The following is a 57,671-nucleotide window of genomic DNA, read 5'->3' as shown; positions in this document are numbered from 1 at the left end:
AATGCAGTACTTATATACACTTCAGGCTCAACAGGTATGCCAAAGGGGGTGCAGCTAACACATAGTAATATTTTGCATTTTTGTGATTGGTATAGCCGCTACACGCAGCTTGATACACACTCTCGATGCTTACAGTTTACGACGGTTTCTTTTGATGCATCGCTACTGGATATTTTCCCGACGTTATTGGTGGGAGCATCTCTAGTCGTACCAAATAAAGAAGCACGCCATGATTTTTCGCAATTAGATCAGTTAATTCGCTCAGAGCAGGCAAGCCATTGCTTTATCCCGCCTGCCATGCTGAGCGCATTACCAAATTATGAGTGGCCATCTATGCGCTATATCATCACAGGTGGGGATGTCTGTGATGCTAGAACCATTGCATATTGGTCACCGCGGAGCCAGCTAATTAATATTTATGGCCCCACTGAATGTACGGTATTGGCAACGTATAAAGCTTTTTCTCCAAACAGTAATAATAAAGTGCTCGGTAAACCGATACAAAATACACAGATCTATGTGGTCAATGAGCAAGGCAATCCTTGTCATACACTAGAGCAAGGCGAAGTCTATTTGGCCGGACCTGGCGTTGGTCCGGGTTATTTCGGCGAGCCAGAGAAAACTGCAGAGTGCTTTATAGCACCGAGCGGCTGGTCACAAGGTGCACGTCTATATCGCACCGGTGATATTGCGTATTGGGATGAGCTGGGCGAGTTAAACTTTGTTGGTCGCAAAGACAATCAACTCAAAATAAGAGGGTTTAGAGTTGAGTTAGGTGAAGTTGAGAACACCATTTTGCGCACTGGGCTGTATCATCAGTGTGTGGTTTTAGCTGATGAAAAAAAGCGCATTCATGCGTTTGTGAGTGAAGCAGAATACGCGGCGGATACCACGTTGTTGCGACATGACTTAGCACTCAGTTTGCCTGATTATATGATGCCTAGTCAGATAATTGAGATAACCACCTTTCCAGCGACCAGCAATGGTAAGGTCGATCGTCAAAAGCTGTTGGCTATGGTCCCAGAAGCCACAGGTGTTCAGCGAGCAGATGAAGCTTTCAGTGAGGTTGAGAGTGCGTTGAGGGCAATTTGGGCTCAGGTACTTGAAGTTGATGAGTTAGATATTGGTCGAGAAATGTCTTTCTTTGAATTAGGCGGTCACTCACTCCTTGTTTCAAAAATGCTTCTGGCGGTGAAAAATCAGTTTCCAGGTAACTTCACCTTGGCACGTTTTATGGAAAACCCAACCATTAGCGCACTTGCGGTATTGTTAAGTGGATCTGATCTGGATAAAGGCGCACAGATCTCAGATCGGATCTATGCGGATATGGTGTTAGATTTTCAGATCCAACCTCTGGATGGGAGCAACCCGAACGCATTTTCCCCCCAAACTGTGTTGTTAACCGGTGCAAATGGCTTTTTGGGGATCCATATTTTGGAACAGTTAATTACACAAACTGACGCGACAATTTATTGCTTAGTGCGTGCTACCTCCGTGGAATATGGATGGAAAAAAATACATGATGCGTGGCAAATGTTTAACATTGAACAGGCTATTTGCCCAGCGAGAGTTAAAGTTGTATGTGGCGACTTAGCCAAGCCGCTTTTGGGTATGACCCAGTCTCAGTATGACCAGTTGAGTCAATCGGTTGATGTTATCTATCACAATGGTGCACAAGTAAATCATATCTATGATTACGACTACCTTTACAACGCAAATGTACAGTCGACCATAGAGTTACTTGAAATGGCCTGCCAGCACAAAATTAAGCAGATGGTTTATATTTCAACACTCTCGGCTGCGAGCAACTTAGATGCAAACGGGCGCATTGTCGAAGATGGCCCAGCGGAGCAATTGCCTGCGTTTGTCAATAATGGTTACAACCTGACAAAGTGGGTGTCTGAACAGCTTGTATGGCAAGCTTACCAGCGAGGTTTACCAGTGACCTTAGTACGGCCTGGCAACATTTGCGGTCATTCTGAAACTGGTCGCTGTGTTCCTGATCAAAATCGGATTCTATTGCTGCTTAAGGGCGCCGCGCAATTGGGTATGGCACCAGATTGGTCATTGAATTTCGATCTGTGTCCTGTGGATTTCATTGCTAAAGGCATGGTTGCTGCAACCTTATGTGAAGATGGGCACCAGCCTGTTTTACATTTTCATAATCCCAACCTTCTGACGTGGAAGCAATATGTTGGCCGACTGTCCCACTTTGGCGTTCCCATGCGTTTTGTGGGCGACAAAGTGTGGCGAGACACGTTAATGACGCTGGATGAGAGCAATGCACTATTTCAAGTTGTTTCATTTTATCTTGATGAAAATAATGAAGATATTGGTGATATCTCGCATATTGATAGCGCCGCTACTGCCACAAGGTTAGCGCAATTTGGGCTAGCTTATCCTGATAAAGATTTGGCACTGGTCGATGCCAATTTGGGCTTTTTAATTGCTAGTCAATTTATTGAATGTCCCAAAAAAGAAGCACAGCCAATTTAAAAAACAATTTAATAATTAAACAAAGGAAACTGTTATGAGTACCCCTTATAAAGAGCAACGTTCAACGCTTATTCATGTACCTAAAACAAGCACTGTTAGTACGTCTGTCGATGTCAAAGCAACACCCGATCAGGCATGGGAAGTTGTTGGCAACTTTGCCGGCTTTGACAAATTTGTCGACGGTCTTGAGCGCATTGAAATGACAGGTGAAGGGATACGTGCTGTTCGCAAAAAGTTTTTTGCTGATGGTCACTTAGTTTTAGAGCAGCTGAATAGCTACGATGAGCAGAATCACATCATGAGTTGGAGTCTATTATTTACCAATATGGATATCAATAACTTATGGTCTTCTATGCGAGTTGAAGCTTTGCCAGATGGTCAAGCTCGCGTGTTCTGGGATATTGCTGGCGAGCCTGCAAATGAAGACACATTGCAACCGGACTTTGAGGACTTTATTGCAACATTTGCTACGGCGGCATTGAATAATGCTAAAGGGCTTATCGAGCAAGCAGCTTAAATTTTTGGGGGTGTAATGAATCGCAAGTTCGTTACACCCTGATTTTAGATGTAGCAATTGAAAGGAATAATCATGAAAACAACGAATCAAACACAGCGCAAAGCATATGCGACTATTCCCAATACAGGCACTGTATATAACGATATTGAGATTAATGCACCGGCTAGCACGGCTTGGTCTGTGGTAGGGAATTTTTCAGCATTTGACCGATTTACGGATGGATTAGAGCGGATTGAAATGCTCAGTGACGGCGAGGGAGCCGTTCGCCGAAAGTTTTTTGCTTCCGGTGATTTTGTTATTGATCAGCTAACTGAGCGAGATGACGCAAGCATGTCTATGCATTGGAATATCATTTTAACATCATTAGATATTCGCAATTTGTGGGAGCATATTCGAGTCGAGCCTATTTCAGAACAGCAATGCCGTGTGGTTTGGGAAATGGCTGGGGAGCCGAAAGACAGCCAAACTTCGCAGCAGCAATTAGAGACATTTTTGACTGATTTTGCTAAGGCAGCATTGAAAAATGTGGCGTCACTATGCGTGTTAGAAACTGAGTCAGCTTAGGAGAAGGCTATGAGCACACTGTGGTTTTTTGTTGCTTTGCTGGTTCCCTGCATTTGGGGTGTTCAGGCTGTCATGCTTAAATTTGGGATCGGCGAGTTTCCCCCTGTATTTATGGTGGCTTTGCGATTTTTATTGATGTTGGTGTGTCTGGCTCCTTTTTTGACAAGGCTAAAGGGGCACTTTGGAAAAGCATCGGCAGTGGGCTTAACTCAAGGGGTTGCGCACTTTGCATTGCTGTATATCGGCTTTCAATACGCTGATGTGACCTCAGGGATGATTGTTTATCAAACGAATGCCATTTTTACCTTGATTTTAGGGTCAGTCCTATTAGGTGAAAAATTGACGCGCTTTGGCTTTGTTGGCACTGCGGTTTGTTTGGTTGGCGTCTCTTTGATCCTCGGCTTACCGCAGCAAAATACCAGTGTGTTGGGACTGGTTATTATCGCTTGTTCTGCTTTGATGTTTGCAATCGGTAATATTTGTGTACGTAAGCTGGGGCCTTTTGACCCTGTGGGCTTAAACGCAGCCGTCGCTATGTATGCATTCCCTATGCTTTTAGGATTATCGTTCTTAATTGAACAAGGCCAATGGGAGTCAATCACACAAGCCAGTTTACCTGCTTGGGGTGCATTACTTTACACCGCATTTTTGGGCGGCATTTTGGCATTTATTTTGTGGTACAAATTATTGGCAAAATTTAGTGTCGACAAGATCTCACCATTTAGTTTGCTGATGCCATTTTTTGCCATGATAGGTAGTGTACTCCTATTGGATGAACAAGTGACAGTAGCGAATTGTTTGGGGGCGATTGTTACGGTTGCGGGTATTGCGATTATTCAATACGGCGCCAAAGCCTGGTCTTGGCTTCGCCCTGCCAGTGTCACAGCATAAGTGATATGAGGAATAAATGTATGTCTAGGATGAACAAAGCAGCCAGCGTTGAATGCCAAATTTCACGGATCGCGATTGAAACTCAAAGCTGTATTTCGATATATTTGCGCCGTGTCGATGGGCTACCCTTTTTGCAGTTCTCTGCTGGTCAATATGTGGCGTTAGAGCTTGTAATACAGGGGAAATCGCTTCGACGCTGTTATACTATTTCTTCGTCATCGCAAGATAGAAGTACGATCCGATTAACCATTGAGCGGGTCAATCAAGGCCTAGTATCAAATTGGTTGTGCGATCATGCCGCGATAGGGTTGAGGCTTGATGTGGGGGTACCTACAGGGCAATTTGTCTTGCCAAGTGAGTCAAAAAAGAAGTTGTTATGGATGGCGGCAGGCAGTGGTGTAACGCCTTTCATAGCAATGTTACATGAGCTGGCTGATGCCCAATTATCTTGTGATGTGGTGATGTTGATATCTGTCAAACAACGTCAAGATTTAATTGGCTATAACGAACTTGAAGCGCTCATTAAGCTTTTACCCAATGTAAAGTTAGTGACGACTTTCACCTCAGAGACTGACTTGTCGAGAGGGCAGCTTGGTAGGTGGACGGCAGATCGCATTGCTGACGTATGCCCTGATCTTCATGAGCGTTTGGCTTATTTGTGTGGTGGTGCGGCATTTACGACTGATATGCAACAAGCGTTAATATCGCTAGATGTGGCGCCAGAAAATGTGTTGGTTGAATCCTTTTTTGTGGTGAATACCAACAATGCAAGAGAAGCTGAGCCGACATCAATGCACGTTCAGTTGATGCCACATGATGTGCGATGGAAAACAGATGGCACGCAAACACTGTTGGCATTATCTGAGTCACAAGGCGTCGAAATTCCTTCAGTATGTCGTAGTGGTTTGTGTGGCGCATGCAGTGTGACGATTAAAGGCCCCTGTCATTCTGAAGGCAGAGAAGCGCTAGATGACGCCAGCTTTGAGGCCGGCGCACGTTTAGCTTGCATGACGTTCCCGCGAGGGGACTGCGTTGTTGAGCTAAATTAAGCGACTGTTTGTGGCTGCGCTATAAAGTCGACTGGTGCTAATCCAACACGACGCTTAAACATGGCACTAAAAGCGCCTGGGCTATCATATCCGACTGCCAGTGCAGTATCGATCACATTGTGGCCTTGAGCCAACAGCTCCATACTGCGCATAAGGCGCTTTCGTCGAAGCCATTCGCCAAAACTGAGGCCTGTGGCTTGATGAAAGCGCCTTGATACTGTGCGATCTGAGACGCTTAGCATGTAAGCGGCATCAGTTAGAGACCACGGGTGTTCTAAGCGAGCGGTGATTTTTTCACATAGTTTTAAAAGTGTCTCATCTTCTGGTAAGGGGACATTGAAATCATGTAGTGATAAGTCGCGTAGTTCATCTAAAACAAGTTCTAGGATGCGCTCTTCTCTGCCTCCCTTTGGGCAAGGAGTGGGAATATCAACAGCGCTATTGATCAATGCTTTAAGTAATTCAGGAACTTGGAAGATACCACAGTCGCTAGGCAGATCGGCTCTGGCAAAGGGGTCTAAAAACAAGGTTCTTACCTCTACTTTACCATGCGCTTTGATGCTATGGGGTACGTTAGCAGGGATCCATAGTGCTCTATCTGGTGGAATGATCCATCGCCCTTGGGGTGTTGTGACCCTCAAAACGCCAGTCAGCGTATGCAAAAGTTGTACGCTAGTATGCGCATGCTGAGGTTCATTAATGCCGTGTGCATATGAATAAGCAAATGCCATGATGGGAGCGGTTAACTGTTCAGTTTGAAAATACATCGATCCTCCTTGTGAATTATGCCAATGTTGTCTTCAATAAAACTGTTTTTAGAGTAAATGCTTTAACTGTATTATTACTAAAATCAGCTTGAATACTTTATGCATAGATCGCGTGTACCTGAAAAGTAACCTCAATAGTAAAGAATAAATAAATCAAAAAAAAAATAACAATGATTTTTTTATGTTTTTAAAGTCTACTTTTAATTTTCTATTGGATTTTTTATTTTTAATTCGCTGAAGAGTAACTTTTCACACATTAGTGTATTGACGATTAAATAGTCAATCCAAATGGAATGAAAACTTCTCGACATGAAGATAACTCATAATTATGTGTATTAAATGTATCAAATTGTTATTTGTGTTGTTGTACCTTATTTTATGTAGTATGTTTCTTTTCCATGGACATATGTCCATAAAAAATGGGTAATTATTAAAAAAATAATGAAAAGGCTGACTCAGCCTAAACTTTTATAGTCAAAGGAATAATGATGTTAGAAGAACAAATCGAGCCCTGCTTAGCAGAGGATTTTTCATTTTCGAAAGAAGAATTAGAACAGTTTCGTAGACAAGGTTTTGCAGGTCCATTCACCGCATACACGCCAGAAGAAATGACTGAAAAATTCAAAAAGCTTCGCCCGAAGCTGGTGGACAGTCGAAAGTCAATTTACCGTGGCGATGACGGCATCTCAGGTAGTACCAATATATCCAATTATGATCGTCACCTCGATATTGATTTCCTTGCAGAGCACATCTGTAAGCGTGAAATTATTGATCGTGTTGCAAGCATTTTAGGTCGTGATTTACTGTGCTGGAGAACGGAGTTTTTCCCTAAATACCCAGGTGATGAAGGCACTGATTGGCATCAAGCGGGTACATTTGCCAACGTAGCCGCGTCGAAAAAACCACAGATTGAATGGCCTGAAGGTTCTGAGCACTCTGGTACGATTACGGTTTGGACTGCGTTTACAGAGTCTACAATTGAAAATGGTTGCCTGCAGATCATGCCAGGAACGCATAAAACCATGAATTATGACGAAACCAAAGAACTCACTTATGATGAATCTCAGATCAATTCAGTGGAAAAAGATGGTATTAAACGCGGCTTTTTTGGATATGACTATCGCCAACTGCAAAAAGATCCGAACTGGAAACCTGATGAATCTCAAGCGGTTCCATTAGTTATGAAGCCCGGCCAATTTGTTATCTTTTGGTCTACCCTCATGCACGCTTCTTACCCTCATTCGGGTGAAAAAAATATGCGTTTAGGTTATGCCGCGCGTTATGTCCCGACAGATGTAAAAGTATATCCGTATTCGCAAAGCTTGGATGAGTTTGGTGCGAATGCCAGCCTTGATAACCATGGTTCAGTGTTAGTTTCAGGTACAGATTCAATTGGCCATAATGCACTGATTGAAAAAACGTTTAATAACACGCCGTTTAACCGCCGTGAGTGGTAATGCAATTAAGGAAAGATGATGAAAGACATTGAACAAACAGTATTGGCGCTGTGCCAAGAAATATTGAACTTAGAGTCGGTCTCTTTACAAGATGACTTTTTTGACATCGGTGGTGATTCATTGAGTGCGATTAAGTTGTTATCTCGCACCGACGCTCTTTATGGCGAAGACGCGCTGACCGCAGATGCATTATTTGAGGATGGTCGTTTGGGCGCTGTTGCTGAGTTTATTACCCAAAACCAAACAGCAACTGCGTAACTGATGACACTGCAGATAAATACAAAAGCTGAGCATGCTGATGCGTATTGGTTACGTGCCAATACAAAGACAAAAAATGTAAAGCTGCGATTAATCTGCTTTCCCTATGCAGGTGGAGGAGCGCGGATGTTCCTCCCTTGGCAAAAAGAGTTGGGTGAAAGTATCGAGGTGTTGGCCTATAAATTGGCTGGCAGAGAGTCTCGGTTAAGAGCTGCTTTATATGCCGATTGGTCGACATTATTGGATGAGTTAATTGATGCGATTGGTATGCTCGACCAAGACTATGGCGAATGTCCGTATGTTATTTTTGGTCATAGTTTTGGTGCTCGTATTGCATTTGAGTTAACACGCAAGTTAGAAGCGTTACAAAAGCCGTTACCACTGCAACTGTTTTTGTCAGCATGTAGAGCACCGAGTGAGCCATGTATTTTGCCATATATGTATAACCTGGACAGCAGTGCTTTTTATGCTCGAGTCGCGAAAATGGGCGGTACTCCCGCTCATATTCTCGAAGATAAAAGGTTAATGCGTATGCTTGAGCCGATTTTAAGATCAGACATGGCCTTGTCCGAGTTATGGCCCGATAGTGAGCGGACACCCGTCAATGTCAAAATAACGGCTTTGAGTGGGGTGCACGACAAAATAGACCCGCCTATGGTCATGCAAGCTTGGCAAAACTATACCCACAACAACTTTGAGTTAATCTGCTTTGAGGGAGAGCACTTCTTTTTGCACTCACACCAAAATCAACTGCTTCGACAGATTGAAAACGAGTGCAAACAACTGATGGAATAACTGGGATAAGGATAATGACAGTCAATAAACAGGCTGAAGCGTCGGTGTTGTTAGCGCAAGTGAATGATACCTATGTTGAATTTGACCGCCAAATGAGCATTGCCCACGCATTTACCAAACAAGCAAAGCGGACACCACATGCGATTGCACTTGAATGGCGTGATGTGAAAGTGACCTACGGCGAACTTGAAAGGCAAGCTAATCAGCTGGCGAATGTACTTAAAATGCGCGGTCATGAGCAAGATACGAGTATTGCATTTAGTTTGAATAAAAGCCCACGTATGGTGGTTGCGATGTTGGCAATCTTAAAGCTGGGTTCAGCATACTTGCCGTTGGATTCGAACTTACCTATTAAACGCCAGCAGTCCATGATTTATCAAAGTCGCACACGGCTGGTGCTGTGCGAGAACAGTAAAGTGGAAGCTTTACCTCTGCCGGTTCACTTTATCAATTTAGAAGATATTGACGCTGAATGTCAGTTTGCAGATGCAAGTGAGCCTGAAGTTGCACACCGAGAAATGGCGTACATTAACTTTACTTCTGGGTCTACGGGTGAGCCAAAAGGAGTTGCTGTTGCGCATATTGGTGTGCTGCGGTTAGTCAGTGATGTTGATTATGTTGAGCTCAATGAGCAAACGCGGGTGCTGCATTTGGCGACGGTCAGCTTTGATGCGGCGACTTTTGAGATCTGGGGGCCACTGCTAAATGGTGGGTGCTGTGTGATATTCCCAAATGCGCTGCCAACAATTGCTAATCTAGGTAGATGTATTAGTGCGCATCAGGTGAATACATTGTTTATTACGACAGCCTTGTTTAACACTGTAATAGCGGAAAAGCCCGAAATATTTGAACCTTTGCATACCATTCTTACTGGGGGAGAAGCACACAATTTAGCGCATATGCGCAAGGCTTTGGCGGTGCTGCCCAATACAAATATCAGCAATATATACGGACCCACGGAATGCACGACCTTTGCAACGGCTTGTCGGCTTACTTTACCGCTGGATGTGATGCCAATAGGTAAACCAATAGCGAATACCCGGGTGTATGTTTTAGATGATAAGTTGCAATGTGTGGCACCAGAGCAAGAAGGAGAGCTATACATTGCGGGCGATGGTGTCGCACTGGGCTACATAGGTCAATTTGAATTGACTCGGGCACGCTTTGTTGATCAAGTTGAAACCCCTTTAGGGGGGGAGCGTCTTTATCGCACTGGCGATCGTGTAAAAATGCTATCAAGTGGTGATTTAGAATTTGTAGGCCGAACGGATGATCAGGTGAAAGTCAAAGGCTTTAGGATAGAGCTGGCGGAAATAAAAACAGAGCTAGAGAGCTTAGACACTGTGATGAGTGCGCATGTTTTAGCGAGTGCGGTTGATGGTAATGAAAAGCGCTTAATCGCGTTTTTATTACTCAATAAGCCTATCGACAGTGGCGAGTTAAATAAGGCATTAAAGCAGCGGTTACCACATTACATGATACCGTCTCAATATGTGGTTCTAACGGATATGCCATTAAATAAAAACGGCAAAGTGGACAAAGTTGCTTTGCTTTCAAAATATCGTGATACAGCTAAATAATAAGGAAAGACAATGAATTTAAGCAAAAGTGCGCAACGCGTTCAAGATGCCATAGTCGCTGCGGGTTGTGAGTTTTCTGTGGTTGAATTACCGGGAAGTACGCGCACAGCAGAAGACTCGGCAAACACGATTGGGTGTGAACTAGGGCAAATCGTGAAATCGCTTATTTTTAAAGGCAAAGAGAGCTGTAAGCCAATTTTACTACTGGTTAGCGGAAAAAACCGAGTAAAAGAAAAACTAGTGGCAAAGCATTTAGGTGAAAAGTTAAGTAAAGCGGATGCAGATTTTACACGTGAAGTGACAGGGTTTGCGATTGGTGGCATTCCGCCTTTAGGTCATTTGGAGACGCCGATTACTTTTATTGATGAAGACTTGCTTGAATACGAGACCGTATGGGCTGCTGCGGGTACGCCTCATGCAGTTTTTTCACTACCAGCAAGTAAGTTACCTGAGCTGACTAATGGGCAAGTTGTGCAGGTGAAATAGTATGTCTGATGGCATTTATTTTAATCAGTCTCATAAAAATTTCCGCACAGAAGTGCGGAAATTTTTACACCAACATGCAGTGCCCAACATCGAGCGCTGGGAGTCAGAACGCAAGGTCGATAGAGCCTTTTGGCAAGCACTTGGGCAAACTGGGTGGCTCGGTATTGCGATGGACTCGAAAAGTGAGTCTCAAGAAGCTAGTTGGGATATCTTTCATGGGATGATATTTCTCGAGGAACTTGGCCGATTGGGCAGTGCAGGCCTTAGAACTGCAATTGCTGTGCACAGTCATATGACGTTACCCTATTTGACGAAACTGGCAGATGTTCATACCCGAGAAATGTATCTTCACAGCGCTATTCGAGGGGATAAAGTGGCGGCTTTAGCGCTGACTGAGCCTGATGCAGGCACAGATCTCAATGCGTTAAAATTAAGCGCCCAAGCGCAAGCAGATGGCTTTGTGTTGAGCGGGCATAAGCAATTTGTTGCCAATGGCACTGAATGTGATTTTTTTGTGGTGTTAGCGAGAACGTCTGAAGCAACTCAAAGTCGCTTTGGTGCAACGGGTCTTTCTTTGTTTGTTGTTGATGCACATGCACCTGGTGTGCATCGAACCCCTTTAAACTGTTTGGGCTGGCACAGTGCGGATGTAGCCGAGTTGAAGCTAGAGCAGGTATTTGTGCCCAAGTCGCACGTGATTGGCAAAGTTGGACAGGGGTTTCAATTGATAGTCAAAGGCATGCAGCTTGAAAGACTCAGTGCTGGTGTGATGGCTTTAGCGGCAAACCGCTGCTGCCTTGAGCAAACTTGGCACCATTTAAAGTCCCGACAACTTGGCGGAGCTTCGGTGAGCAAGTATCAAGTGGTCAGGCATGCTATGGCACAATTGAGCACTCAGCAGGCATCAATTGAGCAATTGGCATATCACTGTGCATGGTCTTTTGAGCAGGGCAAAATGCCGATGAAAGAAATTGCAATGTTGAAAGTGGCCGCGACGGAGTTGCATCAAGAAATTGTGACGCAATGTGCACAATTTCATGGTGCGCAAGGGTATGTAGACTCACATATTTTTGCGCGCTTTGTACGCGATAGTCATGTTGTGAAAATCGCCGCAGGTGCCAATGAGGCTATGAACGACCTAATAGCGCAAGCACTGGAAAACAATCCAGATATGAACCTATAGCCCTTATTCAGGGCTATACCATTTTTCATTATCATGTCGATAGTCTGGAAACAGGTTATTTGATTCTATCGTTTTTACTTAAAGTAAGTTTAAATTAAATCAACTTCCAATTTCTGAGTGGCTTGGTGCCTAGTTTAACTGGCACAGGTTGTAATTTCAGCCGCTATACTAATAAACATAACTAAATCATTATTGAAATCAAACCTTTTACTCATAGCCGTTCAGAATAGACTGAATTGTTCCTTGATTGGGTTCTTTAGGTATAAATTATTTATATTTTCTCGGTGAGCTTGAATTGTATTGATAAAGGTTTGAAAAGTGCCGCAATATGCGTCTATTTGGCGGCAAACTAACCTTATTTGACGAGTTAAGGTGATGGCGGATTCCCCTTGGATCATTTGTCTGCCAACGAACAGATCCTATTTTTGCCATCACCTTTTTATTAAATAAGGTACACTTAATGAATAAGAATTTGCCAGCAGTTTTCGTGATTCTTGCGACGTTCTTTACGATCTCTTTTATCACTAATATTCTTGGTCCCATCTTTCCGGAATTGATTAAAAGCTTTGATATCGGCATAGCGCTGGCAGGGTTTTTTCCATTTGCTTTTTTTGCTGCGTATGGTGTGATGTCAATTCCTGCTGGGTTATTAGCGCAGCGTCTCAGTGAAAAGTTTGTAATGACACTGGCTTTTGCGCTTGCAGCCATTGGCTCCTTGCTATTTGCACTCTTACCTAGTTTCGTGTTTGCGATGGTCGCCTTGTTCTTAATTGGCAGTGCCATGGCGTTTTTGCAAGTGGCCATTAATCCACTGCTAAGAAAAGCAGGCGGGAGTGAGCATTTCGCAGTGTTATCTATTGTTGCCCAGCTACTGTTTGGTGCTGGTGCGACCTTATCCCCTATTGTCTACGTTAACTTAGCAGATATGTCGCAGCAGTCTGGAAATGTTTTAAATACACTGGTGCCAGCGCAAATGAGTTGGTTAAGTATGTACTGGTTGTTTGCTGCTGTGTGTATTGTCATGATGATTTGGGGGGCTGTGACGCGCTTTGTAGGTGGCAATGATGAACAAAAAAAGTCGCAAGCTTACACACTAAAAGAGAGTTTGGCACTGTTCAAAAATAAAGTGGTGATTAAGTTTTTCTTTGCGATTGCCGCTTATGTTGCTCTTGAGCAAGGGATCGCAAATACTACATCGCTCTTTTTAGAACAGGTCCATGGGCTGGATGCAAAGCAAATCGGTGCCGGTATTGTCAGTGAATTTTGGCTGATGTTGACTGTGGGCTGCGCGGCGGGTTTGATTTTAATGAAGCTGTTTGATGTACGCAAAGTACTTGCGTGGTTTTGCATCGGAGCGGGTATCAGTTTGGTGGCTGCTATATTTGGCTCTGTAGAGATTGCATTATTGGCATTCCCTGCTGCAGGCTTCTTTTTATCGATAATGTGGTCAGCGATTTTTTCGCTCGCGCTTAATTCATTTACTCACGGGCATGGTGCCATTGCGGGTATTTTGTGCACAGGTATTGTGGGGGGGGCAATAATCTCGCCCTTGATTGGTGCTCTGGCACAAGTATCTGGATCGTTGCAGTTGTCTCTTTTGCTGTTATTTGTTCCACTGGGCTATATGCTGCATGTGGCCTACACGTCAAAGCCTATTGTCAATAATCACACAATTAAATTATTCGCGAAAAGATCACCAGAGCAGGAAGCATAAAGATGTCAGGGATGGTTGTATGTATTGATTTAGGGGGCACTAAAGCTTTGTGCGGCCTTGCTAAGCAAGGTCGAATTGCTCATGTGAAACGTTACCCCGTGCCTGCATCTGGCACAAAACAAGCAGTAACAGATTATGTCATTGAATTAGTCAAAAAAACGATAACGGATGAATGTGTTGGTATTGCTATTGGGATTCCAGGGGTCGTGAACAGTGACACCGGTGAAGTGTTTGAAGTCACAAATATTCCAGCGTGGCGTGATGTGCAATTGTCAGAAATATTAAGTCGGCGTTTCAATGTGCCTGTGTTGGTTCACAATGACGTGAATTGCTTTACGTATGGTGAATACCGCTACGGTGAGCACGGTAGAGTAAATTCCCCCTGTAAAAACATATTAGGTGTTTGCTTGGGGACAGGGCTCGGTGCAGGTGTGGTGATAGATGAGCAGCTTTATACCGGTCGATATGGCTTGGCTGGTGAGTTTGGCAGCGCACCTTATCTGGATAAAACCATAGAAGATTATTGTAGTGGCCAATTTTTTAAACAGCGCGGTACCGATGGGGAGTTAGAGTATTTATCAGCAAAAGCCGGTAATACGGCTTCACTTAAGCTATTTGAGCAGTTGGGCACACACTTGGGGATAGCCTTTGCCCATATGCAGCTTGCTTATGATCCGGATGTTATCGTTATGGGAGGCTCTGTGACACAGTCTTATGATTTATTTGGTGAATCCATGCTGTCTACATTTACTCAATATGAGCAGTGCAAGCAGCTGAATATTCGTATTAGCCAATTGCCTTATGCGCCCTTGCTTGGCGCTTTTGCACTGTTTGAGCAAAAGTATCGTGTATCAACGTCGCTGTTTGAACACGCTTGAATATCAACTAAAAAGGTATGGCATGTCGAATAGACAGCCATACCTAGGTCAAAGGAAGGGAAGTTAATCGACGGCAGTTATCACGGTGTCTATTAAGTGCACAACACCGTTGGCTGTATAAATGTCTTTTTGTATCACATTGCTGCCTTCGATTTGCAGACCTGACGTGGGTAGCATGACGTGTGACCAATTGTCTATGCTACTGCCCATCATATCTCCTGCAGCAGTATCCGCGGCGTATAAATATAAAGGACGCCCTAAATACGCAACCTGCATCATATTGTCTTGACGAGCGATTAAAGACAGTCCTGGAATATTTTCAATTTGCGCTTGCGTTGCAATCACCGGCGGCCAAGCTGTTGCACATGCATCGTTACACTGGCTTTGTGCAAAAGTGAGATCATTGTCAAATGTGTAGAGTGTAAAGCCTGCTTTTTCACTGCCATTACCAGCGACCAGTATTTGCTTGCTCGAATCGTATGCGACTGCGTCGTTTTCGCCGTTGTTGGTTCCTGCAAAATCAACAACGCGAATATCTAGCATATTTGCTGCAAGTGTTTCCACTTTTTTGCCGTTGAGCTTGAGCGCTGTCATAGCTGGCGCTTCTAAGTTCAACACATGTTGTGTCAGCACTTGTGTTAACCCAGCGGTGTCGGCTAACAATGCATTGAGTGTGTCAGCTGGGATCTTTTGAAATGCACGATTAGTCGGCGCAAACACTGTAAATGTCGCTTCTTTGTTTGATAACGTGTCCACAAGGTTTGCTGTAGTTAAAGCTTGCACCAGCGTAGAGAGATCGTTAGTTTCACCTGCGACTTCTGCAATGGTTTTTTCGGAAGCAACTTTATCAGCAGGCGGCATGATCACTTTATCAAGCACGTGGATAACCCCGTTGTCGGCTTGCACATTTGCAGTTCTAATGACCGCATCATCAATAAATAATTTGCTATCTACGGTACTTAATGCAGCCATATCACTGTTAGCCATTGTGACCATATTAGACTCTGACGAAGCGATGGCGGATGCTGCATCTGACATAAAGCTTTGCCCAGATACAACATGGTACAACAGAATGTCTTTTAACATCTCTGTGTTAGCTCCAAGCGCATCTAAAGTTTCCTGTCCGAGCGCCGCGAACGCAGCATCGGTCGGTGCAAATACAGTGAACTTAACGGTTGGATCTGACAACACTTGGTCAAGTTCCGTTGCGCCAAGTAAGCTGACTAACGTATTAAAAGAACCCGCCGCAGTGGCAACTTCGGGGATCAAACCCAGTGACTCAGGCACCGCCACGCTGCCGACCACGACAGCATCGATTACGTGGATAATACCGTTAGAAGCCGGAATATCCGTTTGAGTGACCGTAATGCCTGCAAATTTCAACATGTCTGATGCTGCGTCAATAGACACGCTTTGTTGGTTATTCAGCAAGGTCGATGCGTTTTTGCCATTAAGTGACATCGCAGTGATGGAGTCGACACTGCCTGCAACAATGTGCTGCTTGAGGATGTCGCCTAATACCTCGGGATTAGCCAGCAAGGTATTAATTGTTTTTGTGCCAAGTGCTGCAAATGCGGCATCTGTTGGGGCAAAAACAGTTAGCGGATCAGAGCCTGTGAGGGCGCTTGTCAAACCTGCTGTTTCTACTGCCTTCAATAACGTTGTGAAGTTTCCCGCAGCGGTTGCAACTTCGGCTAAGTTTTGCGTTGATGTGGTGCCAGTCGGCGGCATTAATACCGCATCAATGACATGAATAATACCGTTGTCTGTTTGGATATCTGTTTGAGTGACAGTCGCGGTGTTAATCAATAGGTTTTCACCTGACAGGGATAAGGCTAATTTGGCGCCATTGACGGTTGCTGTTGTTTGCCCTGCTAACCCCAGCGCAGTTTCGGCGTTTACTTCTGAGGCGAGTACATGATATGTCAAAATACTACTGAGCTTGTCGGTGTCGGCAAGCAAGCCGTTTATCGTTTCTGTGCCGAGTAGCTCAAACGCTGCGTCAGTCGGTGCAAACACTGTAAATTTGTTGTTTGTGTCATCAAGTGTTGCATTTAGACCCGTTGCGTCGAGTGCTGCGACCAAGGTGGTAAATGAGCCAGCTGCTTTTGCTGCATCATACACTGAGTTTTCAGGTTGGTGAGGTTGAGTAATTACGACCGGGTCGTCATCATCTGAACAGGCGGACAGTACGCCCACCATGGCAACAAGTGCCAGTTTTGCAAGTACTTTCACGATCATCTCCATTGGAGTGGTTAATTTTCCGGCAATACGCGCTTGGCACGTCAGAAGATCAAGAAAAAGTTGTGTGGGAATTGCCTTTTCTATTCTGTGAAGTACTGATTTTACGTTCATCAACTTGTTGTAGTTTAGCTAAGTTAATGCTTTAAAAGGCTAAATTTTTACCATTAAGTGAGTTTTGGATAGCAGAAATAACATGCAAAAAAAATACATATTTTTTTAAAAAAAAGTCAACTTAGACAAGTGAAGACATCGTTTTAGTGAAAAATGATCTAGGTGTGAAAAGAGAAGATAGTTAATTGTACCTAAATTGAACTTATCGAGCATGAACTGGTCAATAATAATTTTAATTACCTGAAAAGCAAGGAAGTAAGATGCGCGTTCATCTAATAGTTGCTCACCCTGAAGAGAAGTCATTTAACTGTGCGCTGCATCAGGTTGCTAAGCAAACACTTAATGAATTTGGCGCTATTGTTACTGAGTCTAATCTATATGCTGAGCAATTTGATGCTGTGGCGGGAAGCAAAGATGTCATGGGGTTCTCAGAGCCTTCGGGATTTAACTTGGCCAAAGCTCAGCGATATGCTTTAGACAATGGGGCGTTTTGCGAACAAATTAAGCAGGAGCAGAAAAATCTAATTGCGTGTGATTTATTGATCCTTCAGTTTCCACTATGGTGGTGGTCGTTTCCTGCCATTCTCAAAGGATGGATTGACCGTGTATTAACTTCAGGTTTTGCCTACGGTCAAGGAGCCATATTAGTGCCAAAAAAGGTAATGTACTCAATCACAACTGGGGGAGCAGCCAATCAAGATGAAATGGCGTATTATAAAGGCAAAATTGATGGATTATACCAAGACGTATTTGGCTTTATGGGATGGAAAATAGTGCCGCCGTTTATTGCCCATGGTGTACAGCAAAAAAGCCACAAAGCACGTCAGTTGATATTGCAAGATTACCAATCACATTTGAACACCATTTTGAAGCATTAATAAGCTAATCTGTCTAATGACCACACATCACGCTAACTAAACAAGCGTGATGGTGAAATAAAATAATAATAAGGAAATAACATGAATAAATACGCGCTTGCCTTTATATCCATCGCTTTACCGAGTTTTGTCTCGGCACAGACGGAGTTAACCCCAAATGATATGGTTGAGAGGGCGCATGCTTTTGTGGCTGCCAAAAATGCTCGCCAACAACCCGCAACAACGGTACAAGACATAGATAACTTTATCGCGTTATTGGCAGATGAATTTGTGGATGAGCACGTGAAGTACAACTTTACCTACACGGATAAAGCAAAATTGCGAAAAGACATGGTTGCCAAGCTTAAAGATAAAGTGGTGCACAGTAAAATAGATATTCTTGATATCATGACAGGTGCTAACGTTGTTTTTATCAAAATGACGGAGTCAGGTAAGGTGAAGCCTGCACATTTAGACAATGAAGTCGAATATACAAAGACCAATGTTGTCTCGCTAGAATTTAATAGTGATGGATTGATAAAACACATACGACGACATCATGGGTGAGTCAGTACAAGTTGTGGATTGATGCTGACAGTGTTAAAAAAGGGAGCTAGCTCCCTTGGTGTTACAAGCATAATTAGGAAGTTTCGAATTACGCATTTACCATATTAGTGGTAACGTTTTTCTCTAACTCGGTAGTCAATTATTTTAGTTCGATATTGGCAGCTGCTTGCGGCGCGGTACACGAAAATAGAGACGCCAGGCGCTTGATAAGCACGTACAAATCTCCATTCGCAATTGTCTACTACACCACTGGGTATTATTGTCCAAGCGCTGGCTGCACCTGCGAACATAAAGATCATGGTAAAAAATACTAATTTTAATTTAGACATTGTTTCCTCACTTTTATTTTTACTTTCCAGATGATTGAGACTGTTACTTTAGATGGTTTGAAGTGGTGTACAATTAATAACCAGTTATTCGATAGATTTTTACCTCAATGTAATTGAATGATATTAATTTGAGATGAAGACACTCTAAATGGAGGCTTGATTTGCCACCCTTAAGTGAGCAAATTTGAGATAATAGGCTTGTTTAAAAACATACTGAGTTAAAACAGCTTTTATAAACTGCGCTAAACAGAACCCTGTTTTTATCTGAAATGAAAACGAATAGGAATATGAAGATCAAATAAACATGCCAATATACGCAATGCATCGTAATAGACTTTTCCCGTTTGGTTGATTCCCACTCTTAAAGCAAACCCCATTTTGTTGTATCCATATCGGTGCAAGTTCACTACTAATTTAGATTAAATTACTCTGTGGACATCAAGTGTCCACAATCGTGTCACAGTGACACATCTGGACAACAGATGTGTCCATTCGGACACTCGATAAAAACATAAAGAATAAAAGTTATTTAAAATCAATTGTTTATTTTTATTTCATTGTTGGCACTGTCCTCGCTTATATCTAAGTATCGAAATCAGCAGGTGGTATAAAATGATTAAAGGAACTCAGTCCCAGGATGAAGTCATCGCGCCAAGCACGCGTTCAAGTAAACTTAAATTCGTTGTTTCAGCAGTATTGATGACGCTGATCACCGTAGTGTCTATCCCAGCGATTAGCCAGTGGTACTCAGGCATAAAAACGGTATCTTACGCGCAGTTGATTACAGCCAAAGTGATTAAAAAAGATTTAGTGAGAGATGTGTCTGTCTCTGGACGTTTAGTGGCAGCCAATGCGCCGCAAGTATACAGCCCGGAGCCGGGTCAAGCGACCTTGTTAGTTAAACCCGGTGATAGGGTGGAGCAAGATGCGTTGCTTGCAACAATCCATAGCCCAGAACTCGATGCCCAAATTGATCAGCAAAGTTCGTTGCTGACTCAGTTACAGTTGGAGTCCAATAGAGGGTTATTAGCAGACGATGAAGCACAACTTGAATTGGAGCGCAGTTTAGATGAGGCGACTGTGCGTTTAAATGCAGCTCAGCGTGAGCAGCGTCGCTCCAAAGAATCTTATGACAAGCAAGTGATCAGTGAGTTGGACTTTGCCCGCAGTAAAGATACGCTCCTTGAGGCACAACTGATGCACAAGCATGCGCAACAGCGTGTTTCTATGGCTAAAAAGCGCTTAGATTTTGAGGCGCAAACAAGAGAACTATCGGTACAGCGTCAAACGCAAATCTTAGACGAATTGAAGCGCAGACAACGTGCACTGGAAGTTCGAGCGCCTGTGACTGGGGTCGTCGGAAGCTGGTTAGTACAGCAAAAAGAGCAAGTTGCAGATGCCCAAGCACTTATGACCATTGTGGATTTATCTGAATATGAAGCTGAGCTACAAGTACCAGAGTTTTATGCTGACGATTTAGGTATCGGGCTAAATGTTGAGATATCTCTTGGCGGGCAGTTTTATCAGGGGGCGGTGAGCTCAGTATCTCCAGAGATCCAACAAAACCAAGTTGCCGTGCGAGTGAAGATTGATGCCGATAGTGATTTAAAGCTACGTCAGAATCAGCGCGTAAATGGACGTATTGAATTTGAGAAAAAAGCGCAGGTACTGCAAGTCAAGCGCGGCCCGTTTTTATCAAGCTTTGGAGGCAAGCAAGCCTTCGTGATTCAAGATCAAATGGCTCAGGTACGCGACATTAAAATAGGGGTATCTAGTGTCGACTATGTCGAATTGATCAGCGGCGTTCAAGAAGGTGAAGAAATCATTATTTCTGACTACGACGCATTTAGCCAAAGCCAAACTTTTAAGATTTCAAAATAAACAACAAAAATTAAGGACCTAATTATGCTTTCAATGAACAATATCAGCAGAGTGTATCGCAGTGAAACGATTCAAACGCATGCGCTACGTGACTTTAACTTACAAGTGGATGCCGGAGAGTTTGTGGCAGTGACAGGCCCATCAGGCTCAGGTAAGTCGACATTTTTGAATGTGGCGGGGTTACTTGATGAGTTTAACGAGGGGGAGTATGTCTTGGATGGCACTTCTGTCAAAGGGCTATCAGATGATGACTTATCGCGTTTGAGAAACGAGAAAATTGGGTTTATTTTTCAAAACTATAACTTGATCCCAGACTACAGTATTTACGATAACGTGGATATGCCACTGCGTTATCGTGGCTTAAGTGCTAAGCAAAGACGTAATCGCATTGAGCATGCGCTTGAGCTGGTCGGATTATCAAGTCGCCATAGTTATTTACCCAGTCAGCTGTCAGGGGGTCAACAACAGCGAGTTGCCATTGCAAGAGCACTGGCAGGTGAGCCTAAGATTTTATTGGCTGATGAACCGACGGGTAACCTTGATTCACTAATGGCAAGGCAAATCATGGACTTGCTAAAAACCATTAATAAAGAAGGCAGTACCATCATCATGGTCACGCACGACCCAGATCAAGCCAGAGAAGTGAACCGCAATATACAAATCATTGATGGTCAAATCACGGACTACAGCATTTATGCGCCAGTTGAACAGGCACCAATCATAAATCAGAACCAGCCAGTGGCTTAGGAGGTAAACATGGATATGTTTTCTTATTATGTGCAGCTATGCGTGCGCAACTTTAAACGCACACCGCTGTTTTTTTCCCTGATTATTTTAACCCTGTCGATTGGGATCGGCACCTTGTTAGCTAATTTATCTATGCTGTCTTTGATGTCACAAGATCCTATACCCGGTAAAAGTGATCAAATATTCATTGTGAATATGAATACTTACGCAGGTTCAACGAATAACTTTGGCAGTATGCATACGATCAGATACAGCGATGCAAAAGCAATACTGGATGCTGGTGTCGCAGAAAATGCAACCATGCACTATGCAACTCATGTCTATAGTCGCCGTGCAGACTCTGATGATTTGACACGTTACTCAAGTAGTACGCGAGCGACCACCGCCTCATTTTTTGACATGATGGGCGCTGAGTTTGCCCATGGTAAAGCGTGGGAAAATGAGCATGGTACAGAGGTTGTGATTGGCCATAAGCTCAACATGACCTTATTTGGTGGCGAGAATAGTGTCGGCAAGCAAGTTGAGCTACAAGGTAAAATTTATAACATTGTCGGTGTATTGAAACCTTGGCATATGAGGCCGCTTTTTTATCATGCCTCTGAAGGAAACGCCTTTGATGAAACAGATGATTTGTTTGTACCCATTGAAGTGGCCATAGACAATAATTGGGCCATCTATGCGCGAGCGGTATCGACAGATAGCTACTCAGTACTGAGTGAAACGAGACAGATTAATGCGTATTACATTCAGACATTTGTTGAGCTGGTAGATGAGCAGCAGCGATTGGCTTTTCAAACCTTTATCGATAGCTATGCGCAGCAGCAAAAAGAGAAAGGTAATCACCGCCATGAAGTGGATAACCGACTTTATGATGTAAACGCTTGGTTGGATGAGAACGAAGTCGTCAATAAAGATCTTTTAGCGTTTACTTTTGCCACGGGTATCTTTCTGCTGGTGTGTATTTTTAATGCCAATAGCTTGATGTTATCTCGCTATCAGGCTGGGCAGTTTGAAGCAAACTTGCGTCGAGCGGTTGGCGCCAGTCGCAAGCAAGTGTTTTATCAAGGCGTGATAGAGAGTGTGATTTTAGGGATCACCTGTGCCTTGGTATCTTTGGTGTTGGCCATGAGTTTATTGGCCTTGTACCGTCAGTTATTCGAAGACTTGGCACCTGTAGCAGAATTGCCGCTACACATGATAGTGATTGGTGTGGGTGTGGCACTGACTTCCAGCCTGTTAAGTACCATATATCCGCTTGTGCAGGGCGCACGTACGCCGCTAGCTAGCATCTTGAAGTAAGGAGTAGCACGATGAATCTAAAAGCATTATTAAAATCTATGTTGCTGCGTAAATTTGCAACAGGTTTGCTTATTTTCCAACTTGTATTAACCATAGGACTGGCTTGTAACAGCTTATTGTTAAGTATTGAAGCCAATGAAAAGTTAGCCCGAGATGTGGGTTTTGATATGGAAAATGTATTGGTATTTCAGGTCCGTCCAACCTCAGAAGCCTTTTTAGATGCCAATTTCTTCTTGTCTGTAATAGATGAAGATATGGCGGCTTTGAATAAACTAGATGTAGTTGAAACGGTGAGTTTTACCAACCAATTGCCGCTGATGAAAGGCGGTAACTTCCACTCTATTGAAGATGTAAATCAACCCGAAGATGCGCCAGTAGAAAGGCAGTTTACAGGTGTGCCAATGTACTATGTAGACGAACAGTTTTTTGACTTACTCGGCGCACAAATGCACCTTGGGCGTGATTTTACGCTTGATGACAATGCAACACATGGCTATTTAGAGAATCATGAATTTGAAGCCAATATCATTTTAACTCGTAGCTTAGCTGAGGCACTGTACCCGGGAGAAAGCGCGGTTGGCAAGCATACCTCTGAAGGGCGAGTGATCGGCGTGGTGTCGGATATTGCAATTAGGCCTTCGAGTAAATACCCACATCATGGCATATTCATGTATAGAAATATGGCTCGCTCTCAAATGCGTTTAATGTATATGGTGAAAGTCACCTCAGGTGATATACAAAAGACTAAAACGGCGATCACTGAGGCCATTAATCAAGTACACCCTGAACGAGAGATCCGAGAGATCCTGACCATGGAAGAACATCACAGTGATTATTTTAAAGAGTCGAGCAGTTTGGCAACCTTATTTAGCTTGCTGACCGGGATGATGTTATTGGTGACCATGATCAGTTGCTTTGCTCATGCACACTTTCATGTGTCTAAGCAAAAGCGTTTAATTGGTATTAGGCGTGCATTGGGCGCACGGAAAAAGGATGTATTAGTCTATGTGTTGAGCGAAAACTGGCTGGTCAGTGGTATTGCCGCACTACTTGGGGTCGCGAGTGTGATTGCAGTGAATATGTTATTGGCAGAAGTCATTGTGATACCAAAACCGGATGTTATCAGTTATTTGTCTTGTGTTATCATCGTGTTTATATCTGGTACTGCGGCAACCTGGTTGCCTGCATGGAAAACAACAAAAATAGCGCCAGTGGTTGCAACCCGCACGTTATAAAAATGAAGGAAAGACATGTAGTGACCAGTTAAAACGGTCACTACATGACATTTAAATGGTTATGAACACAATTCTTGTTGTCGATGACAACCCTGATATTTTAGATGCGTTAGATTTATTGCTGAGTATTCACAGTTACACTGTATTGACAGTCACTAACGTTAAAGATGCCATTTTGACCGTCTCTCGACAAAAAGTGGATTTGGTCATTCAAGATATGAACTTCAGCGAAGGGACCACATCAGGAGATGAGGGAAAGCAGTTATTTGGTACATTAAAAGAGCTAAACCCCACTTTACCCATCATTATCATCACCGCTTGGAGCCAATTAGAAACGGCGATAACGTTAGTCAAATCAGGTGCCGCAGACTATCTCCCTAAGCCTTGGGATGATAAGAAGTTATTACAAGCTATCGAAGAAAATATCTCAGTACAAGCTGCGCCTATCCCTGAGTGCAAATTGATTTATCAAAGTCGTGAAATGAGTGAGCTTATCTTTACCTCGACTAAGGTGGCCGCTGCGGATATCAACGTGTTGATCACCGGCCCGAATGGCTCAGGTAAGGAAAAGTTAGCTGACTTTGTTCACCAAAAATCGCAGCGTGCGAATGCGCCTTTTATTAAAGTGAATATGGGCGCTATCCCACAGGAGCTTATGGAAGCCGAATTATTTGGTGCAGAAAAAGGCGCGTTTACCGGTGCAAATCAAGCAAGGGCAGGGCGTTTCGAAGCAGCTGATGGCGGCACATTATTTTTAGATGAGATTGGCAACTTACCACTTGCAGGCCAAATGAAACTATTGCGCGTGTTGCAGACCGGTGAATTTGAGCGATTGGGCTCTAATGTGACGCAAAAGGTAGATGTACGAGTGATAAGTGCGACTAACGCCAACTTATTGCTCGATATTAAAAGTGGCGCGTTTAGAGAAGATTTATTCTATCGCCTCAACGGAATGGAACTGCAAATTTTACCGCTCAATAAACGCAAAGCAGACATTATTCCATTGGCTCAACACTTCATTGGTGTGGCGCATACGCTTACCAAAGAAGCAGAGCACTTTTTAATGCAGCAAACATGGCCTGGTAACGTTCGAGAGCTGGAAAATAGCTGTCGACGAGCATTAATTTTTGCGGATAAAAATCAAGTTGATGTCAGTGCTTTTCAAGGACATGAGCAAACAACAACATTGAGCGAAAAAGAGCACATGCAGCAGGTACTTGAGAAGCATAACTGGACGATTGCGCATGCGGCGCAAGAGTTAGGTCTCAGCCGTCAAACTTTGTATCGTCGTATTGAAAAGTTCAAATTGGAAAAGCATGATGAGTAAAGTGATTGCTTTGCTTTTTATTGGCCAACTGGCATTTACCATAGCCGCTGCACTCTATGGGCCGTCATATCCTTGGATATTTCTGATTTTAGGTATAGTACTGTTTACTGTTATCGGATATTTGTACCGTGCTTACAACCAAACTCAGGCCAATATTCAGCGCAGTATTGAACAGGGGTTTTTGAGCCTGATCGATGGTGATTTTTCGGTTAGTATCGCGCCCAAAAATGATCCTACTTATGACCGTGTGTTTAATTTATTCAATCAATGTACTGAAAAACTAAGAAAGGAACGTCAGCATCTTTATCAACGTGAGATGTTGCTTGATAAAGTGCTCAACACCTCTCCTGTGATCACGTTTCTGGTTAGTCCTGAGCATAAAATTATTTTTGCCAATCGCGCTGCAGAACTCATGTTTAAAGAAGGGGATTCTTTGTTAGGTCACAGTTGGCATGATATCAGTGAAACGCTAGATGATGACTTTGCGCACGCCTTGCAAAATAGCGGAGAGAGTATTTTTACCCTTAACGATCAAAACGGTGATGAGCAAGCTTGGCACTTGGCTAAATCTAGTGTGCGTATTCATCAAGCAAGCCATACGCTTTACCTGCTAAAAAGCATCACTCATGAGCTTGGGCGTCAAGAAGTACAAACGTGGAAAAAAGTGATCCGAGTGCTCAGCCATGAATTGAACAACTCCATTGCTCCCATTAGCTCTATGTGCCACTCAGGGCAATTATTGGCACAAAACTTATCTGAACCAAGATTAGATAGAGTGTTTAGCGCGATTTCTCGACGCATTGGGCACCTTAATGAATTTATTAAAGGCTATGGCGAGTTATCAAAACTAAAAATGCCGAATAAGAAGCCTGTTAACTGGGAATCTTTAGTTGAACAATTAAACGCATTATATCCGTTTGAACTCACAACGGCGCTTCCCTCCAAGCAGGTAGTTGCAGATGAGCATCAGTTAGAGCAGGTGCTTATCAATATTTTAAAAAATGCCCATGAAGCGCAAAGTGAGCAAAGTGATGCGCCACCGGTCCAGTTGAGTTTTACAGAACAAGGACAGCACAATGTGAGCATTGCAGTGCGAGATTTTGGCTCAGGAATGGCAGCAGAAGTACTGGAAAATGCATTACTGCCATTTTACTCTACCAAGCACGCTGGAACAGGGTTAGGTCTGGCATTATGTCGGGAAATTATTGATGCGCACCAAGGAAAATTAGCGTTTCGTAATTGCGCAGACCGAGGGGTTGTAGTCAGTGTTTCTCTGCCTTACGCAGAGCTAGTGTCAGAAAAATAGAGCCTGCTTTATAAATATATAATGCAGGCACTTTTTAGTTTATCGGCAGCGACAGAGTAAACTCGGTATGCGCGTTTGGAGTAGAGACAAGAGATAACTCACCACCTAAACGCTTACTTAAATTGTAACTCACAGACAAACCAAGCCCACTGCCTTGTCCAACCGCTTTTGTGGTAAAGAACGGGTCGAACACTTTATCTTGAATATCCAGCGGTATGCCGGGCCCATTGTCTTTGACTGTAATGACTAGCCTGTTATCAGCGTCTTTTGTGCAGACTGCCACATAGGGGGATTCAGGTTGGCTCTGTTCTACTGCCTGAAACGCATTTTTTAATAAGTTAGTTAAAATCTGTTGCACAAATCCAGAGTTAGAAACGGGTTGGCAGGTGTGCGCTAAGTGGGTCTCGACTACAATATCGTGCTTGTTATGACCCTCTAGTAATGACAAGCTTTGAGTCAAAATAGCTGGGATGTCGAGCTGACAATGATGCTGATTTTGTACAACGGTGAATGACTGCAAATCTTTAATGATGTCACTGACTCGGCTTAAGCCCATTTGCGATTGAGCAACGATCTCGCGAATATCATCATAAATAAAGTCGATGTCTGATTGGCCCCGATAATTTGTGATTTGGCTTTTAATTTTTGCGCCGGTATGCTGATTTCCGCCCTCCACGGCATTTAAAAACTGATCATGTAAATTTTGTAGATTGAGGATGCTATCTAGGTAATTGTCCATCGAGCCAAAGTTACTTAATACCGACGACAAGGGGTTATTTATCTCGTGGGCAATGCCCGCAGCAAATTGGCCAACCGTCGCCATTTTCTCGCTGTGTGCAAGTTGGTTTTGGGTTTCTTTTAGCTCAAGAAGCGCTTCTTTTAAGCGGGTACACTGTTTTTTCAGACGTCTTTCCGACTCTTTTCTTTCCAGTAAAATAGTGAGCTGCTCTGCGGCTTTGCTTACCACATCAATCTGCCGCATGGAGACAGATTCCATGGCCTGTTCATCAATAAAAAAAATCATCATTTCAAGGACTTTATCGTATACAACAATGGGAAATATTAAGTAACTGCTGAGCTTTGTTCCAAGTAATTGATTGAGCGGTTGAAATGCATCGTCGTTTGGCAATAAATCTATTTGGGGCTTTTTCTCAGTTAAAGAGCGCGCTAAATAAGCGGGTAAGGCTGGTAGAGCGAAAACTCCGGACAACCCCTGTTCAAGTGTTGGTTGTTCAGGCCAAACATGGCTTAATGCGCCTTCGTTTTGGTTGTTTATTTTTATTCTGCAGTGCGTTGTGGCACAGGCTATATTGGCCAATGAGCGCATAAAGGTCAGCATAACCTCATTGATATCGTTATTATTACGATGTAAGTGCGCCACACTCATCAATAGATCGCTCTCAGCTTTGTGTTGGGCATTGATCTGCACTAGACGTTGCCAAGCTTTGAGGTTGCGCTCAATCACGCTTAAGTTAAATTCAGTTTTATCTGGAGATAAGCTAATAAAGCTCGAAATATCGTAGTTTTCAATCCAGCTCAATGCGTCTGGCATGCGTGCTGGAGGATGTGCAACGATGAAAATTAAGTCTTTGTCTTGGCAGCCAATTCGTACATATTCCAATACTTGCTCGGTCAGCGCCTCAGAGTCCTTGTCTTCAACATTAAAAATAATTAATCCGGGCTTTTTTTTGCGGATGAGCTTTTTACATGCTCTGAGATTATCGGTGACTTCGAGTTGATAATTACGTTGAGTTAATAGCGCATCAAGGGCGTCAGAATTCGGCCCAACGTGTAAAACGCTCTGCTGTTGTCTTTCCATAATCGTTGCGGTTCTTGCCTTGTAATTTTGATAACTATAGCCAATGATTACACTTTCTGTGTAATGGCATGTTCAATGAAGAAGACTAGGAGTGTATGGATATGAAGCTAGTGAGATTGGTCTATTACAGTCAGGCATCTCGTAGTATGAGTTTGTCGGATCTACGCAATATTTTGCAAACCGCGCGCTCGAATAACGACGAATTAGAGGTGTGTGGCATGCTGTGCTTTGAAAACCAGTTTTTTTTACAAGCACTCGAGGGAGACAGAGAAACGGTAAATGAGCTCTACTTAGATATTGCAGACGATCCGAGACATGAAGAAGCCACCATTATTAGCTATGACGAAGTGTCTGAACACACATTTGCAAAGTGGCAAATGGGCTATGCGGGGGGATCTGAGTCTTTTTATGAGTTACTGCGAAAAAACGGCCAAACAGAGTTCGATCCGGAGCAAATGACGCAAGCTCAAGCCATTTCTTTTTTGGTGGATATGGCAGCTTTTCAAACCGAAATATAATGGCGGCACCCTGTGCCGCACGGGTTTAAATATCGCGAATACTGACGCGGCTATTATCTTCGACATCAGAAATGCTGGGTTCTTCAGACTCAGAAGGACTTTGCGGTGATTCAAAGTCATACTCTACCGGTCCATCTAGTATGGTTGCGGCCTTACCTTTTAACGTCAGTAGTTTTGACGCGATAATATCGATATTACCGCTGGTATCTAGGGTGATAGAAGCGCCTTGGCTATACAGACCGAGCGTACCCATACCAAGGCCGCGTATGGTGATACCATCATCACCGTGGATCACCTGACTACCATTAGGCGCACAGAGCACAATGCCACCGACACTTTCAAGGTTACAGTCTTGTCCAATGACGCAGTTTATATGTTTCCCTGATTTGATGCTGCTATGGGTATTGGCGCTGGCTTCTATTTTACTGCCGGTGAGGTTTTGAATGCTATTGCTGTGCGTTTCAATGGTACTTCTATCTGTGCGCATAGCGACGGCTTTTTTTGATTTGATCTGCGCACTTGCGCGTGCTTGCATTTGGATGCGGTTATCACTTTGAACGGTGAAGTCATCAGCACTGATCAGCGTCATTGCACCTTGTTGAGCGGCTACTTGAATAAATGGGGCGCTACGGTCGCTGTTTAGCTCGATATGCTGCTCGCCGTTGAGGGTTTTGAGCAGTATCTTAGGTGTGCGCTCATTGTCATCAAAAAGCAGTTGGTTATCGGTGCGCGTTTGCATGATATTGTGTTCAGCATTTTGACTGGTGACTAAACTTGTTTGCTGCTGGTCCGAGGCAAACCCCATGATAAAGGTATTGTCCGGGTCGTTATTGATGCAACCTATCAGTACTTGGCTGCTCGGCAAGAGTGGAAAATGCCAGCCTGTGGCTTGAGCTTGGCCGCTGCAGGCATAGCGTGTGAGTGCCTTAATTGCGTGCGGCACAACCGAGATATCTTCTGCATATTGGGGTTTATAGTTATAGTGCCCGTTGCTATCTAGGGCCACTTGAGTCGGGTCATTGCCTGCTTGCTCGGTGACCACATGCGCGCGAAATACCATAGGTTTTGGTAAGTTTGGTTGTATGGGGAGCTTAAACGGGTTGCTACGAGGAATACAGGTAATCTTGCAATGATGGCGGGCACTATCTGGCTCTTCGCTGCTACCTGCACTGAATATGTGCTTTGCTTCAATGCATAAATAATCGCCACTGACTTGGCCAATGGCATTGCATACGAGTGAGAATGAATACCCAGGTAGAGCGTCTGGCACATTACCTGTGAGGCGCAGCACATCATTTTTAGCGCGTGCTGAGAGTTCAAAATCTGTGCTTAACTGGACTGTGCTTTGTGCATTTAAGTTGGGCTCAAAGTAATTTTTTGTGACACTCGTTCCTGTGCTTGGTGGGCTGGTGGATTGGTGAACTTGACTGCCCTCTAAATGCCATGCCACTTCTCGATTAAACTCAAAAAAGCCGACATGCTGACTGGTGTTATTGCGCTCTATACCATCGCTGCTGCGCAGCCTTAACTGAGTTCGACTGACATAAGGCGAGTTGAGGTTACTGTCACTGAACACCACTTTTTCGTTTAAGCCAGTGCACTCAAACCAGTAAAACAGCCCATATTGCTGCAAGGTTCGAAGTAAAAACTGGTGGTCTTGCTCAAGGGGTTGCACTCTGATTTTTTCAAAAGGGAGAGGGTGTGACAGCCGCCAATCAATCTGATCGGCTTGATAGCCCGCTTGAGTCAGTAGCTGCTGGATGACAGAGCGTACATCGGAGTTTACAAAAATGCGGCTGTGTTGAGAGTCGACCAACCTTGAGAGCTTAGGTTTGAGCGTAAGCTGATATTGGTAAAGCTGTGAGTGCACATGCTGAGCTGAAAAATCGCTCAAGGTTGCAGTAAAAAATGTACTCTTACCATCCTTATGTATTGTTTCAAAAGTAACAGTATTTCCTAATACTAAATCATTATCGATTTTGAGTTTAGACTCTATTTTGACGTTTAATAAAAAAAACTCACTAATACATGAAGTTAATTCAAAGTATGTAACAAAAGCTTGATGACTCAGTCCATATATTTGCATCCTTGTTTGTGCCATTTTTCTATCCTTAATCGTTGAAGTTTTTCATTTTTGTTTCACTTGAATGTAACTTTTATGTAATCGAATTTCGGGTTTAAACTGTATTTTTAACGCTTTAATATGAGTTAAACTCATGCTTTAAGTTTGTTTTTGATCATAAAGTACGTGTTTTTGTTAATCAAATATTTTATTTTTGATTAAATGGTTTGATCTGGAGATTTATTTTATGTATTGTCTGTGTCGATTTTTGGCAAGGGTACAAATGTGGGTAATTATTGAATCAATAAATTAACAATAAATGATTCTTTATTACTGCTTTTTGATTTTAATCAAGCATTGATGTTGAAGTTTAAGCTAGGTGTTTAGTTGCGGTTTATAAGCAAGACGATTTGCAATCCGCTAATTTAAGGCCATTTATGCCGCAGGGCTTCAATGGACATCATTCGCAGTTGTGAACACCTGTACCAAAACAATAAAACTTATGTAATTCACTACAAGGAATAAAATCATGGCGAGGTTGATTGTCTGTTTTGTGGCGCTGCTAAGTTTGTCTGCATGTATGACGACTCAGGTAAAATTAGATGTTCAGGCGACCGATAACATAAACTTAAATAAGTTTGATGAGCCATTGCCTGTGGTGTTGAAGGTGTATCAGCTTACTGATGTACAAGCCTTTAGAAACGCGACGTTTGAACAACTGTGGAAAGAAGATAGGTCTATTTTGGCCAGCTCTCTGATCACAGTTGAAGAGCGCACCATTAACCCTTCTGAACGCCTAAAAATCAACTTTGAGCGAGCTGACTCTGCCAAGTATGTTGGCTTTGTTGCGCTATTTCGTGAGCGCACCGATGGTAAATGGCGCACCTATTACGACCTAAACGACTGGCCGGTTCCATTATCAACGTCGCTTGATATCGAAGTCCAAAGCAATGCATTGTATGTACCGGGTGCGGAAGACTAGCTCATGATATTCGATAACCTGTCTTTTAAGCCAGTGTGGGCTGAGGGTGTGATGTTGAGTCAGCAGCACTTTCAGCACTTGGATAAGCATTTGCAAAGTGAAATGGCTGCGCGTAGTCGTTTATCGCAAAAAGTGCCTTATGGATTCTATCGTCTGCAGTTTGATGAAAGCGCCATTGCAAAAGGCGTGGTTAAACTGTTGGCTGTCAGCGTTATTTTCAAAAGTGGCCGGTTAATCGAAATGTCGTTTACTGACTCAGATGCGCTCACGTATGAGCTCGATGACGGTCAGCAATCTGTGACGCTGAGTTTAGCGCTGGCAACCAATCACGCAGTGAGTGACATAAAAGGTTATCCGCAAAATGGTCAACTCAGTGCCTACCAATGTGAATTTGTAGAACTACAAGATGAGCATGACCCTGCGCGAGGCAAAGAGGTCATGGTGGCCAAGCCCAAACTAATGTTAATTGAAAGCTCATCCAGCCAAAGCTTTATTGAACAGTTGCAGTGTGCAAAGGTGATAACCAATGAGCAAGGGGAGTTTGCATTTGATACACATTTTGTGCCCTCACTACTTAACGTGCGTGTCCATGCACCGACATTTTCTCGGCTCAATAGTGCAGGTAATATTTTAAACGCCAAGTATCAAGCGCTGCAATCAAGTCGCGCACAGATGGGCGTTGTTGAAGATTTTGGTCCCAGTGATTTAAAGCAATTTATGCTATTACAAGCCATGTCTGCAAATATGCCTTATCTGAACCACTTATTGTTGTCCCAGTATACCCATCCAGAAGACATGTACATTGCCATGAGTACATTACTGACTCAATTGGCCCATTTTGAAGCAGAGCAACAGATAGATATACCGCCTTATCAGCATGACAATTTGGGACAAATCTTTGGCTATTTTGAATCTCAAATACAACAGCTTATCGGCAGTATTAGTACCAAGCGCTCCGCTAATTTACCACTTGAAAAGCTCTCTGACTCGATGTTTGAAGTCACTGGCTTTGAAGCCGATCAGTTTAGAAATAATGAGTTCTATTTAGCGGCATTCTTTGAGCACGAATCAACACAGTGGATAGAACTATTTGCCGACCAAGTGAAAGTGGCGGCATCGTCACAAATTGAAATGTTGATCGCATCAGCTCTGGGCGGCGCTGAGCTGACCCACTGCCAAAGACCTCCCAGCAAGGTGTCACTCAAAGGCGGCTATGAATACTTCAAGATCAATGCCTCTAGTGCGGCATGGGCGCAAATAAAACAAGAGCTTTCATTGCGTATCTTTGTGCCGTACAGCTTGCAAAGCGTACAAATTGAATTGGTGAGCGTGACCAAATAGGAGTGAATGACGGTTATGACAAGGACATCAACACACACTGAATTATTGGCCTGTATTTCGCCCGTGCTAGACATAGTGCATTCGGTCAGGCAAGGGGGTTGCCAGTCAACAGACATCGAAGCATTGCGTGAGCAAGCGCTGAATGCCTTTGATGAATTTGAGCGCGATTGTTACGCCAATGGGATCACCGCAAGTGACATGCAAGAAGCCAAATTTGCACTCACAGCCTATCTTGATGAGCAAATAATGGCCTCTGAAATGGAATCCAGAATGGCTTGGATGGCTCGTCCTCTGCAACTTGAGCTGTTTGGTAATTCAAGAGCTGGGGAAGCATTTTTTGAAAAGCTGACTCACATTCGTCAAGCCGGTGCCAGCAAGCGGGCGGTTATCGAAGTGTATTTCGTCTGTATGCAGCTGGGTTTTGAAGGGGTTTATAAAATTAAGGGTGTAGAGCAGCTTAAAGCCCTGATGTTAGATGTGCGCGCCCAGTTGGAAGAGCTGTCAGGCAAAGTACCGCTGAATTTATCAGACACCTGTATGCCTGCTGAGCATGTTGTGACGCAATTGGGCAGAAGGCTTCCTTACTGGGTGATTTTCAGTATCACCGTGGCGGTGTTGCTGTTGATGTATTTGGGCTTTCACCAATATTTGCAAGGCAAAGCAGACGAGCAGTTTATTGAGCTAGAGCAACAGGTTGCAGTATTAACGCAGTTAGAAAAAACAGGGAATATTAGGTAGTGCTATGGCGGGTTCAGTTAATAAAAGTGGTTTAATTCACCTCTTACTTAATTTCTTTTCTTCACGGGCAACAGCCAAATGGATAGGACTTTTTGCTCTACTAAGCTTGGCTTGGTTTGGCGGCCGTTTCATTGGCTTAGGTGGCGTTGATCAGCGACTATGGTTGATGGGCGGCATTTTTGTCGTCTTCATGCTGGTGCTGTTTGTGCGTTGGCTGTGGGCAAAGCGCTCTGGTGATAAGCTGGCGTCAGAACTGGCTAATCACAATGCCAGCTCTGAAGCGGAAGTGGCAGAAATTAAAGAAAAGATGCAAGACGCTCTGGCTGCATTAAAGGCGTCTCACCTCGGTGCTGGATATCGTGGTAATACGGCGTTATATGCGCTGCCTTGGTATATGATCATCGGTCCGTCTGCGACCGGTAAAAGCACTTTGTTTGCTAATTCTGGACTGCATTTCCCCTATTCTAAATCGAATCAAATGCATATTCAGGGCTTTGGCGGTACGCGCAATTGTGATTGGTGGTTTTCAGATCAAGCGATTTTAATTGATACGGCAGGCCGCTATACCACTGAAGAGAGCGACAAAGAGCAGTGGTTGTCGTTTTTAAAATTGCTTAAGAAAAACCGTCCAAAGCTACCCATCAATGGTGTAATGGTCGCCATCAGTATCGCGGATATTTTAACTTCAGATACTGAACAAGTACGAGACCATGTTAAGCAAATTCGCACTCGTATTGACGAACTTATCAACCAACTTGGGATTATTTTCCCGATTTATATCGTGTTTACCAAAACCGATTTGATTAGCGGGTTTGAGCCGTTTTTTAACGAGCTATCAGAGCAAGAGCGCTTGCAGCCGTGGGGCGCTTATTTACTGGATAAAAATCAAACGCCAACCAGCGATGAGGCTTGTGACACCTTTAATGCAGAAATGGAAAGCATGTATCAGCGCCTGTGTCAGCAGCGATTAGTCAAGATGACGCGCGAGCGAGATACCCAGCGTAAACAGCTTATTTACGACTTTCCAAATCAGTTTAAAGCGGCATCTGATAAGGTCAGCGAGTTTGTTGAGATCTTATTCAAAGAAAATCCATTCCAAGAGGTCCCTTGGTTTGCGGGGGTCTATTTTACCTCAGGCACGCAAGAAGGGGTGCCTATTGAGCGCAGCTCTAAAACCAAACTGGCGACCTTCCGCTCAGTGTTATTTGAATACCGTCAGCAAAGTTTAACCAGCGCATTTTTTGTCAACAAAGTCTTCAATGAAGTGATGTTTAAATTGCAAGACCTCACTAAAGGCAACCGCAAAAAGCGCAAGATACAAAAATGGGTCAAAGGCTTGGCAATCTGCACCAGCATCACAGCGATTGGCTTGATGTCTGGGTTGTTGTTTAACTCTTATACCCATAACACGCAATTGCTTAATACCGGTGAGCTATTGAGTAAGCACGTAATTGCCACCAGTGTGGAACATCAATCTGAGGTTGAGCAGTTTAATGCTGTGTTGGCGTTGTTTGAGCACTATCAAACACTCGAGGCGTATGAGCAGAAGTTACCTTGGTACTTTCTATTGGGCGTGTATTCAGCGGACACCACCAAGGCACCGATAAAACATATCTTGCAGCAGCGCGTGCAATCATTAATTGGCGGACCAGCAGCACAGCAAATTGCAACGGCTTTGGCCAGTTCACACACTCAGTGGCAAGACTTGCAAATCGCTGAAGAACAAGTGATCAAACGTGTCGAACCGCAACTGCGAGACAGCTATTACAACTTGATGAAGTTTCAGCTGATGATGAGTGATGAGTTTGCGCGTTTAGATCATGCGTTTGTGAGCAATGCTATTTTGAGCATGGTGGCACAGCGCTTAGAGTTGGATATCGAGGCGGATGAAACGGCGCAAACCACAGAGAAGATGCGTGCCTTGGTTAATTTTTACATCGCACAATTACGCCAAGACACTGAAGCGCCAGGGCTGGATGTGTGGACGTCACAGGAGCACCTCATTGCACAGGCCAGAGCCAACTTAACCACAGATCCGCAGCCTGATGTGATCTACGGGCAGATCAAGGACAAAGTCTCTGTTTCCAACCCTGAACTGACGCTCGATCAAATGATGAGCCAAAATAATAAAACCTTTTTGAAAAGTGAGTTGACTGTACCGTATGTCTTTACTCAAAAGGCATGGCAATCAGAGGTATACAGCGAGATAAAGCGTCGCGCAAACATTGCTTTTTCTGGTGATTGGGTGATGGGGACTGAGCAAGCAGGTGCTGAAGGCGCCATTGATGAAGCCAAAGCCAATGAACTGGCCAGCGCTATTCGGGCTTTATATTTTAAAGAGTACGCCACGGCGTGGTTTGATTTTATTAATGCTGTTGAAGTAAGACCATTTAATACCAGCAACGCAGCCAGCCTAACATTAGGGCAATTGTCTTCTACGCAAGGGCCTTTGGTGGATTTAATGAAGGCCATAGACGCCAACATTAACTTGAGTAATGCACCGCTTCAAGAGCCTGAAAAGCTCAGTGGTGTGAGTGAGAAAATCATTGATAAAGTGAAGTCAGATACCTTGCTTGGCAACAGTAAAGGGCTTGAAAGCTTAAGCAGCAAAAAAGTACCTGAATTGGCACAGCGTTTCGCGGATTTAAGACGCTATACCTCAGTCTCTGAAGAGGCACAGATCTCAGATTATCTGCAGCAATATTTAGGTGCATTAAGTGCCTTCCACTCGGATATCAAAGACATTGCAGCCAGTAATGATGATGACTTCATGGCGATGGAGTTTTCACGCTCGCTATTAACGGGTGAAGACAAAGAGAACGCATTGCAAAGTGCATGGGTGGTGGTAGAAAGCCAAGTGAGAGCGCTTGACCCAGACAGTAAGCAAGTGCTGGAGCGACTATTAAAAGCGCCGCTATTAGCCAGTGTGCAAACCGTGATGAACGAAGCAAGAAGTCAGCTAAACGATCGTTGGTACAACAATGTGTATATCAGCTACAAGGACAACCTCAAAGGTAAATACCCGTTTAACTTAACTGGGCCAGATGCCGCCGTTGAGGACATCTCTGAGCTACTTAATCGCGACTCCGGTATTTTTTGGGAATTTATGGATGCAAACTTGGCACCGTTTTTAAAGCTTAAACGCGGTGTGTGGGTAGAAAAAACTTGGAATGGCATCGGCCTTGGTTTTGACAAGCCCGTACTGGATAAATTGACCAAGGCGCGCAAAGTAACGCGTTCATTGTTCCCAAGAGAGGGCTCTGAAGTGGGGATCAGTTTCCAAATGATGCCTGTTGCGCAGCGCGGTGTGCGTGAAACCTACATAGGCTACAGCGACCAAAGCTATCGCTATCGCAACGAACCTGAAGAGTGGCGCAGGTTTACTTGGCCCGCAAGAACAGGGGCAGAAAAGGCCACCATCTATGGCATGGATCGCAAAGGCAATCGGATAGAGATCCAAAAAGACGGCCCATGGGCGTTATTGAAAATACTCAACGAAGCGCGTGTTAAATGGGTTAAAGGCACAGAGTATATGGCGACGTGGGAGTTGCTATTGCCTGAAGAAGAAAGTAGCGAAGCTCATGAACATATTCAGGTACAGGTAGCGCTTAAATCTAGTCGCAATAGCGGTATCTTCAGCAAGTACTTTATGTCGTCTTTTGCCTTGCCAGAAGCCTTGTTCACAGGCCGTGTGCAACTGGCCAGTCAAGCAGCAAAGCAGGTGCAGTAAGGGATGAGTATGTTCAGCTTTTTTTCCAATAAAAAACCCAACAAGGTACCCGTGAGCTTGCCTTTTGGCTTTATGGGCAAAAGCCCGATACAAGCCGATTTTGTGAAGTATCACGTAGACTCGCGTGAAGTCATCAACATGGATCATTGGCTGCAAGAGGGCTACGCACATGTGTGCCGCAGTGCGTTGCAAGGCGACAGCCATTTTGACGACCAATTGACAACGCTGTTTTTTATTGCTGGTGGTGAGGCTGACAACAGCATGATGGGAGTATTGCAGCCAAGCCAAGACAAAAGCGGTAGGCAGTATCCATTTAGCTCATTTATTTTGTGCAGTAATGCGGACTTTAAAACGCATCCGGCGTTTTTATTGTATGAACGCTTTAACATTATTCGCTCTTTAATTTTAAATCATGAGCTGATCAAAAGTGCGAGCTCTTTAGAGATGATGCAAAAAACAGCACATGAGTTACAGCCTTTAGGTGAGATGTGCGATCAGGAATTGGACTTTAATACCTCGATGGAAGCGCTAAGAAAGCAACCCATTGAGCGCATCTGGTTTGCGCTGGGCTTATCGACTGTTGAGCAGCGCGGCGCACTTATTGAGCAGTTGATGCATGCGCTTAAAGGCTTATCGGCGCAGGGCTGCAAACGCAGCCAATTTGGGATCAAGTTACCGATGCCACAATTAGGTGATGATAGCAAGCTGGTCGCCGCATTTTGGCTGCATTTGATCACCAATACAGTGGCAGATAACCATTGGCAGCCTTGGTGCTTTTATAACTTTGGACAGCTCAGCTCCTCCGCCTCTTTGGTGGTGTATTGCCGACCGGTGCCTGCCTCTTTTTTTGCATCGGTTTGGCTTGATTTAGCAACAGGCTCAACGGTGATGGATTTTACCAAGCTCAATGATAATCAGCCGGTATCAAGCAAAGCCTTAGAGCTGGCAAAAGCCACCAATATGAGTGTGTTTGATACCTTGCGTAGTTGGAGCAAAGTGTAATGACACAACCACATGGTTATCCGTCTTGGCAAGCATGGAGCAGCGCACTTCTGAGCGAATTTGAGCCAGATAAGTGCGGTGAAGATGTGCGCTATGACGATGACTTTAAATGTGTGAAAGCCTCGTCATCAGGCGCGTCAGAAGTTGATTTTAAAGAGATATTTATCATCTCTAGTAAATTACTGGCTGAAAAAACCAAAGATTTACGAGTGGCATCTTATTTGTGTTTAGCAGCCACACAAGAGTTTGGGATCAATGGTTTATTGCCCAGCTTGAGGCTGTTTAATGACTTGGTAAAGCAGTTTGATAATGCCCTGTACCCTGAAAAGCCGCGAGCGCGGGCATCAGTGCATACGTGGTTCTTACAGCAACAGCAGCGTTTGCTCAGTGTGGCGGATAATATTGGCGGCACGACCCCTGAGCATTGGCAAACACTCGATGAAATATTGCAAATTTATGCCAAAGAGATTGTGCCATTTTTAGATGACCAAGCTGGTCCTTTGGCAGATTTAGGGGCGTGGTGTGAAAAAGGCAGGATCAGTCAGCCGATGCCAAAGCCAGAGCCTAAACCTGAACCAAAACCAGTTACGCAAGAGCAGCCGCAACCAGCGCCTGTCGCTGACCCCGAGCCTGCGGCGGTAGCTGCCAAGGCCGCAGAGCCTATTGTGGTACCGCCTAAGGTGACAACGCAAGCAATAGATTCTGACAGCGATTATATGGCGCAGGTTCGCACCTTGTTAAAGCATGACAGAGCGCAGCAAAACTGGCCAAGAGCCATGCACTTAGCACGCGCAGTGCGTTGGGGCGCATTGGCCTTACCGCCTCATGACGATAATTTAAAAACACGCTTGCCCGCACCGCGAGAAACCGCGTTTGCACCAATAAAAAACGCGTTGGCAAACGAAGAATATACCGAAGCGCTGGCAAAAGCGGAGGCGCTGTTTATGGAAGGGGCCATGCATTTTAATTTGGACTTACAAAAGTTCACCTTGGATGCGTTGGCAGGGCTATCAAAGTCCACTTTAAAAGGCTGGTTGGAGCTGCAATTAGCGGCAATTGCACAGCAATTTCCTAAGTTGTTGCAGCTGAAATATGAAGACGGCAGTGACTTTTGCAGCGCGGCAAATCGTGAGCGCATTCAAGAGCACGCGCTGTTTCAAGGCGGACAAAGCCAAGACGCTGGCCAGCAGCAGTGGCAGGCGGCGATGAGTGAAGCACAAAAGCTGGTGGATGATAACGAACTAAAAAAAGCATTGCAGCTGATAGACACTCAGCCGATGAGCACGGCCTTTGATAAAGCTTGTGCGCGCCTTCATCAAGGGCGACTGCTACTGAGAGCCGAACGAGCCAGCTTGGCAGTGCCGATTTTTCAGCAATTGCTGTCAGATATTCAAACCCATCGCCTTGATTTGTGGCAAGAGGATTTTGCAATGGACGTTTGGCGCTACGCCAAGCAATGCTTTGAGGAGATGTCTCAAACGCAAGGAGATGAATTTGATTTACAGGTGGCTGCCATTGAGTCGCAGCTGTTGGTAACCAAAGTGAGCTCAGCGATCGACTGGGTGTAAATCGATACACGATGACCTTTCTTTATGGAAAGCGTAAAGAGTAACAATAGGGAAGAGCATGACAGATACATTTCAAAAAGAAATACCCAGAGCGCGGATCAATATCGCGCTAGAGCTGGACACGGATGGCGCCACACAAAAAAGTGAGCTGCCAATGAAAGTGCTGGTCGTTGGTGACTATTCAAATGGTCAAAACGACGCAGACTTAGCTGAACGTGAACGTATTTCGATCGACAAAAATAACCTCGAGCAAGTACTCAAAGATATCTCGCCTAAGGCGCAATTTCAGGTGCGCAACCGTATTGCGGGCGATGGCGATATCAGCGTGAACTTAAAGTTTGACGAGTTTAAATCTTTTGACCCAGAGCAGGTTGCCGCACAGGTACCTGAGCTCAACAAAATGATGTCGATGCGTAACTTGTTACGGGATTTGAAATCAAACCTATTGGATAACTCATCACTGAGAAAAGAGTTAGAGCGCATCTTACAAAGCAAACCTGAGCTCGATGAACTCAAGGCGAAACTGGATGAGCTGGCACCGCTTGCCTCTGAACAAGACAAGCAGCCTAAGCAACCGCAGGAGTAAGGACACCCTATGAATATGCAAGAAAACCTAAATGTGGCTGCACGCGCAGAAGAAATCGAAGCGGTTTCTACGTATGAAGCCATTTGTGACTTAGTGGATATTGATCCGGTCGGCAGTGAGATCAGCATAGATACTTTCAGAGATGCGAACAACTTGGCTGAAACCAATACCAATGAGCGTTTAACTGCAGCGATCAACGTCTTTTTAGACATGGCAAGCTCAGATGGCCAGCAAGTATCCCGTATTGATAAGCTACTATTGGATGATTACATTGCCAAAGTTGACCGCATTATCTCAGAGCAGTTAGATGAGATTTTACACCATGAGAACTTTCAAAAAGTTGAATCGGCATGGCGCTCTTTACGCTATTTAATCAATCGCTGCCCAAACAATGCCAACGTTAAAGTTGAGCTGTTAGATGTAGACAAAGAAACCTTGCGTGATGACTTTGAAGAGTCACCAGATACCACACAGTCTGTGTTATACAAACAGGTCTACACGGCTGAATATGACACGCCGGGGGGCGAGCCAATTTCAACCATGGTGTCTAACTTTGAATTTGACTGCTCAGCACCGGATGTCTCCCTTTTACAAGAGATCTCGCGCGTGTCTGCGGCCGCACATTGCCCATTTTTAGCCAGTGTTGGTTCGAAGTTTTTCTTGAAAGATTCACTGGAAGAAGTGTCTAAGATCCAAGATTTACGCTCTTACATGGAACGTGCTGAGTTCCAGCGCTGGAAAAACTTCAGAGAGTCTGAAGACTCACGTTATATCGGTCTTGCGTTCCCGAGGTTTTTACTGCGCTTACCGTATGGGGATTTAAACCCAATTCGTAACTTTAATTACCAAGAAGAAGTGACCAGTGAAGATCATGAGCGTTATTTGTGGGGTAATGCGACATTTGCCTTTGCAGCCAATGTGATCCGCAGCTTCCACGAAAATGGCTGGTCAGTGAATATTCGCGGGCCGCAATCAGGTGGACGCGTAGAGAATTTACCACTGCATTCATTTGAAGCAGGTCGCGGTCAAGAAACCAAAATCCCAACAGAAGTCCTGATCTCCGAAACCAAGGAGCTGGAGTTTGCGAATCAGGGCTTCATCCCACTGAGCTACTATAAAAACTCAGACTTTGCGTGTTTCTTCTCGGCAAACAGTGCGCAAAAGCCACAGATTTATGAAACGCCAGAAGCCTCTGCAAACGCTCGCATTAACTCACGTTTGCCATACATCTACTTGGTGTCGCGCATTGCCCATTACATGAAAGTATTGCAGCGCGAAAACATCGGCTCGAGCAAGCCAAGACATGAGCTTGAGCAGCAGCTCAATGATTGGTTGGGCGCCTTAGTCACTAAGATGAACAACCCTGATGAGTCGTTGGTTGCGACACATCCATTGAAAGATGCTGAGGTCAATGTCGCGGAGATCCCTGGCAATCCGGGCTATTACCGAGTCAGTACTTATGTGGTGCCGCACTTTCAAGTTGAAGGCATTGATGTACGCCTTGCTCTGGTGGGGCAAATGCCTGGTGAGAAATGAGGGTCACCTGAAGAACCAATGAAGCGTATTTAGGGCGGGGAAACCTGCCCATATTTAAAATCAATTTTAAGGATAAAAATATGAGATGCCCAAATATAAATGGATTAGAGTTTTCTAAGAAAAATCTTGAAAATCTGCAAGCTGTTAGAGATATAACAAAAAACACGGATATGTTAGCAAAGGCTTTCAGTGTCGGAACTTTTGCAACAATATTTGTTGGTAATGGACCTCTGGTTTCTCAATTAAATATCGCAAATACAGATTTTGCAAAAATGGCAGAAGCCTTAGGTGCCGTACCAAAGATGAAAAGGCATGCAATAGCTAGAATTTCATATAGTGCTTATAGGAATGCCACTTCTCATAAAGAAAGAGAATTTTGGAAGGCGTTAGTTAAGGGGTGTAAGAATGAATAAACTGTATTACTTATTAGTGTTGTTTTTTTCGCTGAGTTTGTCAGCAGCAACCGTAACACCCGAGATGCTTTTTGCAAAAAATAAATTACAGGAAACAACTATCTCCTATACCAAGGCAATGGAAACGTGTTTTGAACATACTCCACGAGTTAGGCCAAAACAGTTAGAGATAGATGGGTTTGAAACAGAATTAGTTGTAAATGCAGTAAATTATTTGCATTACGTGGCACTTAATCATTGCATGAAAGACGAATATATTCGTTTTTTAAGCGCGGTTGAGTTTTATAACTCCCTTGTCAGTAGTGATGAAAAACTTACCGTTGGAAGTTTTGTCACTGACTCCTTAAAAGAGGAGGTACAAGGGGAGTTAGAATTTAAACAGCTGCCAGAAGAGGTCCAGCAGCACTTTTTACAGCTGGATGTACTAAAAGTGCCATTTGACGTGGCCACGCTAGTGATGGAATTACGTGGTGATTTGTAAAAGAGGTGGATATTACTCTGAGATGCTTGAAATCAGTTCAGAGTATGCTTTTCAGTTTGTATAGAAGGGGCATCTATGAAAGTGATTGCGTATACAAATTCAGAGTTGAGTTAAGCCTTATTAGTTTGGACACACTGCATATAAAAAGAAGAAATAGCTAGCTGCGCTAATTGGTGTACTGATGAATGTAAAAGCAGATCATTTTATTTGGAAAATTATATGTGTGGTGCAAGTGGCTGTGACCTTGTTTTCAATATACGAAAATCAAAGTTCAGCTATTTATGAAACGAGTGCTTCTTTTTTAAAAGGTGTTCTTTTTATTACAGATTTTTTAGTTTTAGCAGCAAACATATGTCTGATTTTACAAGTGCGTGTTCTAAGTCAAAATGCGTGGTTTTTGACGGTTTTACTATGGTGGCTTGTTAATTTTTTGTGTTTGTTAAACGAGTTTTACTTGGGCGGTTATACCTCATCTGAAATGTTATTTATGGGGAATATAATTTGGATTTTAATTTTATTTTCTTTGCCTGTACTCAAGTATGGCACTTTTGTAAGTGATACAGCGAAGACATGAATAAAGTTGATTGCATAAGCCATTACAGCTTGGTGTGCGTTAGGCCGCTAATGAAATAAACGGATTTATAAAGTATTGAAAGATTGCCCTGGGTTGGCGGCAACCAACCCAGGACATGTTCCCAAATTGGCATGAAGCGTGGCGCTTTTTTTGGGATCTAACACAGCCGAGGCGGTGTTAGAGCGATGCCATTAATTATCAGGAAACAACTTATATTAAAAGGAGAATATAGAAATGGCAATTCCAGCGTATTTGTGGTTAAAGGATGACCAAGGGAATGAAGTAAAAGGTTCAGTAACTGTGGCTGAGCGTGAAGGGTCAATTGAAATTTTACACTTTGACCATGAACTCCGTATCCCAACGGACAATGACACAGGAGAGCTAACAGGGACTCGTAAGCACGAACCTTTCATCATCACAAAAGCTGTGGATGCATCTACACCGTATTTGTACAAAGCGTGTTCAAATGGTCAAACACTAAAGCAATTAGAGCTTAAGTGGTACCGTATTGATGACACTGGTACTGAGCGCGAGTATTTCCGCCACACGCTTGAAGATGTAAAGATCACATCTATTACGCCAACCATGCACAACGTAAAAGATCTGGACAAAGAGCGTTATCCGCATCTTGAAACAGTGAACATGCGTTATAAGCGTATCACCTGGACTTACCTAGACGGAAACATTGAGTTTTCTGATTCTTGGACTGAGGGTCGTTAAGACCACTCATCAGAGGCAAAGCAGTGCTTTGCCTCTTTTTAAACAACTCCATGGTGACGCAATATGGCTTTATTTGATCTGTTGGCGCAGTCTCAACAACAAGCATATAACCCCAATAAAACAGCGACGCGCTCATTGAGTGTGTGTGAGCATCTAACGCAGTTGCTCAATGCACGGCGCGGCGTGCTGGGGCATTTAGAAGATTATGGTTTACCCGATGTAGAAGATATTTACGAGGGACTGCCTTACTCACAACATACGTTGGCCAATGAAGTAAAAAAAACCATAGAAAAATACGAGCCACGTATTGCCAATATTGTTGTGCGCCCAGTGGAGATTAAAGAACATAATTGCGTGATCCGCTTTGATATTCGCGCAGAGCTAAAAAGCGGTGAGATCATTCGACTGAATACCCGTTTTGCATCAGGCGGCAAAGCCGATGTAGATACTCAGATCAAGGACGAATAAACATGGATATGCAACAGTATTTTGATGCGCAAATGCGTCTCTTAACACAAGCTGGCAAGGAGTTCGCTCAGCAATATCCAGAGCATGCGGGGCAGCTTAACATTGATGCGCTCAAAGACCGCGATCCGCATGTTGAGCGCTTATTAGAAGGCGTTGCCTATATGACGGCATATACGCAAAAGCGCCTTGATGAGTCATTGCCAGAAGTCTCTGAGCAAGTATTGCGACAAGTGTGTCCGCTGATGCTGAGTAATTATCCGTCCACGACCATTATGCAATTCACCCCTAAGATGACGATGCAAGGGGCCACAACGGTCGAATCGGGTACGCAAATTAGCTCCCATGGGGATAAAACCACCCCAGTGGTATGCCACTTTACCACATCGACCGATACACCAATTGCCCCGTTTGAAGTGTATGCTGTGGATTATCAGGAGTTTCACAGTGGCGCCAAGTTAAGTTTAAAGCTCAAGCGCTTGGGCCAAGGTGTGGTCAGTGACTATGAGTTAAAATCTTTGCGGTTTTATTTGTGTGGTGACACGCCACTGTGTGCCAGCTTATATCATTTAATGACCAACGCCAGCGAACACATTGAAGTCAGTTATGGTAGTCACTTTGACAAACTCACCCAGCTCCTCCCTAAGTCATCGGTGAGCAGTGCCTTTGGTCATGGCGAGTTTGGTATCTTACCCAACAGTGATCAGTGCCATCCGGGCTACGCACTACTGCTTGATTACTTTAATAGTCGTGAGCGCTTTTATTTTGTAGAGCTCAACAACTTCCATCTTTTGAAGTTTGACGCCAATCTCAACACCCTCGATATTGAGATCACCAGCCAAGTGAAGCTGCCACCTGGGCATAAAGTCAGCCATGAAAATATCATGCTCAACTGTGTGCCCGCAGTCAATTTGTTTGCGTGTGATGCAGAGCCAATGCGCTGCTTAGATAATCAAACCGAATACCCGATTACGCCAATACAAGAAAAGTCCGCAGAGGCATTTTGCTTTGAGGTCACTGAGCTCAAGGGGAAAAACCGCAGCTCAGGAGAGAGCGTTGATTTTCAGTCTCGTTATACCAGTGTATTTGAAGACGAAAAGCACCTTTACAGCTTGGTATCCAAAGACACAGGCGGCGCTGCCCCCAAGGTGTATGTGCAGATCTCCATGGATGATATTGATGCTGTGCAAACGCTGTCAGCGAGCACCCTGGCACACAATGCCGTGTGGCCAAGGCAACTGTTAAATGAGGGCGACATTCATGTTCCCAAAGCCAATGCCCCTTTTGCGCTGACGATGAAAAATGTGATCCGCCCAAGCAAGATGCTGCACTGCCCCAAACAGCAAAAACACTGGCTGTTGATTGGCCTATTAAATATGCGCTTTTCTCAACTTGCCGATCCGATCCAATTAAAAAAACTCTTAGCGCTGTTTGACTGGTCAGGGCGCTCAGAAAACCAAAGCCGGATCGCCAGTATTGTTGATGCCCATTCAAAGCCAATTTCAATGCTGCAAAAAGGGGTGTTTGTGAAAGGGCTAGAAATTCATTTGACCATCAATGAGAAGCAGTTTGTGTGCTTGTCAGATGCTTATCATTTTTGTGATGTATTGCATCAGTTTTTTAAGCTTTATGCACCCATTAACGAGTGTTTGCAAACCAAGGTGACATGCGTACCTAGCTACCACACTTGGTGTTGGCAGATAAGTTCCGGCGAGAGTTATCAGATATAGCCATGACAGAGCAAAAAAAACACCCAATTTGGGCCAAACTGCCCGCCCCGATAGCCGCATTGCTGGACGCGCCATGGCAATTTAGTTTGTTTAAAGCCATGTCGTTAATCGAAAAGCATTGGGCGATGGAGGGAGAGTTAGAGCAAGGGGCAAGCCAACGTGTACTGGTGAGCACCTTTAAAGAGTTAGGCTTTCCAGCATCGGATATTCGCGCTTGCGAATTGCTGCTCAGCCAGCGCGGTAAGCTGAAGCTAGAAACCGCATTTTTAGGCTTGTATGGCGTGGATGCGCCCATGCCCCATTACTTGCTTGAGCAGGCCGCTAACGATGAAGAAATGGGCGCACGTACTCGGGCATTTTTAGATATTTTTAATCATATTTTGTACTGCCAATTGTACCAAGCATGGAAAAAATCACAGATCAATTTAGCGGGCGTCGGCGCGCGTCAGTTTGACCAAATGGTGGCGGCGATTTATGAAAATAGCCAAGGTGAAAGCAGCAAGCTCAACCTAGCCAGCGCCAACCAAACCAGTGCCGCTGGCTTGCAACAAGTGCTGCGCCAAGGGCTAAAACAACCGAATTTGCAAATTGCTGACAACATGGTGGAGTGGCAAGAAGTCACAGAAAAACCACCAATCAGCGCTGAGAATAGCGTCACATTAGGCCAAGACAGCTTGCTGGGCGGGCAGGTATTGATCACAGGTAATCGTGTGCAAATTGACATTGGCCCCTTGAGTGAAGCACAGGCTCGCGCGTTGTTTCCAAATGGCGACGAAGGGAAGAAAATGCATAAGTTACTGACTTGGCATACCGGCAGCAAAATGGCATGGCAGGTCAAAATTTTAATTGAGGTGAAAGAGCAGCATCCAGTGCCCTTGGGGGAATGTGAGCTTGGCACCAGCAGTTGTATGGGCATTGTAGAAGCGCACATTGCGCAAAGAAACTTTTTAGACAGTGATTATCAGTCATAAATAGGCGTCTTCAGAGCGTGCTCTGAAGTAGGAAAGAGTCAGAATAATTTTAAATCGCAAGGAAATAAAATGGACGCGACAGGCATTAAGCAACTTATTGATAAATTAAACGCACATACCGCAAGCGCGCTTGAAGCAGCGGCAGGCTTTGCCGCTAGCCGCCAGCACTATGAAGTCTTGCCTGAACATTTACTGCTTAAGCTGATGGAAGATCACCACGAAGGTGATGTGGCGAAAATTCTGCCTTTTTTTGAAATTGACCAAGATACTCTGTGGCACGAAGCGCTGAACTTTATTAATCAACAAGACGCAGCCAATCAGGGCAAACCTGTGTTTTCTCGCCGTTTATATGAATTATTAGAGCGTGCTTGGCTCACTGCTAATGTGAAGCACCGCAGTGAGTGGATCACTGGGGCTGCCTTGCTTGATGCGTTTAAAGATCTCGTCCCGTTTAGCCCTGCATTTGGGTTGGCGCTAGAGCTTGATAAGCTTGATATTCACTTTTTAAAAGACAATCTCGATAAAATTTGTAAAGGCTCGACTGAGCGGATGGCGTTTCAACCTGTGGATACGGGCAGAGCGAGTACTTTGCAGCAAAATGGCCAAGATGCAGAGCAAACGGCATTGGACTCATTTTGTGAAGACCTTACCGCAAAAGCGGCCAGTGGCGGTATTGATCCGGTACTAGGACGCAGCGAAGAGATCCGTTTGGCAATCGATGTGTTGTGTAGAAGGCGCAAGAATAACCCGATTTTTGTCGGCGACCCAGGGGTTGGCAAAACGGCGGTGGTGGAAGGCCTTGCACAGCGCATCGTTGCCAAAACGGTGCCAGATGAATTGGTGGGTGTGCGGATCATGGTGTTAGATATGGGCTTGCTGCAAGCGGGCGCTGGGGTAAAAGGCGAGTTTGAACGCCGTTTAAAGCAAGTGATTGACGATGTGAAGTCATCCAGTACGCCCATTATTCTCTTTATTGATGAAGCGCATACCTTGATCGGTGCTGGTGGCGATGCCGGCATGGGCGATGCGGCGAACCTACTGAAACCCGCACTGGCACGAGGCGAGCTGCGTACACTGGCGGCCACTACTTGGAGCGAGTACAAACAGTATTTTGAGCGCGATGCCGCCCTTGAAAGACGCTTTCAGCTGATTAAAGTCGACGAGCCCAGCGAGCACAATGCCAAGCTGATGTTGAGTGGCATTAAAGAAAAGTACGAGCAACACCATCAAATTCATATAACCGACAGCGCTATTGAAGCGGCGGTGAGTTTATCGGCGCGATATATCACGGGCAGACAGTTGCCAGACAAAGCCATTGATGTACTCGACACTGCGGCAGCAGCAGTGAGAATGGGCGCCGCCACCTCTCCTGTGATCATTGAAAACGCCCAAGAGCGTGTCACCTATTTAACCGAGCGTTTGGCGCGATTAGAGCAAGAGGCAGAGCTGGGCATTGAGAGCGATGTGGTCAGTGCAGAGTTAGCCGCTGAACTTGACCAAGCGCAATCAGAGCTTGCTGCAATGCAAGCGCGCCGCGCTGAGCAACTAGACACCCATGCCTCGATTGCCAGTGCACAGCAAAGCCAATTGCCAGAATATCGCCGCCAATTGAAATCGTTAAACGAAGAGGGCAATGCGGTCTTTTGCGAAGTTGATCAAGATACCGTGGCACAAGTGATTGCTAACTGGACAGGGATCCCAGTGGGTAATATGGTCAAAGATGAGCTGCAAAACCTCCTTGCGCTTGAGCAAAGCTTAGGTGCGCAGGTGGTAGGTCAAGAGCAAGGACTAAGTGCGCTGGCGCAGTCATTGCGTGTGGCCAAAGCTGGGGTGTCGGCATCTTCAGGCCCGCTTGGGGTGTTTTTATTCAGTGGCCCATCTGGGGTGGGTAAAACAGAAACCGCTCGACATTTGGCCAATGTGCTATTTGGCGGTGATAAGTTTTTAACCACCATCAATATGAGCGAATACCAAGAGTCACATACGGTGTCGCAGCTTAAGGGTTCACCACCGGGTTATGTGGGCTATGGTGAGGGCGGTGTGTTGACCGAAGCGGTGCGCCAGCGTCCTTATTCTGTGGTGCTGCTTGATGAAGTTGAAAAAGCCCACCCAGATGTATTAAACATGTTTTATCAGGTGTTTGAGCTGGGCATGATGCGCGACGGCGAAGGTCGCGAAATCGATTTTAAAAATACCGTGATCATCATGACCTCTAATATCGCCGCTGAGCAAATCGCTAAGGCGTGCCGTGCGCCAAATCAAGACGACGAAGACGTATTAGCCAAAGCCATCAATGAGGCGCAAGGTTTGTTAAACCAGCAAGCAGATGAGACGCCAACCGCTGACGAGGGCTGCGACGAAGAGGCGCAAACGCCTTGGACCATGCCAAGCCTATCTGAGCTAAATAACTTGATTAAGCCTGAGCTACTGAATCATTTTGCGCCTGCATTATTGGCGCGTATGCAGGTGATCCCATTTAAGCCGCTAGACAGCGATGCGCTAGAGAATATTGTCGCCTTAAAGCTTGAGAAAGTGGCTGCGCGCTTAAGTGAGAACCATCAAATTACACTGCGGGTTGATCAAAGTGTATTGAGCCATTTATCAAAGCAATGTGCGCTGTCTGACAGCGGCGCTCGCTTGGTTAATGCCACCATAGAACAGCAAATATTGCCGGGTGTTGCCCGCTCAATTTTAGGCTTTTTGAGCGAAGAAGATATGCCAGATCTGCTGACTTTAACCTTAAATGATGACGGGCAAATTGAAGCTGTATTTGCCGATCTGGCCTAACTGAGGGAGCAGCACCATGTTTGGACTAGATGCGGGAAAACTGACCGGCGCCGATGAAAGCCACTTTGGGGTGACGATTGCAGGGCTGAGTGATGCGCTGTTTCAGGTGCAATCCTTTCAAGCGGATCTTGATGCCTTGTGTGATGATTGCATATTTGACATTCAAGTACTCAGCGAAGAGCTGGTGGAGCCGGATGTATTGATCGGCAAAGACATCAGTTTGATCATTGCGTGGAGCACTGAAGATCTCACCGTGACCGGGTTTTTAACCAACTATATTTGCCATGGTCAGTCTCATCAGGGGTATGTGTATACCTTAACTTTGCAATCAGGCCTTGCAAAGCTTAAGCAACACCGTTCAAACCGGATATTTACTGATATGAATCCTGGGCAGATCATCCAAAGCGTGCTGCAAAAGTGTGATTTCCCATCGGCTCAGCTCGACTTGCAAGTCAGCGGCCCAACGCTTGATATGGTGGTGCAATATGATGAAAGTGATTACGACTTTATCACTCGTTTGATGCGTCGATACGGCTATGTATATGGCTGGCGAGAAACTGACTATGGCATTGCCAAGCTGGCCATTTGCGAGTCGAGCGACAAATTTGCTAGACCGCTTAAAGAGATCACCTTGCCTTTTGTTTCCCCGAGCGGGCAGGTGCGCACATGCGAGAGCGTGTTCGCGTTTTCTAAAAAAGCCACCATGCTCAGCGAGCAAGTGCGCTATTACGACAGCCATTACGAGCGTGGCGCCCAGATACAGGGCAGTAGCCGCAATAACACTGACATCAGCGGCTTTGGCGAAAGCGCGCATTTTGGTGATAACTTGGCCAGCGACGGCGATGGCAATGACTTAGCTGAAGTGCATCAACGCAGCCTAGATTGCCAGCGAGAAACCCTGATCGCAGATACGGACTGCCGTGCATTGCGCCCAGGGGTGTGCTTAACAGTCACAGATCATCCCAGCTATTCCGGTGAATACCTAGTGACTCATGTGTCCCATCAAGGATGTCAGGCTGGCAGCGTGGCATATGGCAGCAAAGTCACTGGGCTGACTTATAAAAATCAGGCCGTGTTACTGCCAATTGCGCAAGATTATTGTGCGCAGCCCAGACCAAAAAGACGGGTCTTTGCCACCTTTAACGCCACCATTGAGCAAGAGGTGGATGAGACAGGTCAATATCAAGTCAAACTGCCTTTTAACCAAGATGGCGAAGGCCAGCAAAGCAGACCAACCCGATTAACACAAACCTATGGTGGTCAAGGCCATGGCATGCACTTTCCGCTCACCCAAGGCACAGAGGTCTTAGTGTGTGGAGAAAATGGCGACTTGGATCGTCCGGTGATCTTAGGCGCGCTTTATAACGCCCAAGCCCCAAGCCCGGTGAGCAGCAATAATCCCTATGAAAACAAAATTGTTACCCGTGCTGGCAATACGCTGGTGATGAGTGACAAAGAGGGGGAGCGCAAAATTAAATTGGCCACGGCCAGTGATGACAATAGCCTGCTGTTAGATGCAACCGATGGACAAGAAAAGGTGATGTTGCAATCTAGCCGCGGAGAAATGCGCTTGCAGGCGCAAGAAGATCTCACCATGCAAGCGGGTGGCAACCTCAATGTCACCGCCTCTGACGAGCTAACAGTCAAAGCCGCAGATCGCATTGCGATTCAAAGTACAGATGCAGAACTTGAACTGCACGGTGCGCGGGGGATCCGTTTAACCGCGGACTTAAACTTTAAAATTCAAGCAACGGATGGCGATATTGACCTCGAAGCAACACAAGCATTGAGTATGGAAGCAGCCCAAGAGATCAATGTTCACAGCCAGGAAGGCAACATCGAAATGAGCGCAAACGCCGGTGAAATTACCTTAAGTAGTGGTAATAACCTGACGTTATCAACGCAAGGTCAAGGGTCTATTCAATTGGTACAAGGGCGTGGCAGCATCGAAATTGATGGGGCTGGCAACATTACCATTAACGGCACCAACTTGACCTTAAGCGCGCGCAACATTTCTATTTCTGGCAATGCATTAGCGAACAATTAAGAGGAGATGGGAAATGCACAGTCATAATTTGGCGTATTTACCTGCGGCCAGTCAGTTGGTGGCCAGCGTATTACTGGTGGATGAGGTGGGCAAAATAGTCAGTGTGATGTTAGCCAACAGTGGCCGAGAGGTCGATGTGGTGGGTCAGCTGGAAAGTGTGTCGCGTGCTCAAAAAGGCGATCAAGTGGTGCTACTTAGCATTAAAGAGCCAGTGGTGATTGGCAAACTGGCAACCAGCGGCAGTTTTCCATGTGCCAAGTTTGATGATAATCGAGGCAAAGTGAGCATCAAAGCCGACCAAAGCATTTGCATTAAAACGCCCAAAGGCTCGATTGAGATTTATGGCGATGGCTCGATTTTACTGGAAGGCGATAGCTTATCCGCTGAAACCAAAAAAGATCTGAGCCTGCAAGGCTGGCCAATTAGATTGAACTAGCAGGGCAGGTATGTTTTCAGCAGTCACCAAGGTGCCACTTCACAAGCAACAGATAAAAAAGTTGTGGCGACAGCTTTGCGAGCTTGAAAAGTCAGGGGTTGTGCGTCAACACAGGTTTGATGATTTGCACTACTTTCTGGTCAACCATGTTTACACTCTGGCACAAGCACAGCCCAGCGAGTTTGAATGGTTAGATGAGCAAGCGCTCAATGTCATGATTAAAGCCGATTGGCAGGCGCTATTGCCTTGGTATGAGAAAAACGCGCAGCAAGCCCCTTGGCTAGATACTTTTTTAGCAATGTGGCTGGCAGAGGCCAAGGTGCCCAGTACAGAACTGCCCATTTGGCGTCAAAGCGGCGCAAGTGCGCTGTTTGCAATGAGTGCACAAGCGTGGCTGAGCGATTTTAGCGACGCTGAGCGCCAGACCATGCTGACCAATATTGAAATGCCAGAGCCTTGGTTGGTGAGATTGGCGTTTGCAGGCCAACCGTTAAATGCTTTACAGCTTCAGCAAGCCCTGCAAAGCACGCATTTTGAGTTTGTTCATGCGGCGTTAGTCAATATGTGGCTGTTTGCACATGACGAATTTGCGGCGCAGTTATTAAAAACCTTCAGTGCTACCGATGAGGCGGAGCATAAGGCGCAACTGCTTTGCCTTGCAGGTATTGCACAGTTGCCAGATTGGCAAGATGCCTGTGTGGCATTTTGTGAGCATTACCCCTTGCACAGTGCCCATGTACTTAGCCACTTTGCTCATAAAAAAACGCTCAAACTGTTAGTCAATTGGCTCGATACGCAGCCTATGAGTGAGCCTGCTTATCAGGCATGGCAAACACTCACTGATAAAGAACTTAAGTTGGTGGCGGCCATCAGTTTGGCAAAAGGGGAGGGGCAAGTCGAAGACGGGTTGCAGATCCCCTGTGTGAAACATGCAGAGACATGCCGTCAGACAATATTGCTGGAGCAAGGCGACTATGTGCTGCAAGGAAAAAGCTTTGTGGCTTTGGATGCTCAGTTGATAAAGCAATTTAAGGGCATATTAGTACAAAAGCTGGTGGCAGCGCAGTATGAGCAAAAAATCGCTGCGATGTTGTATTTTTTACCCTGCACGCCAAGGCATTGGGAATTTATAGATAGGAGAACAACGGATGTTAGTAAATGACTCAGCATGGTTTGCTGAAATTGCCCCAAGCTGGGATAAAGACTCTCAGCCTTGTTATGTGGTGGTGGTAAAGCAAAACTTTGAATACGACAAGCAAGGCAAGGTCACCCAAGAGCTAAATGGTCCTGAGATCACCATGGGCGATGGCTTTCAAGGCGAAGGCGCGCAGTGTGAATTGATCGCCGCCAATGACATGGTGCCGTTTAAGCAAGGGTTTGAATGGTATGGACGTTTTACTTGTTTTCCGCCCAGTGATCGGGCTGCCCATGTGATGGAGGTGGGCGTTGACCTACTGAGTGACAATGCCGTACTGATGAATAAAACCTTGCGAGTGACCGGAGAGCGACGCTGGCGCTGGTCTTTATTTGGTGCGGTGGCAAAGGATTTACAGCCACTGAGGCCATTGTTGCTCAATTACGCGGTGGCGTATGGTGGTCAAGCACCGAATAACCCACAAAGTATGGACAGAGAAAACCCCATAGGTCGAGGCTTTAAGCTCAGAAACCGAGACGGGATCGGACAGCTATTACCGCAAGTGGAGTATGCTGATCAGGTGTTAAGAAAACCGCGAGATACCACACCGGTTGCCAGCTTTGCACCCATTCCGCATTTTTGGTCACCGCGTTTAGAGTTGCAGCCTGAGTTGGATATTCAGGCCGTGGTTGCAGGTGACTACCCATATGTTGAAGCTTTATGTGCCAATTATTATAACTATGCGCCAGCGGATCAGTGCTTGCCTTGCACCTTAAAGCCGCATACCACAATCGCACTGAGTGGCTTAACCAAGGGCCAGCCTTATGGCCAAAAAGTCACTTTTGAATTGCCTTATATCAAACCTGAGTTGGTGATGATGCGCGGCGCCATGCAAACGCCGTTAAATATGGTGTGTGATAGCTTAATTCTTGACACCCATACGCAGCAATTTTCTTTGCTATGGCGCACCACGATGAAACAAGACGGGATCCACCCAATGGATACCTTGATAGTCATGCCAGAGCAAGCACCACTGCCGGATACAGAGTCAAGCGTATGAGCAGCGAACGCTACATTAGCTATTTAGGCCATATAAATACGTCGGGCACAACCTTAAGCGCATTTTATAGCGCCATTGAAAATGGCATGACTTATACCGCCACCAGTAACCTAGAGGAAGAAGAAGGCATGGCGAAAGCCATTGTCGCCAAGCTTGGACCTTTGGCCAATTTACCGCGTGCTGCCCGTATTGAGTTGATGCTGGGCGACTTGATGACAAGACTGGCCATCCCTGCGTTGCTGAGAGGAGAAAAAACGGGTGCCATTGCATGGTCTAACCGCATTCATTTTGTGCTCCCACAGCAAGGCACAGATCCGTTAATCAGTGATGAAGCCCTCAGCGCACTTTGCGAGCAATGTGAGTTACAAGATGTGTTGATAAGTCAAAGTGACGATATTGATTTAACCCTGCCCGATGGCACTGTGGTGGTGGCGGCAGATGCCTGCACAGGCCATGAAATTTTGTATGACAGTGATTGGCAAGACAAGCTACAGCGCCAAGATGGCACTGAAGGCATGATCATGAGCGAAGGTGCCTGTGCGTTACTGCTTGGTAAAAACAAGCAAGCCATGTGCTTAAAAAGCAGTAATAACCCGTTAAAAAGCCAGTTAAAACAAGTAAAAGCAGACCTAAAAGACATTTATATTTCCAATATGGCGAGTACTAAGGCATGGCACAACATGTGGTTTGATGCCAGTTGTCATCTATATCAAGCAGCAACGCAGTCGGATAGCAACGGATCCGCCTCTTTGATTAAATTAAAAGAGCCGGGCAGGTTATGTGGCCATGCAGGGGTCGCGCAAACCTTAATGGCCTTGGTACTTGGCTTTGCCTATTTAGATTTACCCATTCAGTACACATCCCCCAAAGTGTGGTTGATAGTTGAGCACACGCAGCCACAACTTTGGCAACTGACAAGGAGTGATGATGAGTTACATTAATGCCGGCCAAGGAAAGCAAGCCGGAACGGTACAATATGACATTGATGCCACCAGTGCAGAGCTGCGCAGTGGCGGCAGCCAAACTTGGCGTCATAACAACCCTGTTTTACTGGGCTTAACCGCTGCGGCAAAGCGCAATGGCGCACTAGGCCAAGCCAGTGGCGTGGCGATATTTGCTGATAAAAGCAGTGGCGAAAGCGCATTTCGTGACGAAATAGATAGGCCCAAATATAGCGACCATACTTTGGGCGACCTAATCACAGAGTTTATTCCTGACTACATTATTCCGCCCCCAGAATGGGATGAAGAAGCCAATCAGCCCATCTTGCCACACATCGAGCCTGTAACGGGCATGGACGTCAATAAGCCAGTGAACGATGCCGACGCCTTATTGCGCCTTGCCAGTGAAGAACTTGGTTGGGAGGCCGGTGAGCAAAGTGAGATAACTAAAGACACAGAGGCAAACGAGCAACAAGTGCGCATGGCCAGTGGGAAAAATGTACTGATCAATGGCCGCTCCGCAGTCCATGTTGAAAGTAAGGGCAAGCTGATGAGTTTGGATATTTGCTTAACCACCATAGGCATTCCCGTGGTGCCCATTCCCTATTGCAATGTGGCAAAAACCGATGACATCACCAACACCGCCAGCTCAGTGAAAATTAACGGTAACCCAGCAGGGACACGAGATAGCGAATTTACCGAGAGCACAGGGGATCAACCCGGTGACAAAAAAGGCATTATGAGCGGCGTGACCGAAGGCAAAGCGGAATTTATGTTGGGCTCATTCAATGTGTTTATTGAAAACCAGCCAGCGGTGCGCCAAGGGGATATCATGATATCAAACAACAAAAATACCCCGCCTTCGCCATTAATGCAGTCAGGCAGTATGCCAGTGCAGCGACTCAGCGTTGAAAACCGCCCCACCCCAGCACCGCAAGAGGGCGATAAAAATATCACCTTGGTGGTATCGGGGATCAGTAATTCACAGGAAAGGATCAGGATCGGATGACAAGTACAGCTCCCACTAGCGTCAATGAACAAGGCGCTTATCGCGAATTGGTGTTTGAAGGCTATGCCAGTGACTCAGAGCAAGTCTCATTGATGATCAAAGATTACAGCGAAGATCAGGCCAAAACCGGTTTTTATAAAATTCCGCTGGGCTTTGCCAACACCACACAAAACAATAATAACGCCGATGTTGAGCTGGTGTATATTTACCCCTTGTGTGAGTGCACCCCAGATGGCGCCGCTGAGCGCAAACTAACGAACTTAAGACCCGGATATTTATATATTTATGTAGATGGTCACTTATGGCGCGAGTTGGAAGTCATAGAGCACGAAGAAGAAGACATTTCTTATTTTAAAGATGTGAACCTTGCGTACCAAAAAGGCCCGCAGGCGTGGCGCATTGATGAGCACGGTCAAGTTGGTGAGCGCGTGGCAACGGGTGAGCAGCTTAAGCAAGTTTTGGTGCCCAACAAATTGTATGGT

Annotated in this window: 49 protein-coding genes and 1 pseudogene (1 of these 50 running past the window's edge); 45 read left to right on the top strand and 5 right to left on the bottom strand. The window is 45.0% G+C overall.

The window, feature by feature from the left end:
• From L1077_RS18205 to L1077_RS18185, 5 genes are all read left to right on the top strand, one after another.
• A protein-coding gene (locus tag L1077_RS18205; RefSeq protein ID WP_237138366.1) for an amino acid adenylation domain-containing protein crosses the window boundary here: on the top strand, nucleotides 1-2,496 show its 3' portion. 945 nt of this gene lie to the left of the window's left edge; 2,496 of the gene's 3,441 nt are visible here — the last part of the coding sequence; its start codon lies off the left edge, out of view; it ends in the stop codon at nucleotides 2,494-2,496.
• A gap of 34 nt (nucleotides 2,497-2,530) precedes the next feature.
• Nucleotides 2,531-3,013 carry an SRPBCC family protein gene (locus L1077_RS18200; protein WP_237138365.1) on the top strand — a complete coding sequence of 161 codons (483 nt, stop codon included), beginning with the start codon at nucleotides 2,531-2,533 and terminating at the stop codon, nucleotides 3,011-3,013.
• Nucleotides 3,014-3,085: 72 nt separating this feature from the next.
• Complete coding sequence (locus tag L1077_RS18195) at nucleotides 3,086-3,577, top strand: SRPBCC family protein (RefSeq protein WP_237138364.1); 492 nt, start codon at nucleotides 3,086-3,088, stop codon at nucleotides 3,575-3,577.
• A gap of 9 nt (nucleotides 3,578-3,586) precedes the next feature.
• Nucleotides 3,587-4,468 (top strand): DMT family transporter, encoded by an 882-nt coding sequence (locus L1077_RS18190; protein WP_237138363.1) that lies wholly within the window; start codon nucleotides 3,587-3,589, stop codon nucleotides 4,466-4,468.
• Nucleotides 4,469-4,488: 20 nt separating this feature from the next.
• Nucleotides 4,489-5,517 carry an FAD-binding oxidoreductase gene (locus tag L1077_RS18185; RefSeq protein ID WP_237138362.1) on the top strand — a complete coding sequence of 343 codons (1,029 nt, stop codon included), beginning with the start codon at nucleotides 4,489-4,491 and terminating at the stop codon, nucleotides 5,515-5,517.
• On the opposite strand, the gene L1077_RS18180 is transcribed toward L1077_RS18185, so the two are convergent.
• Entirely contained in the window at nucleotides 5,514-6,284 is a 771-nt protein-coding gene (locus L1077_RS18180; protein WP_237138361.1) for an AraC family transcriptional regulator, read from the bottom strand. The genes L1077_RS18185 and L1077_RS18180 overlap by 4 nt on opposite strands.
• Nucleotides 6,285-6,769: 485 nt before the next feature.
• Here L1077_RS18180 and L1077_RS18175 point away from each other — a divergent pair, with 485 nt between their 5' ends.
• The 8 genes from L1077_RS18175 to L1077_RS18140 all read left to right on the top strand — a co-directional run bounded on the left by L1077_RS18175 (nucleotide 6,770) and on the right by L1077_RS18140 (nucleotide 14,635).
• On the top strand, nucleotides 6,770-7,741 hold the full coding sequence (locus L1077_RS18175) for a chlorinating enzyme (RefSeq protein ID WP_237138360.1): 972 nt from the start codon (nucleotides 6,770-6,772) through the stop codon (nucleotides 7,739-7,741).
• An 18-nt stretch (nucleotides 7,742-7,759) separates the two neighbouring features.
• Entirely contained in the window at nucleotides 7,760-7,999 is a 240-nt protein-coding gene (locus L1077_RS18170; protein ID WP_196760632.1) for a phosphopantetheine-binding protein, read from the top strand.
• A 3-nt stretch (nucleotides 8,000-8,002) separates the two neighbouring features.
• On the top strand, nucleotides 8,003-8,794 hold the full coding sequence (locus tag L1077_RS18165) for a thioesterase II family protein (protein ID WP_237138359.1): 792 nt from the start codon (nucleotides 8,003-8,005) through the stop codon (nucleotides 8,792-8,794).
• Between the two features lie 14 nt (nucleotides 8,795-8,808).
• Nucleotides 8,809-10,374: an amino acid adenylation domain-containing protein gene (locus L1077_RS18160; RefSeq protein ID WP_237138358.1), complete on the top strand. Its 1,566-nt coding sequence runs from the start codon at nucleotides 8,809-8,811 to the stop codon at nucleotides 10,372-10,374.
• Between the two features lie 12 nt (nucleotides 10,375-10,386).
• Nucleotides 10,387-10,860, top strand: coding sequence for a YbaK/EbsC family protein (locus L1077_RS18155; RefSeq protein WP_237138357.1), 474 nt, complete (start codon nucleotides 10,387-10,389; stop codon nucleotides 10,858-10,860).
• A 1-nt stretch (nucleotide 10,861) separates the two neighbouring features.
• Nucleotides 10,862-12,043, top strand: a complete 1,182-nt coding sequence (locus L1077_RS18150) for an acyl-CoA dehydrogenase family protein (RefSeq protein ID WP_237138356.1) — start codon at nucleotides 10,862-10,864, stop codon at nucleotides 12,041-12,043.
• Nucleotides 12,044-12,503: 460 nt separating this feature from the next.
• Entirely contained in the window at nucleotides 12,504-13,757 is a 1,254-nt protein-coding gene (locus L1077_RS18145; RefSeq protein WP_237138355.1) for an MFS transporter, read from the top strand.
• Between the two features lie 2 nt (nucleotides 13,758-13,759).
• On the top strand, nucleotides 13,760-14,635 hold the full coding sequence (locus L1077_RS18140; protein ID WP_237138354.1) for an ROK family protein: 876 nt from the start codon (nucleotides 13,760-13,762) through the stop codon (nucleotides 14,633-14,635).
• 63 nt (nucleotides 14,636-14,698) lie between these two features.
• Here L1077_RS18140 and L1077_RS18135 read toward each other — a convergent pair whose 3' ends face one another.
• Nucleotides 14,699-16,876 (bottom strand): fasciclin domain-containing protein, encoded by a 2,178-nt coding sequence (locus L1077_RS18135; RefSeq protein ID WP_237138413.1) that lies wholly within the window; start codon nucleotides 16,874-16,876, stop codon nucleotides 14,699-14,701.
• Between the two features lie 374 nt (nucleotides 16,877-17,250).
• Here L1077_RS18135 and L1077_RS18130 point away from each other — a divergent pair, with 374 nt between their 5' ends.
• Together L1077_RS18130 and L1077_RS18125 are read left to right on the top strand one after the other, a co-directional pair.
• Nucleotides 17,251-17,868, top strand: a complete 618-nt coding sequence (locus tag L1077_RS18130) for an NAD(P)H-dependent oxidoreductase (RefSeq protein ID WP_237138353.1) — start codon at nucleotides 17,251-17,253, stop codon at nucleotides 17,866-17,868.
• An 81-nt stretch (nucleotides 17,869-17,949) separates the two neighbouring features.
• Nucleotides 17,950-18,414, top strand: a complete 465-nt coding sequence (locus L1077_RS18125) for a nuclear transport factor 2 family protein (RefSeq protein WP_237138352.1) — start codon at nucleotides 17,950-17,952, stop codon at nucleotides 18,412-18,414.
• Nucleotides 18,415-18,518: 104 nt separating this feature from the next.
• Here L1077_RS18125 and L1077_RS18120 read toward each other — a convergent pair whose 3' ends face one another.
• Entirely contained in the window at nucleotides 18,519-18,743 is a 225-nt protein-coding gene (locus tag L1077_RS18120) for a hypothetical protein (RefSeq protein WP_237138351.1), read from the bottom strand.
• Between the two features lie 612 nt (nucleotides 18,744-19,355).
• On the opposite strand from L1077_RS18120, the gene L1077_RS18115 reads away from it, so the two are divergent.
• The 6 genes from L1077_RS18115 to L1077_RS18090 all read left to right on the top strand — a co-directional run bounded on the left by L1077_RS18115 (nucleotide 19,356) and on the right by L1077_RS18090 (nucleotide 26,538).
• Nucleotides 19,356-20,624, top strand: a complete 1,269-nt coding sequence (locus tag L1077_RS18115) for an efflux RND transporter periplasmic adaptor subunit (protein ID WP_063364387.1) — start codon at nucleotides 19,356-19,358, stop codon at nucleotides 20,622-20,624.
• Nucleotides 20,625-20,648: 24 nt separating this feature from the next.
• Nucleotides 20,649-21,371, top strand: coding sequence for an ABC transporter ATP-binding protein (locus L1077_RS18110; protein WP_063364386.1), 723 nt, complete (start codon nucleotides 20,649-20,651; stop codon nucleotides 21,369-21,371).
• Between the two features lie 9 nt (nucleotides 21,372-21,380).
• Nucleotides 21,381-22,670: an ABC transporter permease gene (locus tag L1077_RS18105; protein ID WP_063364385.1), complete on the top strand. Its 1,290-nt coding sequence runs from the start codon at nucleotides 21,381-21,383 to the stop codon at nucleotides 22,668-22,670.
• Between the two features lie 11 nt (nucleotides 22,671-22,681).
• On the top strand, nucleotides 22,682-23,905 hold the full coding sequence (locus L1077_RS18100; protein ID WP_237138350.1) for an FtsX-like permease family protein: 1,224 nt from the start codon (nucleotides 22,682-22,684) through the stop codon (nucleotides 23,903-23,905).
• A 61-nt stretch (nucleotides 23,906-23,966) separates the two neighbouring features.
• Nucleotides 23,967-25,232, top strand: a complete 1,266-nt coding sequence (locus tag L1077_RS18095) for a sigma-54-dependent transcriptional regulator (RefSeq protein WP_237138412.1) — start codon at nucleotides 23,967-23,969, stop codon at nucleotides 25,230-25,232.
• On the top strand, nucleotides 25,222-26,538 hold the full coding sequence (locus L1077_RS18090; protein WP_237138349.1) for a sensor histidine kinase: 1,317 nt from the start codon (nucleotides 25,222-25,224) through the stop codon (nucleotides 26,536-26,538). The genes L1077_RS18095 and L1077_RS18090 overlap by 11 nt, the downstream gene beginning before the upstream one ends.
• Before the next feature lie 34 nt (nucleotides 26,539-26,572).
• Here the strand turns inward: L1077_RS18090 and L1077_RS18085 are convergent, their stop codons facing one another.
• Nucleotides 26,573-28,357, bottom strand: coding sequence for a sensor histidine kinase (locus L1077_RS18085; RefSeq protein ID WP_237138348.1), 1,785 nt, complete (start codon nucleotides 28,355-28,357; stop codon nucleotides 26,573-26,575).
• 101 nt (nucleotides 28,358-28,458) lie between these two features.
• On the opposite strand from L1077_RS18085, the gene L1077_RS18080 reads away from it, so the two are divergent.
• The gene (locus L1077_RS18080; RefSeq protein ID WP_046357754.1) at nucleotides 28,459-28,875 is read left to right on the top strand and encodes a BLUF domain-containing protein; all 417 of its coding nucleotides are present in this window, start codon (nucleotides 28,459-28,461) and stop codon (nucleotides 28,873-28,875) included.
• Between the two features lie 25 nt (nucleotides 28,876-28,900).
• Here the strand turns inward: L1077_RS18080 and L1077_RS18075 are convergent, their stop codons facing one another.
• Entirely contained in the window at nucleotides 28,901-30,976 is a 2,076-nt protein-coding gene (locus tag L1077_RS18075; protein ID WP_237138347.1) for a contractile injection system protein, VgrG/Pvc8 family, read from the bottom strand.
• Nucleotides 30,977-31,466: 490 nt separating this feature from the next.
• Between L1077_RS18075 and tssJ the strand changes: the two genes are divergently transcribed.
• The 23 genes and pseudogenes from tssJ to L1077_RS17960 form a co-directional block, all read left to right on the top strand.
• Nucleotides 31,467-31,919, top strand: a complete 453-nt coding sequence (tssJ, locus tag L1077_RS18070; protein WP_063364381.1) for a type VI secretion system lipoprotein TssJ — start codon at nucleotides 31,467-31,469, stop codon at nucleotides 31,917-31,919.
• 3 nt (nucleotides 31,920-31,922) lie between these two features.
• Nucleotides 31,923-33,260, top strand: a complete 1,338-nt coding sequence (gene tssK, locus L1077_RS18065) for a type VI secretion system baseplate subunit TssK (protein WP_237138346.1) — start codon at nucleotides 31,923-31,925, stop codon at nucleotides 33,258-33,260.
• A 15-nt stretch (nucleotides 33,261-33,275) separates the two neighbouring features.
• Entirely contained in the window at nucleotides 33,276-33,998 is a 723-nt protein-coding gene (gene icmH / locus L1077_RS18060) for a type IVB secretion system protein IcmH/DotU (RefSeq protein WP_063364458.1), read from the top strand.
• Between the two features lie 4 nt (nucleotides 33,999-34,002).
• Nucleotides 34,003-37,728, top strand: a complete 3,726-nt coding sequence (tssM, locus tag L1077_RS18055; protein WP_237138345.1) for a type VI secretion system membrane subunit TssM — start codon at nucleotides 34,003-34,005, stop codon at nucleotides 37,726-37,728.
• 9 nt (nucleotides 37,729-37,737) lie between these two features.
• Entirely contained in the window at nucleotides 37,738-38,730 is a 993-nt protein-coding gene (gene tagF, locus L1077_RS18050) for a type VI secretion system-associated protein TagF (protein WP_237138344.1), read from the top strand.
• Nucleotides 38,730-40,298, top strand: a complete 1,569-nt coding sequence (locus L1077_RS18045) for a TssA family type VI secretion system protein (RefSeq protein ID WP_237138343.1) — start codon at nucleotides 38,730-38,732, stop codon at nucleotides 40,296-40,298. The genes tagF and L1077_RS18045 overlap by 1 nt, the downstream gene beginning before the upstream one ends.
• A gap of 58 nt (nucleotides 40,299-40,356) precedes the next feature.
• Complete coding sequence (gene tssB, locus L1077_RS18040) at nucleotides 40,357-40,884, top strand: type VI secretion system contractile sheath small subunit (protein ID WP_039610623.1); 528 nt, start codon at nucleotides 40,357-40,359, stop codon at nucleotides 40,882-40,884.
• Between the two features lie 9 nt (nucleotides 40,885-40,893).
• Nucleotides 40,894-42,420, top strand: coding sequence for a type VI secretion system contractile sheath large subunit (gene tssC, locus L1077_RS18035; protein WP_211037114.1), 1,527 nt, complete (start codon nucleotides 40,894-40,896; stop codon nucleotides 42,418-42,420).
• Nucleotides 42,421-42,500: 80 nt separating this feature from the next.
• A complete protein-coding gene (locus L1077_RS18030; RefSeq protein ID WP_211037113.1) occupies nucleotides 42,501-42,833 on the top strand; it encodes a hypothetical protein in 333 nt (110 codons plus the stop codon).
• Nucleotides 42,826-43,314 carry a hypothetical protein gene (locus L1077_RS18025; protein WP_237138342.1) on the top strand — a complete coding sequence of 163 codons (489 nt, stop codon included), beginning with the start codon at nucleotides 42,826-42,828 and terminating at the stop codon, nucleotides 43,312-43,314. The genes L1077_RS18030 and L1077_RS18025 overlap by 8 nt, the downstream gene beginning before the upstream one ends.
• A 181-nt stretch (nucleotides 43,315-43,495) precedes the next feature.
• Nucleotides 43,496-43,888: a hypothetical protein gene (locus L1077_RS18020; protein WP_211037112.1), complete on the top strand. Its 393-nt coding sequence runs from the start codon at nucleotides 43,496-43,498 to the stop codon at nucleotides 43,886-43,888.
• Nucleotides 43,889-44,122: 234 nt separating this feature from the next.
• Complete coding sequence (locus L1077_RS18015; RefSeq protein WP_046357732.1) at nucleotides 44,123-44,608, top strand: Hcp family type VI secretion system effector; 486 nt, start codon at nucleotides 44,123-44,125, stop codon at nucleotides 44,606-44,608.
• Nucleotides 44,609-44,671: 63 nt separating this feature from the next.
• A complete protein-coding gene (gene tssE, locus L1077_RS18010) occupies nucleotides 44,672-45,076 on the top strand; it encodes a type VI secretion system baseplate subunit TssE (RefSeq protein ID WP_039610626.1) in 405 nt (134 codons plus the stop codon).
• A gap of 2 nt (nucleotides 45,077-45,078) precedes the next feature.
• On the top strand, nucleotides 45,079-46,803 hold the full coding sequence (tssF, locus tag L1077_RS18005; RefSeq protein WP_237138341.1) for a type VI secretion system baseplate subunit TssF: 1,725 nt from the start codon (nucleotides 45,079-45,081) through the stop codon (nucleotides 46,801-46,803).
• Nucleotides 46,804-46,805: 2 nt separating this feature from the next.
• Entirely contained in the window at nucleotides 46,806-47,774 is a 969-nt protein-coding gene (gene tssG / locus L1077_RS18000) for a type VI secretion system baseplate subunit TssG (protein ID WP_039610627.1), read from the top strand.
• A gap of 69 nt (nucleotides 47,775-47,843) precedes the next feature.
• A complete protein-coding gene (tssH, locus tag L1077_RS17995) occupies nucleotides 47,844-50,561 on the top strand; it encodes a type VI secretion system ATPase TssH (protein WP_237138340.1) in 2,718 nt (905 codons plus the stop codon).
• A 16-nt stretch (nucleotides 50,562-50,577) separates the two neighbouring features.
• Nucleotides 50,578-52,608 (top strand): type VI secretion system Vgr family protein, encoded by a 2,031-nt coding sequence (locus L1077_RS17990; RefSeq protein WP_237138339.1) that lies wholly within the window; start codon nucleotides 50,578-50,580, stop codon nucleotides 52,606-52,608.
• Nucleotides 52,609-52,621: 13 nt separating this feature from the next.
• Nucleotides 52,622-53,044, top strand: a complete 423-nt coding sequence (locus tag L1077_RS17985; protein WP_063364373.1) for a hypothetical protein — start codon at nucleotides 52,622-52,624, stop codon at nucleotides 53,042-53,044.
• 10 nt (nucleotides 53,045-53,054) lie between these two features.
• The gene (locus L1077_RS17980; protein ID WP_237138338.1) at nucleotides 53,055-54,206 is read left to right on the top strand and encodes a hypothetical protein; all 1,152 of its coding nucleotides are present in this window, start codon (nucleotides 53,055-53,057) and stop codon (nucleotides 54,204-54,206) included.
• Complete coding sequence (locus L1077_RS17975; protein ID WP_063364371.1) at nucleotides 54,193-55,239, top strand: DUF2169 domain-containing protein; 1,047 nt, start codon at nucleotides 54,193-54,195, stop codon at nucleotides 55,237-55,239. The genes L1077_RS17980 and L1077_RS17975 overlap by 14 nt, the downstream gene beginning before the upstream one ends.
• Nucleotides 55,236-56,180: a hypothetical protein gene (locus L1077_RS17970; protein WP_211037109.1), complete on the top strand. Its 945-nt coding sequence runs from the start codon at nucleotides 55,236-55,238 to the stop codon at nucleotides 56,178-56,180. Before L1077_RS17975 ends, L1077_RS17970 begins: the two co-directional genes overlap by 4 nt.
• Nucleotides 56,167-57,189 (top strand): DUF4150 domain-containing protein, encoded by a 1,023-nt coding sequence (locus tag L1077_RS17965; RefSeq protein WP_211037121.1) that lies wholly within the window; start codon nucleotides 56,167-56,169, stop codon nucleotides 57,187-57,189. The genes L1077_RS17970 and L1077_RS17965 overlap by 14 nt, the downstream gene beginning before the upstream one ends.
• Nucleotides 57,186-57,671: pseudogene (locus L1077_RS17960) on the top strand (hypothetical protein); the annotation flags it as partial. The gene L1077_RS17965 and the pseudogene L1077_RS17960, both read left to right, overlap by 4 nt.

The organism is Pseudoalteromonas luteoviolacea (assembly GCF_021654285.1).
GTDB lineage: Bacteria > Pseudomonadota > Gammaproteobacteria > Enterobacterales > Alteromonadaceae > Pseudoalteromonas > Pseudoalteromonas luteoviolacea_J.
This window is presented reverse-complemented; position numbering and strand designations above follow the sequence as displayed.

Bases quoted from the DNA above. Each gene is read 5' to 3' on its own strand.
- L1077_RS18200 (WP_237138365.1), top strand. From the start codon at position 2,531: ATGAGTACCCCTTATAAAGAGCAACGTTCAACGCTTATTCATGTACCT.
- L1077_RS18195 (WP_237138364.1), top strand. From the start codon at position 3,086: ATGAAAACAACGAATCAAACACAGCGCAAAGCATATGCGACTATTCCC.
- L1077_RS18190 (WP_237138363.1), top strand. From the start codon at position 3,587: ATGAGCACACTGTGGTTTTTTGTTGCTTTGCTGGTTCCCTGCATTTGG.
- L1077_RS18185 (WP_237138362.1), top strand. From the start codon at position 4,489: ATGTCTAGGATGAACAAAGCAGCCAGCGTTGAATGCCAAATTTCACGG.
- L1077_RS18180 (WP_237138361.1), bottom strand. From the start codon at position 6,284: ATGTATTTTCAAACTGAACAGTTAACCGCTCCCATCATGGCATTTGCT.
- L1077_RS18175 (WP_237138360.1), top strand. From the start codon at position 6,770: ATGATGTTAGAAGAACAAATCGAGCCCTGCTTAGCAGAGGATTTTTCA.
- L1077_RS18170 (WP_196760632.1), top strand. From the start codon at position 7,760: ATGAAAGACATTGAACAAACAGTATTGGCGCTGTGCCAAGAAATATTG.
- L1077_RS18165 (WP_237138359.1), top strand. From the start codon at position 8,003: ATGACACTGCAGATAAATACAAAAGCTGAGCATGCTGATGCGTATTGG.
- L1077_RS18160 (WP_237138358.1), top strand. From the start codon at position 8,809: ATGACAGTCAATAAACAGGCTGAAGCGTCGGTGTTGTTAGCGCAAGTG.
- L1077_RS18155 (WP_237138357.1), top strand. From the start codon at position 10,387: ATGAATTTAAGCAAAAGTGCGCAACGCGTTCAAGATGCCATAGTCGCT.
- L1077_RS18150 (WP_237138356.1), top strand. From the start codon at position 10,862: ATGTCTGATGGCATTTATTTTAATCAGTCTCATAAAAATTTCCGCACA.
- L1077_RS18145 (WP_237138355.1), top strand. From the start codon at position 12,504: ATGAATAAGAATTTGCCAGCAGTTTTCGTGATTCTTGCGACGTTCTTT.
- L1077_RS18140 (WP_237138354.1), top strand. From the start codon at position 13,760: ATGTCAGGGATGGTTGTATGTATTGATTTAGGGGGCACTAAAGCTTTG.
- L1077_RS18135 (WP_237138413.1), bottom strand. From the start codon at position 16,876: ATGATCGTGAAAGTACTTGCAAAACTGGCACTTGTTGCCATGGTGGGC.
- L1077_RS18130 (WP_237138353.1), top strand. From the start codon at position 17,251: ATGCGCGTTCATCTAATAGTTGCTCACCCTGAAGAGAAGTCATTTAAC.
- L1077_RS18125 (WP_237138352.1), top strand. From the start codon at position 17,950: ATGAATAAATACGCGCTTGCCTTTATATCCATCGCTTTACCGAGTTTT.
- L1077_RS18120 (WP_237138351.1), bottom strand. From the start codon at position 18,743: ATGTCTAAATTAAAATTAGTATTTTTTACCATGATCTTTATGTTCGCA.
- L1077_RS18115 (WP_063364387.1), top strand. From the start codon at position 19,356: ATGATTAAAGGAACTCAGTCCCAGGATGAAGTCATCGCGCCAAGCACG.
- L1077_RS18110 (WP_063364386.1), top strand. From the start codon at position 20,649: ATGCTTTCAATGAACAATATCAGCAGAGTGTATCGCAGTGAAACGATT.
- L1077_RS18105 (WP_063364385.1), top strand. From the start codon at position 21,381: ATGGATATGTTTTCTTATTATGTGCAGCTATGCGTGCGCAACTTTAAA.
- L1077_RS18100 (WP_237138350.1), top strand. From the start codon at position 22,682: ATGAATCTAAAAGCATTATTAAAATCTATGTTGCTGCGTAAATTTGCA.
- L1077_RS18095 (WP_237138412.1), top strand. From the start codon at position 23,967: ATGAACACAATTCTTGTTGTCGATGACAACCCTGATATTTTAGATGCG.
- L1077_RS18090 (WP_237138349.1), top strand. From the start codon at position 25,222: ATGATGAGTAAAGTGATTGCTTTGCTTTTTATTGGCCAACTGGCATTT.
- L1077_RS18085 (WP_237138348.1), bottom strand. From the start codon at position 28,357: ATGGAAAGACAACAGCAGAGCGTTTTACACGTTGGGCCGAATTCTGAC.
- L1077_RS18080 (WP_046357754.1), top strand. From the start codon at position 28,459: ATGAAGCTAGTGAGATTGGTCTATTACAGTCAGGCATCTCGTAGTATG.
- L1077_RS18075 (WP_237138347.1), bottom strand. From the start codon at position 30,976: ATGGCACAAACAAGGATGCAAATATATGGACTGAGTCATCAAGCTTTT.
- tssJ (WP_063364381.1), top strand. From the start codon at position 31,467: ATGGCGAGGTTGATTGTCTGTTTTGTGGCGCTGCTAAGTTTGTCTGCA.
- tssK (WP_237138346.1), top strand. From the start codon at position 31,923: ATGATATTCGATAACCTGTCTTTTAAGCCAGTGTGGGCTGAGGGTGTG.
- icmH (WP_063364458.1), top strand. From the start codon at position 33,276: ATGACAAGGACATCAACACACACTGAATTATTGGCCTGTATTTCGCCC.
- tssM (WP_237138345.1), top strand. From the start codon at position 34,003: ATGGCGGGTTCAGTTAATAAAAGTGGTTTAATTCACCTCTTACTTAAT.
- tagF (WP_237138344.1), top strand. From the start codon at position 37,738: ATGTTCAGCTTTTTTTCCAATAAAAAACCCAACAAGGTACCCGTGAGC.
- L1077_RS18045 (WP_237138343.1), top strand. From the start codon at position 38,730: ATGACACAACCACATGGTTATCCGTCTTGGCAAGCATGGAGCAGCGCA.
- tssB (WP_039610623.1), top strand. From the start codon at position 40,357: ATGACAGATACATTTCAAAAAGAAATACCCAGAGCGCGGATCAATATC.
- tssC (WP_211037114.1), top strand. From the start codon at position 40,894: ATGAATATGCAAGAAAACCTAAATGTGGCTGCACGCGCAGAAGAAATC.
- L1077_RS18030 (WP_211037113.1), top strand. From the start codon at position 42,501: ATGAGATGCCCAAATATAAATGGATTAGAGTTTTCTAAGAAAAATCTT.
- L1077_RS18025 (WP_237138342.1), top strand. From the start codon at position 42,826: ATGAATAAACTGTATTACTTATTAGTGTTGTTTTTTTCGCTGAGTTTG.
- L1077_RS18020 (WP_211037112.1), top strand. From the start codon at position 43,496: ATGAATGTAAAAGCAGATCATTTTATTTGGAAAATTATATGTGTGGTG.
- L1077_RS18015 (WP_046357732.1), top strand. From the start codon at position 44,123: ATGGCAATTCCAGCGTATTTGTGGTTAAAGGATGACCAAGGGAATGAA.
- tssE (WP_039610626.1), top strand. From the start codon at position 44,672: ATGGCTTTATTTGATCTGTTGGCGCAGTCTCAACAACAAGCATATAAC.
- tssF (WP_237138341.1), top strand. From the start codon at position 45,079: ATGGATATGCAACAGTATTTTGATGCGCAAATGCGTCTCTTAACACAA.
- tssG (WP_039610627.1), top strand. From the start codon at position 46,806: ATGACAGAGCAAAAAAAACACCCAATTTGGGCCAAACTGCCCGCCCCG.
- tssH (WP_237138340.1), top strand. From the start codon at position 47,844: ATGGACGCGACAGGCATTAAGCAACTTATTGATAAATTAAACGCACAT.
- L1077_RS17990 (WP_237138339.1), top strand. From the start codon at position 50,578: ATGTTTGGACTAGATGCGGGAAAACTGACCGGCGCCGATGAAAGCCAC.
- L1077_RS17985 (WP_063364373.1), top strand. From the start codon at position 52,622: ATGCACAGTCATAATTTGGCGTATTTACCTGCGGCCAGTCAGTTGGTG.
- L1077_RS17980 (WP_237138338.1), top strand. From the start codon at position 53,055: ATGTTTTCAGCAGTCACCAAGGTGCCACTTCACAAGCAACAGATAAAA.
- L1077_RS17975 (WP_063364371.1), top strand. From the start codon at position 54,193: ATGTTAGTAAATGACTCAGCATGGTTTGCTGAAATTGCCCCAAGCTGG.
- L1077_RS17970 (WP_211037109.1), top strand. From the start codon at position 55,236: ATGAGCAGCGAACGCTACATTAGCTATTTAGGCCATATAAATACGTCG.
- L1077_RS17965 (WP_211037121.1), top strand. From the start codon at position 56,167: ATGAGTTACATTAATGCCGGCCAAGGAAAGCAAGCCGGAACGGTACAA.